This is a genomic window from Litoribaculum gwangyangense, assembly GCF_039543505.1.
GTDB lineage: Bacteria > Bacteroidota > Bacteroidia > Flavobacteriales > Flavobacteriaceae > Litoribaculum > Litoribaculum gwangyangense.
Genome location: NZ_BAABJW010000002.1, coordinates 576,717 through 633,748, shown reverse-complemented (window position 1 = coordinate 633,748; position 57,032 = coordinate 576,717). Strand labels below are relative to the sequence as shown.

Sequence of the window (57,032 nt, the reverse complement as noted above, 5' to 3'; positions counted from 1 at the left end):
TAAAATTCTAACGCCTGAACATCCTAAGGGATGCCCTAATGAAACAGCCCCACCATTTACATTTACGTTTTTATCATTTAAACCTAAAATTTTCATATTTGCTAGCCCTACTACTGAAAACGCTTCATTAAATTCAAAAAAGTCTACCTCATTTAATTTAATACCAGCTTTATCCAGTGCTTTTGGCAACGCTTTAGCAGGTGCGGTTGTAAACCACTTGGGCTCTTGCGCTGCATCAGCATAGCTTTTTATGGTGGCTAAAGGTTTTAATCCTAATTCTATTGCTTTATTTTTACTCATTAAAATCATAGCTCCAGCACCATCATTTATAGTTGAAGAATTTGCTGCGGTTACTGTTCCATCCTTTGAGAACGCAGGTCTTAATTGTGGTATTTTATCAATATTGACATTTGCAAATTCTTCATCTTTGGAAATAATTAGAGGTTCACCACGACGTTGAGGTACTTCAACAGGGACTACTTCATTGTCAAACTTACCATTTTTCCATGCTGCTGCAGAACGCTCATAAGATTGGATGGCATAAGCATCTTGATCCTCTCTTGAAAATTGATATTCAATAGCACACGCATCCGCACAAACTCCCATAGCATGTTGGTCGTAAGCATCCACCAATCCATCTTTTTGCATACCATCAACCAAAGTTTCAGAACCAAATTTTGTTCCTGTACGGGCGTACAAATAATGCGGTATTAAACTCATATTTTCCATACCTCCTGCAACAATAATGTTGGCATCTCCAAGCGCAATGGATTGTGCTGCTTGCATAACTGCTTTCATTCCCGAAGCACATACTTTATTAACGGTAGTACATGGCACTGTATTGGGTATCCCTGCATAAATAGATGCTTGTCTAGCAGGAGCTTGCCCAGCACCGGCCTGTACAACATGTCCCATTATTACTTCGTCAACTAATTCTGGTTTTAAATTTATTTTATCTAGGGCTCCTTTTATGGCTATGGCGCCTAATTTTGGAGCAGGGATGGTTGATAAAGTTCCTAAAAAACTACCAATTGGTGTTCTGGCTGCGGAAACAATGACTACTTCATTATACATCTTGTAATGCTTTAGTTTAGTATTGGCTAAAATAATGATTTTTAATAGAAATTAGAAGGATTGATTCATTATAAAAAATGGTAGAAGCTTATAATTTTATTACTTTTGATTTACATAATTTTTAAATGAAAGACTTCATAAATAAACTTTACAGAAATCATTCCTTTATTTACAAAGGATTACTATTCATAGCTACAACTTTTCTAATAGTTTATTTATTCCCAAAGAGCGGTAAGTTTAAATATAGTTTTGAAAGGGGAAAACCATGGCAATCTGAAAATTTACAGGCACCATTTGATTTTGCAATCAAGAAGACTGATGCTGAAATTACTGCAGAAAAAAATGAAATAGAAGGGAATATCCCATTGTATTTTAATATTGATAATGCAATAACTAAAAATGTTGAAAATGCATATGAAACAAAATTTAATGATGCATTTAATGACTCTTTGCCATCAAGTTTAAGAAGCAGTTTGTACAGCGTTGGAAAATCTATTATTCTAGAGTTATATAGGTTTGGGGTTTTAAATGAAAATTATGATTTTCCAGAATACAGAAGTATCGTGCTCATTGATGGCAGGGAAAAGATAATGGATGGTGTTTTCTCTAATTTAGTAAAACAGGATGATGTATCTGCTATTATTGAGAAAGCCCTAGTTGAAAATAATTATCAGAATTTCAAAACAGACTTTGTTGCGCTCTTTTTTGATGTTATAGAGCCCAATGCCACTTATAATAAATCGTTTACAGACAAAGTTTTAGAGGATGAATTAGCAAAAATCTCATATACCCGTGGTGGTATAGCAAAAGAAACCTTAATTATTTCAAAAGGTGAAGTTGTAGATGATGAGACTTATCAAATTTTGAAATCTTTACAAACGGAGTATGAATCTCAAGTATGGAATAAATCAAATTATATTTGGGTTTTGGTTGCTTATACCTTGCTGGTGGCTTTGGCATTACTCATGTTGCTCTTATTCTTGAGAAAATATAGAATAGAAGTTTTTGAAAATAACACGAAAGTTACCTTTATATTTTTTAACATTTCTTTGATGATATTCATTACTACATTAGTAGTAAATTATGATTCAAAATACATTTATATTGTTCCAATTTGTATTCTTCCTCTGGTTTTTAAAGCCTTTTTTGACGCCAGATTAGGGCTTTTTGCCCATGTATTAACAGTGCTATTGTTAGGGTTTATTGTGCCTAATAGTTACGAATATATGTTTTTGCAAATTATAGCAGGTATAGTAACAATATTGACAGTTTCAGAGCTTTACAAAAGGGCCAATTTATTTATTTCAGTAGGTCAAATTACACTTATTTATATCATAGCTTATTTTGCATTTTTTGTAATTCACGAAGGCAGTATAGTCGAACTTAAATGGGAAACATTTATTTGGTTCATTTTATGTGGACTAGCTACCTTATTTGTCCAGCCTTTAATTTATGCCTACGAGAAGCTTTTTGGTTTAGTATCGGATGTATCCCTTTTGGAATTATCTGATACCAATTCAAAGTTACTAAAGGAATTGTCCAATAAAGCACCGGGAACATTTCACCATTCCCTAAACGTCGCTAATTTAGCCGAAGCTTGCGCCAACGAAATTGGTGCCAATGCTATGTTGGTGCGGGTAGGGGCCTTATATCATGATATTGGCAAAATGAAAAATCCCACATATTTTACAGAAAATCAATCCACAGGTATTAATCCACACGACGAACTACAATATAAAGAAAGCGCCAAAATTATTATTGATCATGTGATTACTGGGATTGAAATAGCCAGAAAGAACAATTTGCCGGATAGGGTAATTGATTTTATAAGGACACACCATGGCACAAGTTTGGTTTATTATTTTTATGCTCAAGAGAAAATGGAATTTCCAGAAGTTGAAAGACACGATTTTAGTTATCCAGGACCAAAGCCATTTAGTAAAGAAACCGCTATTTTAATGATGTGTGACAGTGTCGAAGCGGCCTCAAAAAGCTTAAAGGAACCTACTACTGTTAAAATAGAAGCATTTGTTGAAAATATTATTAGTAAGCAAATAGAGGGAGAACAATTCTTGAACGCTAATATTACTTTTAAAGAAATTGAATCTATAAAAAAAGTTCTAAAGTATAAGCTTGCAAATATTTATCATTTGCGAATAGAATACCCTGAATAAAAAAACTAAAAAAACAAATAAAATAGTTGCGATGTTGTCAAGTATGAATTACATTTGCAACCGCAATTTTATTGCATAAGTTCTTAATTGAATAGGAGAGGTGCCAGAGTGGTAATGGAGCAGATTGCTAATCTGTCGACGGGTAACTGTCGCCGGGGTTCGAGTCCCCGTCTCTCCGCAATTTTATTGATAACCATTTCGGGGTGTAGCGTAGCCCGGTTATCGCGCCGCGTTTGGGACGCGGAGGTCGCAGGTTCGAATCCTGCCACCCCGACCAACTATTATTTAAATCCAAGCTTAAACCTGTTAATACTATATTAGCAGGTTTTTTTAGTTTTTAAGTCGTTTTTAAATCGTCTTTAATTCTTTTTTACTGTGATTTGTTTTTAGTAAAGCAGTGTTTCTTTATATATTTTATGGTAATAGATTAATTATTATGAACCAAATATCCATAATAGGCAGCGCCCAGTAATGGAGTCTTTTCATTTAAAATTATCTTTACTGGAACCATGGCAAGTAATTTATTTAATCGACCGGATTGTGAAAAGTTTGTTTTGAAAATAGTTTTGTCGAATCCTTGAATTATTTTAGGAACAATACCACCTCCTATAAAAATTCCCCCTGTGGCTTTTAATTTTAACGCAAGTTGTGCTGATTCCACTGCAAGAAATTTTATAAATAAATTAAGAGTTTCTTTGCATGTAGTGTCTTTTCCATTCATTCCTAGATTTGTAATTACAGCAGCAGGATTCTCTAAAAACATTTTTTGTTTTATATATTCGGGTTCATATAGCTTTTTATGCTCAATCAAAAATTGATATATATCATAAATACCAGAGCCTGATATGATTCTTTCCCAGCTTACATGATTATATTTTTTATGCATACAGGTCCAAAGATTTAATTCTAGATCATTTCTTGGACTAAAATCACAATGGCCACCTTCAGTGGCAAATGGGTGATAATGCATGCCATCCCAAAATATTCCAACTTCACCAAGTCCTGTTCCAGGTGATATAATTGCCGCATTTCCAGAGATATTACTGCCTTTTTGGATTTCCAATAAGTCTTTCTCTCGCAGTAAAGCTAATCCATATGCATTCGCTTCCATATCATTAATAATTGATACAGAACTAATTTGAAGTTCCTTAGATATTTCTTCACGATCAATTACCCATGGAAAATTGGTGCCTTGTACTTTGCCATTTATAACTGGACCAGCTACACCTAAACTTATACAATCTATTGGAATATGGCTATTAGTGTTAAAATACTTTAACATAGCTATAAATGAATTATAATTTTTTGTAGGATAAAATTTTTCATTTAATGTTGATAACTTTCCTTCCTTTGCTTGAAAAAGAGCGAGATTTGTTTTCGTTCCGCCAATATCTGCAGCCAAAATAGTGCAGTCTTTTTTAGCATTACTATTGCTTGAAGAATAAATTGGAAAAAGCGGTTTATTGATTAATGATATGTATTCAGTTTTTCCAACCATATATTTTTTAAAGGATAATTGTTTTGAAATATATTATAATCGCTAAATGGGACTATTTTTAAAGTGTTTGATTAAAAAAATATAATAAATTGATTTGAGTTTTTTGTTTCTTTACTTTTTAGCACGGAATTAAAAGCCATTATTAAAATTAATGCTGCGTTTAAACCTATAATATATATTATTTAATGGCAGGTTCATCTATCTGATCCAGTATTTTGATAGTATTAATAAGTTGTTGTTCTTCTAAAACAAGGATAATCAATCGAACATAATCATGAACAGTTTCATTTATTGATTCAGGGTCCGTAATATCTATATATCCTTTCCAGATAAGTTCACGATCTTCACTCGGGCAAATACAATACATAGAAGTTTCTGTATGATAAATGCTATATTCATCGTAATAGTCTGGATTGTAAAAAGCATCTTGATATTTCAAATAATCTTCTCTAAATTTTGTGTAGGTGTTATCAAAACCATGATAGTCTTTCTTATATGAAATTTTATCTTCTACACCAATTACTTTAGTGAATAAAACCGTATCAAACCCTTCTGCTATAAGGTTGTTTTCAAGTGCTTTTAGTTCTTCTTCTGTTTTCTTTTCTGATGTAAATGAAGAATTTAAATATCCATAACTCATGATTGCTTCTATGCCTCTGGATTCATATTCTTGCTTTAATTGCTTTTCAAATTGTTGTCTTGCATTAATATTAGAGGTCATGCCAACTATTAAAACTTTATTGGGACTGTAAGTTTCAATGTCTGGATTTTTCCAATTATCCACAATCTCAGTTGTAGAACAACTTAAGGTTAATATAAACAGCCCTACGTATATCAATAGCTTCATGAGAATTCAAATTTTTTAGTTATTGCAGTAACCGCTTTTGTTTTCCTTCTTTAATAACACCTTTTATAAGTGAAAACAACTCAGTTTTTAAGGTTCTATATTTTTCCAAAAAGTTGCTAACTACAATAATAAGTTTCGCATGTTTATCTCTATAGGCATCTTCTTTTTCAAGTTCATTGATACCATCTACCATAACTTTCAGTCCTTTTTCATGGTTTTTTATTGTTTTGATTAAAGTGTCTGTTTCTTTTTGTAAAATATTCAACTTGTCAATAATTTTTTTACTATCCGTAAAATGTTTTGAATCAATGAGCTGAAGGGTGTAGGATTTTACCAAATCATCAAAAAATAACTCCTCATCTTTGGCAAATTTCAATTCAGATAACCATTTTCTAGAATTATTATGCATAATATCAGCGCTTAACCACGCCTCATATTTTACTTTAAAATCTTTTGTTTTCATTGTTGTTTTTTTTACAGTTAAAAGAAGCAGAAAGTAGTATTTAAAAAATACTACTTTCTGTTTTAAAGAAATTAATCAACTTCGATTACTTTTTTTGGAGGTTCTTCTACTACAGTTTCCTCGCTTTTAAGTAATTTAACTTTTAAAATACCATTTTTATATGTTGCTTTTACATCTTGTTCTAAATCTACAGATGGTGGAAGCATCATAGATCTTTTAAAAGATCTGTAATTAAATTCTTTACGGGAATATTCTTTTTCTTTTTCTTCTTCTTCTATTTCTTTCTCACCAGAAACATGAAGAACATCATCTTCAATAGTAACCTCAAAGTCCTTTTTATTAAATCCAGGAGCAGCAAATTCAATTTCAAAATCTTTTTCGTGCTCTATAACATTTACAGCTGGCATTAAACTATTATCTTCAAAAAAATCATCATTGAAGATATCGTCAAATCTCATTAAGTTATTTAAGTTATCGAAATTAGATGTAAATAATCTTCCTTCCCATGGTCTTAAAATACTGTTGCTCCAAGGGGTCATCAATCTGTTATCTAGGGGAGATAACCTGTTGCTTCTTCGGCGTTTCATTAATGTTGTCATGATATTATTATTTTAAGTTAAACTTATATTTTACAACACTAATATATCTACGGAAACCAATTTTCACAATGATATTTATCAGTCTGGAAATCTATAAAATAGGATTTTGAAGCTTTATTTTAATTAATAAGAACACTTTCAAGATATTGAAATAGCCTAAATTTAAAATCTGATATTGTTTTATGAAAGTTGAAGACCGTTAACTCAATTTCATCATGTTGTTTGATGAAAAAATTATCGCAAGCAATATTGTCGCATTCTATTTTATTACTAATATGGTTGGCATGGGAATATAAGCTTTCTAGTAAATGAATTCTGCTTTCGTTTATGCCTTTAGCTTCTTTTTTAAAGTCAGTTAATCTTTCGTATAAATTTATGGTATAGCTTTCAAAGAGGGGTTTATCTAGTAAAATTAAATAAAACTCCAATTCTAACTTTAAATTTTCCATTTTGTAAATTTCGCTCGATATACTGTATTGCAATTCTAGAATAGATTTATTGCTATTGAAGCTTATATAATTTTGAATTGGTTCCATAATCAATATTTTTATAGATTAAATCATAACTTTTTCTACATCATTATGTTTTGGGATACTAACATGCCACTTATAAATATCCTGAATTTTAACACGTAAGGCGTCCAAAGCTGTTGGTTCCCCATGAATTAAAAACACCTTTTCTGGTATATTTTTAATGTTACCCATCCATTCCAGTAAATCGTTTTGATCGGCATGGGCTGATAAACTTTCTATCGTTTTAATTTGGGCTTTAACAGGATAGTACTTGCCAAAAAATCGTATTTCGTGCGCGCCATCTAGTAATTGTCTTCCTCTGGTGCCCTCCGCTTGATAACCAACCAATAAAACAGTGGTTGTAGGATTATCTATAAGTTGTTGTAAATATGTAAGCACCCGTCCTCCAGTTACCATACCACTACCTGCTATCACTATTTTAGAACGATTATCATCAATGGCTTCCCATGTTTCCTTGTAAGATTTAATAATATTAACATGATTGCACATGTTGTTATATACTTCATCTGACAATTTATGCCATTTTGGAAATCGCTTAAACACTTCTAAAACATTGTTGCCCATAGGACTATCAATAAAAATGGGAATATTGGGAATTTTGTTTTGTTGATATAGTTTCCAAAGCAAAAACATAAGTGTTTGTAAACGCTCTACCGCAAAACTAGGTATGATTACATGGCCTTTTTTAAGTAAGGTTTCATGGATGATTTTGGAGAGCATGTCTTCAACATCTTCTTGTGGGTGTAATTTGTTACCGTAGGTACTTTCAATAAACAAAAAATCTGCCCATTCTGGTTTTTTTGGGCCATCGAGTAAATAATCATTTTTTCTACCAATATCCCCAGAGAACACAAATCGTTTGCCCTTTATATCCAACTCAATAAAAGTAGCACCAATAATATGGCCATTAAATTGAAAGCGAAAGGATATATTTTCAGATAACTGTATCCATTTATCAGGGATTTCAACTTGAAAATGTGTGATGGTTTTTTCTGCTTCTACTAAAGTGTAAAACGGAAGTGCTGGATTGTGTTTGGTGTATTTTTCTTTGTTTGCTTTTTCGGCTTCCTCCTCATGTATTTTAGCACTATCCTTTAAAATAATTTCGGCAATGGCCAGTGTAGGTGCTGTACCTATTATTTTTCCTGTAAAACCTTGCTTTAATAATCTGGGTAAGTAACCAACATGATCTAAATGTCCATGGGTAAGCAAAACCACATCGATATTTTTAGCGTTTACAGATAAATCCATCCAATTAAGTTCCCTTAATTCTTTTAAACCCTGAAACATGCCACAATCTATCAACACATTGCTATCGCTTGTTTCAATAAGAAATTTTGAGCCTGTTACAGTACCGGAAGCGCCTAAAAAATGAATTTTTGCAAAATTATCCATGGTGTTTATTGATTACAAAGCATGCTTATTTCATGCAAGATCTTTTTCTTCCTAATGTCTGAAATCCCCAGGTGGTCCAAATAAAAATCATCACCTATCAATTCTCTGCAAAGTACCACATCTCTACTTATCAAAAATTGTTTTTCGCGGTTCGTAAGTAAAGTAGATACTGTAATAGGGTACAAGCCCAGGCGATCTATACGATCTTTTAACCCATCATCTTTGGGGTAATCCCAACTTAGAAGATATAGCTTTACGCAATTACCATATTTTATGGCATCTTCTGTAAACCTGGTATTTGTAACCACCCAGCCTTTTGTAAGTTTAGAACCGTTTTTGGGATTGGAGTTCCAAAAGGTTTTCACATCATTGTAACGTGAATGAATATAAAGTGGAATCTTAACATTACAATTTAACCCTTCCTCACTATGGAATTTGCATTCTATTACTGAGGTTTCACCATTTTTATGGGCAATAACATCAATTTCATGGGTTACACATTGCCCAAACAATGTTTTACCAATTTCGGTTTCATAACCAGAATATTTTAATATGGCTCCAATAAAACGCTCAAAAGGAAATCCCGTTGGGCCCAATTCATAAATGGCTTTTTTTAGTTTATATTTTGAAGCCAAATAGCTTTTCTTTTTTTTTAATAATGCAAATGCCCTGTTGTAAATTTCTTTTGTTGAAATCCCTTGATAGAGTTCATCTCTTACTTTATGAATTATTTGATTAATCGTTTGTTTGTCAGCACCAATTCTATTTAAAGAAGCTTTTAACTTGTCTAATGAAAACTTAGCTTTTTCACCTGATGATTTAATAATATCGATAGAATCTGTTTCCATTTGAGAAACTTAAAATTTGTGATTTATAACTTCAATTAATTACTTTTAAAGAATGATTTAACCCATGCTTTTATTTGATTTTCTGTCATACTATCGGTTTTTACTATATCCTTTATTTTTCCTGATAAAGCAGGATGATTTTGGGTGATTTCTTTATATAATTTTTCGCATGTTCCGGCTGGTCCAAAAAGAACGATGGCTTCTGCTTTGTTAATTTCTAAAATGATATCATTAAAATATCTTTTTAACTGATGTTTTTCACGTTCTAAATATTTACTATCTTGAACAACATCTTGCGGGCCACCTTTTAACCTAGTCCCAGAGCCACCATGAACATGAATGTTTTCAACCTCTGAGGCTATCCTTCTCATACTAACTTCATCATTATAAAGGGAAACTAATATAGCCTCCTCTTTATCTAACCATACACCTGTTTTCATTTTTAATTGATATTATATTATTTTTAATTTCTTAAATCATGCATTACCAATAGCGGCACTTTAGAGTCAAAACCAATTACTTTAACTAGTGGATGTGTTAAAATGCTTCCAAAAAAGGCATGTTTTCTATTAATAAATGCCACCATGTCGCTATCTCTACTTTCCACAAAACAATTAATAGCGGATGGTATATCCATATGGCTTAACCTGTGGAATGTATATGCAACACCTTCAAAATATTCTTCTATAAGTTTTTTATTATTGATTTGCTTATCTGTTAATTTATCTTCTGCGGCTACATGCAATACTCTGATGGTTGCTTCACATTTTTTAGCCAAATCCACTAAATAATTAAGCTCTCTGCGTTTTATATGGGTTTTATAACTATTCGGGAAAACGATTTCTTTCGGCAAATTATGTTTGGCTGTTTCAGGAATAACAATCACTGGGCAATTTCTAACTTTTTCCATAACGTCTATAGCTACGCCTCCGAAAACTTTAGTCCTAGATGCCGTATTGCCTTTAGTACCCATAATGATCATTTCGATATCTTTTTCTTCCACAATATTTTTAATGGCCTCTACGACATTATTAAATGTGGAAATAGTTTCAAAGTGGTGTTTTGGATTATTATAGTCTTTAAAAACTATCATATCAGTCACTTTGGCGAGGCCGTTTTCAGAATTTAATTTAGCAGTTTCATATATTTCACTCCCAGGATCCATATTTATCAAACTATCAATAACATTTCCTGTCGCAGAGAATACGTTTAAAATATAAAAATCACAGAGGTCCTTTTTGTATAATTCTAATGCATATGTTATGGCATGCCAAGCGTTTTTTGAAAAATCAGTAGGCAATAATATTTTACGTTTCATGTGTTTCTATTTAAGGATGTTATTAACTCACTTGAAGCCCTCACATAGTCATTGTTTAAATTAACAATTCATAACTATAGAAGTTTCATAACCTAGTTTTATTACTTGCTTGAATTTAAGTTTAAATTATTTTGACGGCAATGATAAGCATCAGCCTATTCTGGTATAACTAAAAATGGTACTTTGGGATTAAAGCCTATTTTTTTAATGACAGGTTCATTAATTATTTTTTCAATAAAACTATGCTTATAATTAACCATGGCTAAAATGTTAATATCTAGTTCTTCCACAAAATCTATTATTTCTTTTGTTTTTTTATCATATTTAGGCATCCAATGAAGCGTGTATTCATAGTTTTCTAAATACTCTTTAAGTTTTACTAGATTATATTTCTGTATGTCATCAAGTTCTTCTTCCACATTAATGTGCATAATCCTTATTTTAGAATCGTATAAATTGGCCAATAGCTTTAAAGATTTTAATTCCATATTACTATAAAATCTATTAAAGTCAGTTGGAAAAGCGATTTGCGTAGGTTCATTAAAATCGTATTCTTCTGGAATGATTAGAACTGGACATTTTTTTAAGTTTTTTATAATATGAATCGTATTGCTACCAAAGAAAAATTCTTTGGCTCCTGTACTGCCTTTGGTCCCCATAACAACCAAATCGATGTCCCATTCCTTAACGGCATTTGTAACAGCTGTTTTTAAATTTTCTGAACTCAAAATTATTTGAAAATCATGATTAGCATTAGCGTCTGAAGTTTCGGCTAATTCTTTCAGGGCTAACAATTCCCTTTTGGCGTTTTCTTCCATAGTTTTTAACAACTTATTTGAAAGATTTGAAAGTGTTGATACCTTTAAAATGGTCGAGTTCAAAAAATAGAACGTACAAAACTCATCTGCAAAGAGTTTTAATGCATAAACTACGGCATTCCAAGCATTATCTGAAAAATCGGTGGGCAGTAAAATTTTTCGTTTCATTTTGTTTAGGTTTTATAGTTTTTGGCTGGAATTACTAAAAATGGAATACTTAAATGAAACCCTATTTGATTTATGGTGTTTTTAAAAAACAAATTCTCAAAAAATGAATGTTTGTTATTTATCATAATCAATAAATTAATTCGGGCTTTTAATTGAAAATTATTAATAGCCTCTGCTACAGTTTGTCCACTAACACTATGAAATAACTGCGAGGTTTGTTTTAACAGAATCTCTAATTTTTTCATATTTTTTTCTTGATATTCAGATAGTTCATAACCGTAAGTTGCATTAAGAATATTGACTCTAGCATTGTAAGATGAGAGAATTTCAATAATAGGTTTTATATGAAATTCTTCGTAGTCAATTTCGTAATCTGTTGGAAATAAAACTTCATGAGGCGATTCAAAAGTAAAATCGCTTGGAATTGCCAAAACAGGACACTTAGCATTTTTAAAAACATGCACAGTATTAGAGCCAAATAAAATTTCCTTGGCACCAGTTGCTCCTTTGGTTCCCATTACAATATAATCGATCTTTTTCTCTGCTATTTGATCTTTAATTTCAGGAATTAGGGTGTTAAAAGTAGCTATGGTTTCAATGGCATGTTTGGGGTTGTTGTATTCCTTTTCAATACGCGTTTTAAATTGTTCCAAATCTCTTAAAGCATTTTCTCTAACAGCATCATACATACCAAATTGCGCAGGTTCTACCAATACATATTCAACCTGATAAATGGCAGGAGTATAGGTATTTAGTAAATAAAATGTACAAGCTTCGTTTTTAAAAAGTTGCATGGCATACGTTATGGCATTCCAGGAATTATTCGAGAAATCGGTAGGAAGAAGGATGTTTTTCATGATTTTGTAGTTTAGTTTATATTTTTTCTAATCACGATTGATATTTTGCAATGCTAAGAAGGGAATATCAATGTTTAAACTCAATTCATCTATTTTTGATTGGTACAGCATGTCCTCTAAAAAGGAATGCCTTGTGTTTACCATAACTAGCATGTCTACGTATTGTTCCTTGATGTATTTATAAATAGTATTTAAAATATGATCACTCTCTAAAACCTTAAAATTGAGTTTGTTTTTATGTAACTCTTCTTTTATGAAGTTTTGATTGTCTATTTGTCTCATGGATAATTTATCCGTTTTAGATATGTAAAGCATATCTATTTTAGCACGAAATGGTGATGCCATTTCACAAAGTAATTTTAACTCTCTTCTTTTGTAAGGAATTAAATAATTTGTTGGAAAGAGAATGTGTTTAGGTTGACTATATTCATGACCTTCTGGAATTGCCAATACAGGACATTGCACATATTTTATAACCTGCAAAGTGTGACTTCCAAAAGTGATTTTCTTGTTATTGGTTTTACCTTTGGTACCCATAACAATGATGTCGATATTTTCGCTATCAACAATCTTATCAGTTTCATCTATAAGCAAATTATTAGCCGAAATTGTAAAGTATTTGTGCTTAGGATTTGGCGAGATAGAATTTATATATTTTAAAGTACGATCTAACTCCTCTTCAGATTTTTGGCTCACTGTTATTGTGATACTATCTAAATTATTTTTTGTAACCAAATTTTCATCGGCATAAATGTCGTCTTGATAGGCATGCATGATGAAAAATTCACTTACTTCATATTTAAATAAATTTGTAGCAAATTTTATGGCATTATTCGCATTCTCGGAAAAATCAGTTGGAATTAATATTTTTCTCATCGTATAATAGGATTTTTATTAAAAATACATACGACAAAGAATGAAAACAATGATATTTATCAGATTGAAAACGAATACCTTATGTAGATATTTGTAGAATTAAAAAAGGGGATGTTTTAAAACATCCCCTTTTTTTAATCACAAAATAATTATGTGAATTGATTAATAGCCACTCTAAATAAGAAACAGGAAGTCTAAACTTCCTGTTTCCTTTTTTGAAATGTTTGATTTTACTTACTAACCTTTTCTAATCATTAACATCTCTAAAGAGTAATATTAAATCTTCAGATAACCAGTACCTTCAAACATTCCTGATACAGTGGTAAACATTATTTAACGTTCAACCCTGTTTTTTATAAGAAACAGGAGATCGAAACCTCCTGTTTCTCTTGAGTATTTAATGTTATCGTTCAACGTTCGGTTTTCTTCAACGCCACCTTTATTTCTAAAAGTATCATTCGTGGGTTTTCCTGCAAAACAATAGCTTCAAATACTCTATTTTTTGGCATTATCATTTTTCAACAACAATACCTATTTTTCTATTATGTAAAAGAACTTTTTAATCATGATGCTAATGTACATCTACATTTCTTAATAGGAAATGATATTTATCAGTTTTGAAAAATTATATTGGTACGATGCCATATGCCATATTTAGTAAAAACAAACCGGTAAAAAACAATAACGTATAAATTACCTGCACTAGTTTTATATTGATATATTCCAAAAGAGAAACCGTTGGCTTTGGAAAGATGAAAAGAGATAATCCTATGTAGAGTGATAGCCAACCAATAAGCGTGATAATGAGCTTCCAGTTAGGTTCCCACATATTATGAAACAGAATATTCAGTAAACCCACAATAATGGCTATAAGCGATGCAATGATTAAAAACTTTTCATCATTTAAATCTGAAAAAATTTGTTTGATTCTTTTTGGGTTGAAACTTAAAATCAAAAAGAAAATAATAAGATACCAACCCCAAAATTTTGCAAGAAAAATTGAATTATCCATAATATTTTAATTTTTTTCATGTAGTACCAAAAATGGTGTTTCTGTATGATAACTTATTTCTTCAACTTTTGAATGAAACAATATTTGCTGAAAGTAATTAAGGTTTTTTGCCACCATACACATCATATCCGTATTTCTAATTTCTGCGAAACACTGAATGGCATCTTCTATTTTCGCATTCGTTAAATAATGAAAACTATGGATAACATTATTAAAATAATCATCCAAAAGTTCACTGTTTCGTTTTTGCTCTATATTTAAATTGGCTTTCTTTTTACTTACATGAAGAATCCTTAAAGCAGCTTCATGTTTTTCCAACATATCAGAAAGAGGTTGCAATATTTGTATATCATAGCTTAATGAGAAATCTGTGGGAAATGCTATTTCTTTTAATTTGGTAAATTCTGCTTTTTCTGGTACAGCCAAAGTAGTACACTTAACTTTGGTGATAACGTCGCCAGTATTACTTCCTACTATAATTTTTTTTAGACCAGAAGCACCTTTGGTACCCATAACAATGATATCTATGTTTTTTTCCAAAACGTGCTTTCTAACAGATTCAATAAAGAAATCATAATCTGTGAGCGAATAAAATCTATGATTTTTATTGGGTAAAAAGTTGTTAGCTATACGCTTTAAAACCTTACGCAACTTTTGCTTTGAGGGCTTTGTATAAACCGCTTCTAATACCTCTTCCGATGCCACATACGGAGAGCCATCCATGATATTATTGCTTAATCTGTTTACGTGTAATAGGTAAAAATTACAAGCTTCTTTTTCAAAAAATTGAATGGCATATTTAATGGCATTCCAAGAATTTTCTGAAAAATCGGTGGGTAAAAGTATATTTTTCATCTAAAGGCATCTTTACTTCCACTAAATTAGTGTGTACTAACCTTAGATAAAATGATATTAATCATTTTGAAAAACGAACCTTAACTAGGTGATGCTTTTAAGTTTTTGAATATCTACTACTCTAATATTCCTACCCTCGGCTTTTATAATGCCTAACTTTTTAAATTCTGTTAACGCCCTAATAAGAGTTTCGGTAGCTATTCCTGCTACACTAGCCAAATCGTTCCTTGATATTTTTATAGGGTCTTCAGGTTTGCGATTTATTTTTTCTGCAAATTTTAAAATGGTTGTGGCTGTTTTTTTATTAACTGTTCCATAAGCCATTTGTAAAAGTTGTTCTTTAACGGCAGATAAATCATCTGTTAAAAGCTCAACAAGCTCAAACAAAACTTTATGGTTTTTCTCAAGTAATTCATTAAAATCTAAAATAGAAACCCCTAAAAGTTTTGTGTCTTCCATTGCAGTGGCTGTTTCTTGATGTGGTGTATTGGTGGTAAACGAAGTGTAACCAAATAAATCATCTTCTTTGTACAAAGCGGTTACTAATTCTTTCCCCTGTTCATCCATTCGAAAACATTTAACCGCGCCTTTATGGATTAAATAGATATAGTTAGAATGATCTCCTTCATGATAAATAATATCTTCTTTTTTAAAAATGAATTCAACCCCATAATCATCAAAAAAGTTTTTTAAATCGTTTAATGTTTTTATTTCATTTGGTTGTGGCTGAACAATATTGCTTTTTAAATAATTATTTTGGTTTAATTCTTTTAAAATGGAAACCTTCGCCATACGACTTTCAATGGCGCTAATAATATCATCTTCCGTAAATGGTTTAGTGATATAGTCATCTGCTCCTAAATTCATGCCTTTCCTAACATCGCTTCGCTCTGTTTTGGCCGAAAGAAATATGAACGGTATATGTTTAGTAGTCTTGTCTTTTGAAAGGACTTCTAAAGCACCATAACCATCTAGTTCTGGCATCATAATATCACAAACAATAATATTGGGCAAGTGCTTTTTAGCCAACTCTACCCCAATTTTCCCGTTAGATGCTGATATAACTTTATAATTGGACAATTCTAAGAGCTCTGCTGTATTTTCTCTTAATACGACATCATCTTCTATAAGTAAAACGGTTTTCATGTTTTTGCGTTATTAGGAAATTTTATTACAAATGAGGTTCCTTTATGTTCTTTACTTTCAAAATAAATAGAACCACTCAAGTTTTCCAGATGGCTTTTTACAATATTTAATCCAATACCTGTGCCTTGTGTATTAATTACGTTTTCGGCTCTAAAATAACGTTCGAAAATATGTTTTTGATCTTTTTCGGGTATGCCTATACCTTGGTCTTTTATTGTTACAGTTGTGTTTGAATCATCCTGTTTAATCTGCAAATCTATAATAGAGCCTTCTGGAGAATATTTTATGGCATTATACAATAGGTTGGATAGAATTAATTGAATTATTTTTTCATCTTGACAGACTGATAGATCATCAATGTTTTCTGGGTATTTTATTTGTTGGCCTTCTTTCAAAAGCATGTTGGCATCATAGACCGCTTCATTAACTACTTTACTTAATTTAAAGTTGTTAAACCTATAATTGATTTTACCGGTTTCCAGTTTTTCAACGGATAAGAAGTCGTTTATTATATTATTTAAAAAATTAACTTTATCTATAATGGTTTTTATGTGTTTATCGCGCTTTTCTTGGTGTGCTTCTAGTTGATATTTAGTGAGTAATTCACTGGATGTTAAAATAGCACTAAGGGGTGTTTTAAATTCATGAGATACCAATGATAAAAAATTGGTTTTTAACTCATTTAGTTCCTTTTCTTTGTTGAGTGCCTCTTTAAGTTGATAAGTTCGTTCTTCTACCGTATTTTCGAGTTTTTTCGTGTAATTTTTTCTTTCTGTGATATCTAAAATAATGGCAACAAAAACTTCATTGCCTCCTAAATTTGATAGTTGTAAATGCACTTCTACTGGGTAGGTGGTTCCATTTTTACGTTTGTGTATACTTTCGAACTCTAATTTTTCTACATTTTTTTTTAATAAAACATCAATGGTTTTTTTAAATTCACTTTTGTTTTCATCAGGTTTAATATCTAATGGAGTCATGTTTTTAAGTTCCTTTAAGGAGTATCCTATATTTTTTTGAGCCCCAAAATTAACGTTGATAAATTTTAGTGTTTTGGTATCAAAAACATATATTTCGTTCAAAGACTCATCAAAAATAGATGCCAAATGATGACGTTCTTCTTCAGCTTTTATTCTCAATGTTACGTCATTCTGAATACCTATAAAGTTAGTAACAACACCTTTATTATTTGTTATAGGAAAAACATACAAATCATTCCAAAACATGCTACCATCTTTTTTGTAATTGCGTAACGTTGCCTGGCAACTTTCACCTTTTTCAATGCATTCTCTAAGTTTTTTTAATGGGGCTTGGTCTCTGTCTTTACCTTGTAAAAATCTGCAATTATGATTTAGTATTTCTTTATCAGAATAACCAGTGAGCTTTTGAAAAGCCGAATTAAAATAAATAATAGGGTTGTCATGTTTTAAGGCATCCGTAATAACGATTCCATTATAAGCTGACTGCAACGCCTTGCTGCGTAGCATCAAGTTTTTCTCAATTTCTTTTTTTTCAGAAACGTCCTTAACCAAAGCCATTACGTAGGTTTTATTGTAGATGGTAAAAGGGTTTAATTCAACTTCAACAGAGATAATGGTTCCATCTTTTTTTAAGGCAAAAATATCAGATGATTGACCCATTTTTCTCCGTTTACCACTTTGAATAAATTTCTCAAAATAGTTAGAATGGCTATCATGATAGTTCGATGGAATTAACAGGTTAAGTTCCTTACCCATAAGTTCCTTTTTGCTATAACCAAAAATAGTTTCAGCAGAGTTGTTGACTTCCATAATATGTTGGTGGTTATCAACAATAATAACCCCTTCAGAAACTGTTTCTAAAAGAATATTGAATATTTCTTGGTCTTGTTGAAACATGAAAATGGTGGGTTTAGTCAGTACCTTAAAAGTACGAAAAAATCCTCATTTTTATGTGACTAAGACTGATTAATATCATTATTAAAAAGGCTACATCTATTTATCTTTATCAAGCAAAAATTCGATTAAAATGAAAACCAAAAACAAGTTAACACTCAAGTTTTATCAAAATCTAGGTAAGCTTTTTTATGCCATTGCAGGGTCTGATAATGTTGTGCGAAAAATAGAATTTAATAAATTAAAAGAAGTAGTTAAAACACAATGGTTAAACATAGATGCCATTACAGATGAATATGACGAAGATGCTGCCTACCAAATAGAAATTGTGTTTGATTGGTTGAATAATCAAAATAACCTTGATGTAAGATCGTGTTACAATGATTTTGTAAATTATAAGAACGAACAAAAGCATCTGTTTTCTACAGATATTAAAAAACTGATTATAAGAACAGCAAATGCCATTGCGAATTCTTTTTCAGGTATCAATAAGTCGGAGTTAATTATGTTGGCTAAATTAGATTTAGAATTAAAAAAAAAAATTCATGAGCAGTTTTAGCAGTATTATAAATTCGGGGGAGCTCGTGCTGATTGATTTTCATGCCCAATGGTGTGGCCCATGTAAAGTTTTGGCACCCATTTTAAAAGATGTAAAACACGAACTTGCAGACCAAATTAAAATCATAAAAATTGATGTTGATAAAAATCAACCATTAGCAGCCAAATATCAAGTTAGGGGTGTGCCTACCATGATACTTTTTAAAAATGGAAAACCGCTTTGGAGACAATCTGGTGTTCTTCAAAAAAGCGATATTATAAACATTATCCAACAATATTCTTAAATATATCTATCATGATGGATATCATTTTATAAAATAGTGAACCACGCTATTTTTAAAGAACAATTTTAAAATGATAGATCATGAAAAAACTACTGATTATATTTTTACTATTGCCTGTTCTCTTGCTAGGACAAACAACAGAGGAACTCGATTTTATTACCCCTTTTCATGATGGCGTTGCTGCTGTTAAAAAAGGAAACTTTTGGGGTTTTATAAATGAAAAGGGTCATGTTATTATAGATTTTCGGGATGATTTAGTTTCGACTGAAATAAACGGCTATAAATATCCCATTTTTAAAAATAATCGATGCTTGATTTCTGAGGTCAAAAATGGTATAATCTACTTTGGTTATATCGATAAAACAGGTAAAACAGTCATTGAGCCTAAGTTCCTAAACGCTCAAAATTTTGATAGCAATAAAACGCTAGCACTGCATCTCTTAAAAGAAGAACTAGGTAATAATGAGGTATTAGGTAAAAATGTTGTTAACTACAGGTATTATGAAGTTACCATCGATATTGATGGAACTGTAGAAAATTATTTAAATCCAAAAGGAACTAATATTGTTTTGGATAAAAAATTTATCAGAACGCTTCCGGAAATCACATCAAAACAGATTTCTGATAACCTTTACGCTGTTAAGGTAAATAATAATAAGTGGAAATTAGTATCAGTTGAGTACTAATTTGAAAGCATTTAAAAGATGAAAGCGAACCTTAATTTAGGGAAAATTTCAGGTATTAAAATAGTAGTCCATTGGACTTTCTTTTTTTTAATTGCTTGGATAGTATTTAGCGAGTTAAATCAGAGTGGCGATATTAAAAGTATTTTATTCAATATTGCTTTGTTAATTGCTATTTTTACCTGTGTCGTACTTCACGAATTGGGGCACGCTTTAACCGCAAAACGATTTGGTATAGATACAAAAAAAATAACCTTGTTGCCCATTGGAGGGATGGCTAGTTTAGAGCGCATACCAGAATCTCCAAAACAAGAACTTTTAATAACACTTGCAGGGCCTTTGGTAAATGTTATAGTCGCCATATTCCTCTATTTTATTATTCCTGTAGATGCGTTTATGCGCCTAAATTTCACCGAAACATTTGAAACATTAATGAGTTTTACATTACAAAATTTTTTGTTTTCCCTATTTATAGTGAATGTGGGATTGGTTATATTTAATATTATTCCAGCTTTCCCAATGGATGGAGGCCGCATTTTAAGAGCCTTATTAGCCACAAAAATGAGTCGCGTTAAAGCAACCCAAATTGCTTCAAGTATTGGGCAATCTATAGCTGTTATTTTTTTGTTGATAGGCTTATTGTACAACCCATTTTTAATCATTATTGCTCTTTTTATTTTTTTAGGAGCTTATGGTGAAAACCAAATAGTGCAACATTTGGCGTTGTTGAAAGGACATAGTGTGGAAGAAGCTATGATAATTAACATGACCACTTTTAATCCTGGAGACCCTATTGATTTGGTTGTCAACAAAATCATTTCAGGTACTGAAACTAATTTTGTTGTAGTCGAAGACCATAAAATTAAAGGTGTTTTAAAGCATAAAGCCATTATTGAAAACTCTAATAAAAATGTTTTGGTCAAAGATATCATGGATACCAACTTTAAAACTGTTAATAATACAGACGATTTAAATAACATTTATAACATCGTTTTTTCTGAAAAGAAATCATTTGTGCCGGTTTTAAAAGATGAAAAACTGGTTGGTGTTATTGATGCCACTAACCTAAATGAATATATTTTATTACAGTCTAAATTAGCTTATTAATAATGAAACGTGTTCTGTTTATAGGTCTTTTTCTTATCATCGGTGCTTGTTCGGAAAAAAAGGATAGAACACTTCCAATTCAAAGACCAATAACCGAATCTGTATATTCTTCAGTAACTGTGCAACCCGATAGTTTATATGAAGTTTATGCTATCGTTTCAGGTATTTTAGATGCTAATTTGGTTGAAGAAGGCGATATCGTTTTAAAAAATGAACCACTCATTCAAATTATCAATAGCTCGCCTAAACTAACCGCTGAAAATGCCAAATTTACTTTAGAGTTGGCAAAAGAAAATTACAACGGTAAAGCAGCTGTTTTAAGTGGTATTCTAGATCAAATTAATGCTGCAAAACTTAAGTACAAGAATGATTCTATTAACTATTTCAGGCAAAAAAATCTTTGGGAACAAAACATAGGATCTAAAATAGATTATGATACCAAAAAATTGAATTACGAACTCTCTGAAAACAACCTGCTAACGCTTCAAAATAATTATCAAAGAACCAAAAACGAATTACTAACCACTGTAAAACAATCAGAAAACAACTATCGAACCGCACTCATAAGCACCAAGGATTTTACAGTAAAAAGTAAAATCAATGGTAAAGTGTATGCCCTTTATAAGGAACCTGGTGAAATCGTAAATACCATGGAACCACTGGCCAGTATTGGCAGTATCAACAATTTTATTATGGACATGTTGGTAGATGAGGTGGATATCGTTCGTGTTAAAATAGGGCAAGATGTTTTAATTCATTTGGACGCTTACAACGGTAAAATATTTAAGGGGAACGTTTCAAAAATATATCCCAAGAAAGATGAGCGCAATCAAACGTTTAAAATTGAAGCCGTTTTTGAAAATCCTCCAGCCGTTTTATATCCTGGACTTTCAGGTGAAGCCAACATCATTATTGCAAAAAAAGATAGTGTATTGACTATTCCGAAAAATTACCTCATTGACGACACCAAAGTTGAAACTGATGCGGGTTTAGTAACCATCACTACTGGTCTGCAAAACATGGAATACATTGAAGTAATAGAAGGCATTAACAAAGATACCTATATTTATAAACCAGAATAATGACCCATTGGAACATTATATTGAGCATTGCAAAAACCCATTTGTTAACTAAAATCAAACAAACGGCTATCGCAGCTCTAGGTGTTACTTTTGGCATTGGTTCTTACATAACGTTGGTATGTTTTATGACTGGTTTGAATGCTATGCTGGATAATTTAATACTCAACCAAACACCTCATATTCACATCTATAATGAAATTGAACCTTCTGAAAATCAACCTATTGATATATTTAATGAATTAAAAAACAGTTTTGATGTAATCCATTCCATCAAACCAAAATTAAGCCAGAAAAAAATTCACAACGCATTACCACTTATCACTTATTTAGAAGAAGATAAAAACGTTCGTGGTGCGCTTCCTCAAGTTAAAACCCAAATTTTCTATATGGCTGGCTCTATTGAGCTTGGTGGTAATCTTACGGGTATTAATCCCATGGATGAAGCCCGTTTGTTCAATATGTCCGATTATATCGTAGAGGGTTCTGAAGAAGCTTTACAAAATACCGATAACGGCATTTTATTGGGTATAGGTATTGCAAAAAAAATGTCCTTAAAAGTTGGAGATTGTGTGCAGGTTAGTCCCATAAATGGAGGTGTTTTTCCATTAAAAATTGTGGGGTTTTATCAAAGTGGTGTGGCCGATTTAGATGCTATTCAAAGTTTTACCAATATTAAAACCGTTCAACGTATTTTGGGCGAAACCAATAATTACATAACCGATATTAATGTGAAATTATATGATATGGAAGAAGCGATGCCGCTGTCTAAAAAAATAGAACAACAATTCCATTTAAAAGCTGTTGATATTAAAACTGCCAACGCCCAATTTGAAACGGGTACTACCATTAGAAACCTCATAACTTATGCGGTTTCCATAACACTACTTATTGTGGCTGGATTTGGAATTTACAACATCCTCAATATGCTTATTTATGAAAAAATGAACGATATAGCCATATTGAAGGCTACTGGTTTTTCAGGGAGAGATGTGCAATTTATTTTCATGAGTCAAGCTATGATTATTGGATTTGTTGGCGGCATTTTAGTGTTGTTGATTGGCTTTGGGTTAGCATCTTTAATCGATACCATTCCTTTTAAAACGGAAGCTTTGCCAACCGTGGATACCTATCCCATAAATATGAATCCACTGTTCTTTGTCATAGGTTTTTTATTTGCCATGTTATCTACCTTTTTTGCAGGTTATTTACCAGCTAAAAAAGCAAAGAAAATAGACCCGGTTAAAATTATAAGAGGCCAATAAAATGAGCATTGTTTTAGAAGCAAAACATATAAACAAATATTTTAAGAAACCGGTATTGTTCCATGTTTTAAAGGATATCAATTTTCAAATCAAAAAAGGCGAATTTGCCTCAATAATGGGGAAATCGGGTTGCGGAAAATCTACACTACTATACATTTTATCAACTATGGATACTGATTATGAAGGCGAACTTTTTTTGAATAACCAATTGATAACCAATCAGAGTAGAGATCACTTGTCTCATATAAGAAATAAGCACATTGGGTTTGTATTTCAGTTTCATTACTTGCTACCTGAGTTTTCTGTGTTGGAAAATGTCATGCTTCCCGCTAAAAAGCTAGCTGAAAAATCAACTTTGGAAATTGAGCATGATGCCTTTGAGAAATTAAAAATGCTGAATATTGAGCAATTAGCAAAAAAGAAAGCATCTAGGATATCGGGTGGAGAAAAGCAAAGAGTTGCCATTGCCAGGGCTTTGATTAATAATCCTACAATTATCATGGGAGACGAACCTACCGGTAATTTGGACAGCTATAACTCTGAAAATGTTTTCAAAATATTCAAAAAACTCAGTGACGATGAAGGATTATCTTTATTAGTCGTTACCCATGATGAGGATTTTGCAAAACGAACCAATAGAATCATTACCATGGAAGATGGTATGATCATTACATGATATTCATCATTTCCTAGATGTTTTTTTTAAGCTAATTTTAATTGTTTAACTCTTAAAGAATAGTCAGTTAGGCTACAAATTCTTAAAAGAAATGAAGTTAAAAAAAGTACAACTGTTTAATTATTCACGATATGAATTCCTTGAAAATTATTGAAAATAAGGTGCTCAAGTTAATCCTATTAATAGAAAATGAGTATCCTGAGTTGTATATGTTTTTAGATGAAACGCCTGTGACTATTCCATCAATAAATAATCCAAAAATCAATTTCAAAATAATGGAAGATTATTTTGAAAGCTTAAAGCAACTATTAAAACATCATATTGAAACCCATAATAAGAAATAAATGCCTTTTATAGATTATTATAAAATACTCGGTCTAACTAAAACAGCTTCTGAAAGTGATATTAAAAAAGCTTACAGGAAATTGGCGCGCAAATACCATCCAGATTTAAACCCTAATGACCCTGCTGCCGAAAAAAAATTCAAAGAAATTAATGAAGCGAATGAAGTATTGAGTAACCCAGAGAATCGAAAAAAATACGACAAATACGGTGAGCATTGGCAACATGCTGAAGCATATGAAAAAGCAAAACAACATGGACCATATGATGGAAGTTATCAAGGGTCAGATGATGGGTATTCCGAAGAAGATTTTTCAGATTTTTTTGAAAGCATGTTTGGTGGTAGAACTTCTTCTGGTAATAGAGGCAGACAAGTAAAATTTAGAGGTCAGGATTTTAATGCCGAATTACAACTAGATTTGAAAGATGTTTACACTTCGCATAAACGCACCTTAACCGTTAACAAGAAAAACATTAGGATAACCATTCCTGCAGGCGTTGAAAACGGACAGATTATAAAAATAAAAGGGCATGGAGGTAAAGGGATAAATGGTGGACCTAACGGTGATTTGTACATTCAGTTTTCCATTGTTAACCATTCAAAATTTAAACGAGACAAAGACAATCTATACACAACCGTTGATTTGGATTTATACAAAGCCTTATTGGGGGGTGATTTGATGGTTGATACGTTTAAGGGCAAAGTAAAACTTACCGTAAAGCCTGAAACCCAAAACGGAACCAAGGTTAAACTTAGAGGTCAAGGTTTCCCGAAATATAAAAAAGAAGGACAATTTGGAGATTTATATATAACCTATAATATTAAATTGCCCGCCTATCTTTCAGATAAAGAAAAAGAATTAATCAAACAGCTACAAACACTGCGTTCATAATGGAAAAAACAGATTTAATACCCATACAATTAGTTTGCAAACATTACAAAATTCCTGTAGCTTTTATAAACTCTTTGCACGAATTTCAACTTGTAGAGTTGACTTTGGAAAACGATGATTTTTTTATTCATAAAAACCACTTAAAAAAAGTTGAAAAAATAGCTCGGTTACACTATGATTTGGATATAAATATGGAAGGAATTGATGCTATTAATAATTTATTGAAACAAATAAATGCCCTAAAACTTGAGATAAGAAATTTGCATAATAGGTTACGCGTATACGAAGATTTTTAAACAAATAATATGGAACAAATAAAGCATTGGATTTCTCAAAATCCAACAATTTATAGCATTATTAAGTATGCACTACTGGTTGCATTTGTTTTCTTTATTATGCAGTTAGTAAGACGAATTTTAAGAAAACAAGTAACCGATACTGCTGCTAGGTACAAATCTCAAAAAGGTATAGAAATTATTGGATATATTATTTTAATATTCCTTTCATTTTCATATTTCACAGGTAATATTAAGGACTTTACCCTTGCCATAGGACTGTTTTCTGCAGGTATTGCTTTTACACTCCAAGAACTGATTTTAAGCATTGCTGGATCATTATATATTTTTATTGTAAAAGTTTATAAACCTGGTGATAGAATTGAAATAAATGGAATTAAGGGAGATGTAATAGATGTAGATAGTATTTACACGACCATGATGGAAATAGGGCAGTGGGTAAGCAGCGATAATTATAGTGGTCGCATTGTAAAATTAAGTAATGCCTTTGTTTTTAAAGGCCCTATTTATAATTATTCACAAGACTTTCCTTTTATCTGGGATGAATTTAATTTACCCGTCAAATATGGATCTGATATGGAGTTGGCAAAATCTATTGTTATTAAAATAGCTTCCAAGACGCTTTCAGAATATACCTCAAATTCAAAATCGCAGTGGAAAGATGTGGTCAACAAATACTATATTGAAGATGCTTTAGTTGACCCAACGCTTGCCATCGCCTTAACCGATAATTGGGTTCAGTTTAACTTGCGATATATTGTAGATTACAGAAAAAGACGTGCTATCAAACATATTTTATATGATGAAATCTATAAAGAAATTAAAAAAACAGATGACAGGGTTGTTTTGGCATCAACCACTTTAGAACTTATTAAAATACCAGAAATAAAAGTAAATATTAAGGAGAACTTTTAAAACTAGTTTTTAACGTAAGAAAACTAATTAAAGTTTATAAAATGGAAGATGTGGCAACCCATATGAGAAATGAAACCCAAAAGCAATACTTCAGTTTAGAAAAGAACACGGAACTTTACTTTGCTATTCTTTGTGGTGTATTTCTTTTATTAGGATTTATAATTCAAAAACTAACAAATTTTTCAATCTGGATTTATTTATCATGTTATATAATCTCTTACTTTTTTGGGTGTTTTTATATAGCTATTGAGGCTTATAAAAAAGTTGTTAAAGGTGCTTTTGATATCGATTTTTTAATGATGGCCGCCGCCGCCGGGGCTTTCTATATTGGTAAGTGGGCAGAAGGGTCTTTACTTCTATTTCTATTTAGTCTAGGGCATGCTCTAGAACACTATGCCATGAATAAAGCTAAAAAGTCTATCGAGGCTTTAAGTAACCTCTCTCCAAAAACCGCATTAGTTAAAAAAAACGATAAACTTGAAGAAATACCCATAAAACATTTATGTATACATGATGTTATTGTCGTAAAATCAAACACTAAAATTGCCGCAGATGGTGTTATAATTAGCGGTTCTAGTAGTATTAATCAAGCACCTATAACAGGGGAAAGCATACCTGTTGATAAAGTATTTATTGATAGCACCGATGCTTTACCAAAATTTAATGATATTGATAATAAGCATATCGTATTTGCTGGAACTATAAACGGCGATAACAACCTAGAAGTATTGGTTTTAAAACTTAGTAAAGATTCCACAGTTTCAAGACTCATAAAAATGGTAAGTGAGGTTGAAACTCAAAAATCTCCCACCCAAAGACTTACCAAAAAGTTTGAGAAATGGTATGTGCCAATTGTGATATTAGCCGTTACATTGTTATGTTTTGCTTATTTAATAATTGATGAAGATTTTAACCAAAGTTTATATCGTGCCATTACCGTATTAGTGGCAGCAAGTCCCTGTGCACTGGCAATTTCCACCCCCAGTGCTGTATTGAGTGGTATAGCCAGAGCAGCACAAAAGGGCGTGCTTATTAAAGGAGGCAAAGCCCTAGAAGATTTAGGAGAAATTACAACCATTGCTTTCGATAAAACCGGAACATTAACAGAAGGAAAACCGAAACTTACCAACCTAATCCCTTTAAATAATTTCAAAGAAAAAGACTTGTTAGAGTTGGTTTTAGAAGTAGAAAGTTTAAGCAATCATCCCATAGCAAAAGCGATTGCAAATGATATAAAATCCCTACATAAGATTCAAACCAAAAATAAGGCGACTAATGTTATTGCTATTCATGGAAAAGGAATATCTGCAAATTTTAATAATGAAAAAGTTTTAATTGGTAATATAAAAATGATACATGATGCTGGCATCATCGTAGACCAATCAATTTTAACAAAAATGGGAAGTCTATTAAAAAATGGCCACACAGTAATGATAGTAGCTTTCAAAAAACAGGTGGTAGGCCTCATTAGTGTGATGGATGTGCCAAGGAAAACTGCTGAATCTACTCTTAAACAATTAAAAAATATAGGTATAAAGCATATGGTTATGTTAACAGGCGATCATCAAAATGTTGGTAATGCCATTGCTAAACAAATTGGTCTGACGGGTGTTAAAGGCAATTTACTCCCAGAAGATAAAGTATCCGAAATTAAAAATTTAATAGAAAAATATCATAAAATAGCCATGGTTGGCGATGGCGTAAACGATGCGCCAGCAATGGCATTAAGTACGGTAAGTATCGCCATGGGTGCTGCCGGAAGTGATGTAGCTCTAGAAACTGCTGATGTAGCGTTAATGTCTGATAAAATTGAAAACTTACCTTTTGTTATTGGATTGAGTAGGGCTTCAAAACGCATTATAAAGCAAAATATTTGGATAAGTTTAGGAATGGTAAGCTTACTAGTACCTGTAACTATTTTAGGACTGACAAACATTGGTTTGGCTGTCACTTTTCATGAGGGTTCTACCATTATAGTAGTGCTAAATGCTTTGAGATTGCTTCGTTTTGAGATGACTCCAATTCGTTGATATATTAAAATTATTAGCATATTAAAATTTTAGAAGTTATAGCAAACAGAATTTCTCTAAAAACTTAAAAACTGTAATATAAGTTACATATAAACAAGCCTTTAACTGACTAATATCATTGCCCTTAAACACCCATAAAGGTATTTTTAATCTATTAATTTTAATATCTAGTATGATGAAAAAAATAATTTTATTGGTAGTGTTTGTGGTTTTTGGAACTACAACATTAAAAGCACAAGACAAAGTACAGGACAGAGACCGAGATAGAGTTATGTTGGTTGATGGTGATGTATTGCAAATTAGAGACCGCGATCAAATTCGATTGAAAGACAATATTATTTTAAACGATGGAACTGTGGTTTATCCAGATGGAAGCTACCAAACCAAGGATCAAGTTAGGTTGCGTTTAAGGGATGGTGAATGTTTGGATAATGATGGTGTTTTATTTAGAAATGAATACCAATACCGTTACAAAATCCAACAAGAAAACAAAGGTTTAGCAGAAGCACAAGTTCAACAACGAAATCAAAACAGATACCAAATTATGGTAATTGATGGAGACGCTTACCAAATAAGAAACCAATTTCAAAATCAAATCCGTGAGCAAATCAAACTTGAAAACGGAACGGTTGTTAACCCTGATGGTAGCTATCAAACAAGAGATCGAGTACAATTGCGTTTGAAAGATGGCGAGTGTTTGAATATGAATGGAGAAATGTTTAAAAACACTCTTCAACACAGGAAAATGATGATTAACAAACCTATGATGCAAAATAAGGTTCAAAACAAATCATTAATAAAAAAGCAAACTAAGAAAAAAGGAGCTGCTTAGTTTGCAAAGAGAAGGGATTTTGTTGTTCTTCAAAATCCCTTCTTTTCCATGTTTAAAGCATTCATCATGAAATTTTCAAAATTCAAATTTATTCGTTTTTTGCTTTTGTTTTTACTTGGGAATAGTATTTTCAGTCAAAGTGAAATTAAAAAAGAAGTGCAAACAAATGGTGCTGATTCTTCATATGTTTCATTAAGTTTAGGATATATTAATGATGCTGTTTTTTTTGGCAGAAAAGATTCTATAAGTGCGCCCTATCTTTATCCATCCATTACTTATTTTAATAAAAGTGGTTTCTATGCAACAGGATCATTTTCTTATTTAACAAAGTCAAATGAAAGTAGGATAGATTTATTTTTAGGAACCATTGGTTACGATTTTAATATTAGAAAATTACAAGGCGATATTTCCTTTACCAAATATTTTTTTAATACAGATAGCTACAATGTGATCTCTGAAGTTGAAGCAGACATTTCTGCAATTATGGTTTACGATTTAGATATTTTAAATGTTGGTGTAGGTGCGACACTGTTTATTAATAAAAATAGTGGCTCTGACTTTTTTTTATATTCTGAAATAAGTCATGATTTTGTGACAAAACATCAAAGGTTTCAAATATCACCAACAGCAGGTATTTATTTTGGTTCTCAAAATTTTTACGAAGAATATTATATAAATAATCGTTTTGGAAATGGTAGTCGAGGCAAAGGCTCCGGTCAAGGAAATGTAGGAAATACGCAAACAGCAGTAACTTCGGTTGTGCTAGAGGAAAGCGAAAAATTTAGTTTAATGGCCATAGAATTCAGTTTGCCTATTTGGTATGTAAATAAACCATATATTTTAGGATTATCACCTTATTTTATCATTCCCAAAACACCCGCAACTTTAACAACAGAAACTGATATTTATAAAGAAGATTTAGATAACACATTTTATTTTATGTTGAGTATAAGTTACATTTTTTAAAATTGAAAGGTGAATAATATTTTAATTGAATATTTCTAAAAGTAAAAAGTATGCTAACCTTTAAAAACTACAATATTGCCGATTGGTTTTCCTTTTATCGAATAGCCGCTGCACCTATTTTGTTGGTATTAATTTGGTTAGATTTTCGCTTAGTTTTTACGTGTTTTTTGTTAATCAGTTATTTAACCGATGCCATTGATGGGTTTTTAGCTCGTAAATTAAAAATAACAAGTCCAAGGGGCTCGCAGCTTGATTCGTTTGGAGACCAAATAACACTAATTATTGGGTTAATGGGTTTGTCCTATTTTGAAACGGCCTTTATAAAAACTAACCTCCTTTTAATTCTTCTTGCATTCATACCCTATATTATTCAAATGCTTATAGCATATTTCAAATATGGGAAAGCAACAGCTTTTCATACCTATTTAGCAAAACTCTCAGCGGTGCTTCAAAGCGTATTCATTTTATGGTCGTTATTCTTTATTCCTGAATACGTTTTGTTTTATATAATGATTATTATAGGCGTGCTAGAAACTATTGAAGAAATCACTCTCATTTTTATGTATAAAAATTGGGCCTCCGATGTAAAGGGCATTTATTGGGCTTTACGCGATAAAAGACGATTAAAAAAGAGAACGCATTAAATCAATAAATAGCAGTAAACAGTTAAAGCAATTTTCATGTTAAAACTTATTAGAATTCTTAAAAGTTTCATTTTTCCAGTTACAATATTCACCATTTTAACTTTAATAGGTGTAATTATGACTATAAATGCAGTTTACATAATGTACGCCAATAATAGTGAAAGTGCTATATATTCAGCTATCATAATTCCAATCACCATATCAATAATAGGCTTATATATACTAGACAGATTGCTGCTAAAAAAAATATCCTACATTAAATTAATGATCGGGGAAATCGTTTTTATAGTAATCACTTTTTTTATTTTCATATATCAAAGCAGTACGATTGATATTAATTTCTACACTAATGAAGATTATGTTTTAGTCCTATTTGATTCTCATGAGAATTCAATGTCAAAGTTCAATAAAAAAAGAATTTTTGGCAAAGAATACGATGTTTACGACACCAATATTATTCACTTAAACAGTGAAATATCCTTCAGGAAAGATTTAAGAATTAATGTTCCCAAGCAATGGGAAAGTTTTACCCAAAACAGAAGTATTTATGAAAAAGATGGCGACTCCATCAAATATATTTTCTCAAGAAGAAATATAATGAATATGCCTTATAAAATTGATAATCGATATTTTATAGATAGTTTAATTAATGAAGTTAAATTGAAATAATCCAAAGTAAAATATCATGCGTAGCTATTCCTTTTTTACAATTTTATTATTGTGTTTAGCAATTCTATTAGTAGATATTTTATCATTTCACTGGCTACAAGATATTGCACAATTACTAGATTCTTCATTGCTTACAAGGGCTATTAATCTATTATTCTGGTGTTTTTCTATTGGGCTTATAACAGCCATAATTATTCTTAAGGTGACTCTAGATGATATCAATCCAAAACGGAAACAATTATTAGTTTCATCATTATATGGGCTCACCATTTCATCGTTTATTCCTAAAATTCTATTTGTTATTATAATATCGATTCTGTTTTTTGGCAACGTCGTTTTTTCTGAAAAAGAATCTTTGGTAGTAATTCCATTAATTGGTTTGTTTTCAGGATTTCTACCTTTTTTTGTTATTGTTTACGCTGTTTTTAAAGCAGTTTATCATTTTAAAATATATACACATAAATTATATTTCAACTATTTACCAAAAGCGTTTGATGGTTTAAAAATCGTTCAAATTTCTGATTTACATATTGGAGGGTTTAACAATCGTTATAAAGTCTTGCAAAAAGCGTTTAGACTTATCAACAATTTACATCCAGATTTTATTTTTTTTACGGGCGATTTGGTCAATAACTATGCTTGGGAATTAACTGGTTGGGATAAAACATTTAAAAAACTATCTGCCATAAAAGGGAAGTACGCCGTTTTGGGAAATCATGATTATGGCGATTATTCGAAATGGAATAGTGATGCAGAAAAACAAGAAAACCTCAATAAAATTAAACAATTCTATAAGGATGTAGGTTTTAAATTATTGGTGAATGAGTCTGAAATTATTAAAACAGACAATGAAAAAATAGCCATTATTGGTGTCGAGAATTGGGGGAAACCACCTTTTAAGCAATACGGCGATTTAGTATCTGCCATAAAAAAAGTAATTAATATTCCTTTTAAAATATTACTCTCGCATGACCCTTGCCACTGGAATGAAGAGGTTGTTAATGATACAAACATTGCACTAACGCTTTCTGGTCACACACATGGCATGCAATTCGGATTTAATTATAAAGACATGACTTGGAGCCCAATAAAATATAAGTACAAACATTGGGCAGGTTTATATAAACATAATAATCAATATTTATATGTAAATAGAGGATTGGGTTGGATTGGTTTCCCAGGAAGATTAGGTATGCGTCCTGAAATAACTTTGATTGAACTCAGAACAAACTGATTTATATCATAAAATTAAAGACAAATTTAAAATAACTTGACATAGTTTTCTAACTTTAAAAAGAGCGAATCTTTTTAAATGTCATTTATTAAATAACTCATTAAATCTTAGAATATGATTAAAACCCTTACCACATTCGAGTGCACATATTTATTAAAAAGAAATTATATTGGTTATTTAGGATACATATTTAACAACCGCCCTTATGTAGTCCCTATAACTTACTATTATGATGACATTGAAAATACCATTATTGGCTATTCCGGTATTGGTCATAAAATAAAGGCTTTGCGAAATAATGGCCTAGTATCTTTAGAAGTTGCAGAAATAGATTCTGTAAGTAATTGGAAATCTGTTTTGGCACATGGAATATATAGGGAGTTTGAAGGTAGTTCTGCAAAAATCAATCTGCATAAATTTTCAGAGCGTGTCAAGGATGTTATCAAAATTAAAGAAGGTAAACATTTAAGTCATATAAGTGAGTTCTCAAGTAAAATTTTTAAAGAAGGTATACCAGTGGTCTTTCAAATTGAAATTGAAGAACTAACAGGTAGGGAGAGACAATATTAGATTTGAATTGTTTAAAATCATTCTTTTCTACTAACAATTAAATAAAGACTTACCATGATTACAAATATTAAAAAAGAAGATTGCTTAAAAATCCTTAACAACAATTATATTGGGCATTTGGCTTATGTATATAAAAATTCACCTTTTGTAATTCCCATCACTTACTACTACGACAAAAAGAACCTGACGGTGATAGGTTATACAGGTGAAGGCCATAAAACTAAAGCCCTTAGGGCGAATAATGCTGTGGCCCTTGAAATTGCCGAAATACAATCTGTTGATGAATGGAAGTCCATACTTATTCAGGGGACTTTTGAGGAATTGGAAGGCTCAGATGCTAAATATGAATTGCATAAGTTTTCATTGGGTGTAAAAAAACTCATAAAAGAAAATGAGAACAAGGAACTTCAGTTTATTCCAGAATTTTCTGGTAAAACACACTTTGAAGCTTTACCCATAGTTTATCATATAAATATTCAGGAAATTACGGGTAAGCAACGGAAATCTAAAAGCAACGTGAACTATTTAATACCCAAAAAGGAGAAAAAGTTTGGCATTCTTTAATGATGAATTAGATGAAAAATACAAATCTTGTATTCATCAAAACAATCCACACCATAATCTGGTTGTTTTACAATGTGGTTATATTTTATTTGTTGTATGCCACTATTTTTAATAAAATTGATGTTTGGGTCTGGATTTGTATAGGTTTGGTAATATTGGAAGGTATTGTGCTCCTATTGTTTAAATGGTATTGTCCGCTTACTTTAATAGCCCGAAAATATTCAGATTCCACAAAAGATAACTTTGATATTTTTTTACCTAATTGGCTCGCCAAACATAATAAGACAATTTATACAAGTATTTTTGTGGTTTCTATTGGGATTTTGATTTTAAGATTAATTTACAATTAATTAAAAATTACAAAATAATAAGAGTCTTACTTATTTTCTTTGTCCATCTTTTTTTGTTCGCGTTCTAACTTTCTAAAATAACTACGGGTCAAGAAATTGTGCTTTAAGGCTTCCATATTCTGGTTGAATTTATCGGTACCTTCATAAATGTTTTTCATAGACTGTTCCAAGTTTTTTACAAAGTTTTCATCTTTAAAAAGATAATCAACAGCGCCTTTTCCATTTTTAAGATCGGTGATGGTTTCATTAAGGTTTGTAATGACCGCTTTCATGTCTTGGCTGGATGTTTCTAAATTGGTTAGAACAACTTTTATCTTTTGAGCTTCAATAGAATCGTTCAACAATACACCAGCAATGCTTTCATCAAAATTAATATTATTAATAATGGCATTTAATGATTTCATGGATTTGTTGGCTTCAATACTCATAATTCGTAATTGATTCACTGTATGCTTTAAGTTATTGGATACTATGGTATCATTTATAAGCATTCCAAAAGTGCCTTTACTATCAGCCATAGCATCTGCGATATTGAGAAGTTTTGCGGTCAATAATGCGGCATTTTCATTGGTAACACTTAAAGTGTTAAGCATGTCTGCTGTACCAATTTTGGTATAACTTTTAATAATATCACCCTCCGAAATAGCTTCAGCATTTCCGTCACCGGGGATGATATTAACAATCATATTCCCAACCAAACCATCGGTTCCAATAGTGGCAATAGCGTCTTTTTTAATATGTTGAACCATTTTTTCTTCAATAACCATATTCACGTTAATGGTAGAATCGTTTATCATGGAAATGGTTTTTACCGTTCCTATATTGATGCCAGAATAGCGTACATTATTACCTTGAATCAAACCATTTACGTTATTAAAATTGGCACTGATGCTAAATGTTTTTACAAACATATTTTGACGATTTCCAATAAAATAAATCGCTACTACAAATAATAGCAATCCAACAATAACGAAGATGCCCAATTTTAATTTTTCATTATTTGTCTTTCTCATGATCTGAAATATTTATTTAAAAAACGCTTTAATCTTTTCATCCTTTGAAGCTCTTAATGCTTCAAAAATACCTTCGGCGTAGTTTATACCATCTACCAACAGAATCATACGTTCTGAAACCACACGCGCACAATCTACATCATGGGTGATGATTAGCGAAGATGTTTTATATTGGCGTTGAACACGTCGCATAAGTTCTATAATTTCTTTAGCTGTGATAGGATCTAATCCACTTGTTGGCTCATCATATAAAATAATTTTTGGTTTCAGTATTAATGTTCTGGCCAAAGCCACACGCCTTTGCATGCCCCCAGAAAGTTCCACGGGCATTAAATCTATGGCGTCAACCAATCCTACACTTTCTAAGGCTTCGATAACCAACTCTGTAGTGTCTGTTAAATCTCCAAACTTATGTTTGTGTCGCCTTAATGGAAATTCTAAATTCTCTCTTACCGTCATTGAATCATATAGAGCACTTCCTTGGAAAAGAAACCCAATTTCGGTTCGTAATTCATCTAAATCGTTACGGTTAAGTGTATTGATATCTTTACCCATAACTGAAATACTTCCTGAATCTGGTTGCATCAAGCCCACCAAACATTTTATCATTACCGATTTTCCAGAACCAGATTTACCCATAATTACCAAGTTTTCGCCCTCAAAAAGCTGTAAATTGAATCCATTTAAAACATGATTGTTTCCAAAGGATTTTTTTAAATCTTTAATTTCGAGAATAGGCTTTTTTAAGCTTATAGTCTCTTTTGGTGTTTGTATATTTTGTATTGAATTCATTTTTAAATTTCAAAAAATATATCGGTTATAAATACAGCTATAAAGTCAATTATAAATAATAGCATAGACGAAAATACCACCGCAGAGTTTGCAGCCAACCCAACGCCAACGGTACCCTTCTCGCAATAATACCCTTTGAAACACCCTACTAACCCAATGGCAAAACCAAAAAAATAGGTTTTAATGGTAGCTGGAACAATGTCTCCAAACTCTAACGAATTAAACACCTTGTTGAAATATAATTGAAAGGACACTTCACCCTTTAGGTTTTCAATGATGTAAGACCCATAAAGTGCTATGGCATCGCCAAAAATCACTAAAATGGGTAGCATCAAAGTTGCTGCCAGAACCCTGGTTACCACAAGAAATTTAAATGGGTTCGTACCTGAAACTTCCATGGCATCAATTTGTTCGGTTACACGCATGGAGCCTAATTCGGCACCAATTCCTGAGGCTATACGTCCAGCAAAAGTTAAAGCAATTATTACAGGACCAATTTCTCTTATAATGGAAATGCTTACCATAGATGGCATCCACGATTCTGCTCCAAACTCTTCCAAGGTGGGTCTAGTTTGTAACGTAATAACCAAACCTATTATAAAGCCTGTAACACCAACCAGTAAAAATGAGCGGTTGCCTATATTATAACATTGCTTAAGTAACTCATTAAACTCAAAAGGCTTATTAAAAAGTTCTTTAAAAAACCTTCTAGCAAAGTATGTGAGTTCACCAATTTCTATAAAGAACGATTTTATATGGATTGATTTAAGCATAAAAAAACAGGTATTCCAATATTTAAAGTTATGATAACATGATAATATATAAAATGATTAAAATCATTTAGTTACCAACGTGTTTTTAGAGTAAATCAATTAATTTCTTTGAGCTGATATTTCTCATTGCATACCAAAATCTACATCATTACATTTATAGAAAGTGGTGATATTATGAAAAACCAATTCTTCATATCATTATTCATGATAATGGGATTTTTTACTTTGTTTAGATGTAGCCCAAGTATAGATATTGGTGATTCACTCGATGGTCTTTTCCACTTTGATTGGCCTTATTGCTATAAAGTATTAAACATTACAAATGATGAACCCATTCCGAATGCAAAAACAACAGCTATTTATTTAAATCAGGAGGGTGAAAATATTCAATTAATTCTAATTACGAATTCAGAAGGAACCTCCTGTCATGATTGGTACGATTTCATTTATGCTGAAATTTCGGCTGATGGTTTTGAAACCTTGATTTTGGATAATGGTTTTATACCAACCACGGTTAAATTGATTCCCCTTTAATATAGAGGCTAGGTTATATAAAACTGATGATTATCATTGCCTAAAATCAGTTTTGTTTAGATATTTAATAACAACATAAATCTAATAGTTATGAAAAACAAGGATATACATTTTGTAGATAAAGTTATTGAAGCCCTCAGAAAATCAGCTACAGAATTGGAGGAATTTCAAGTGAAAGCGGCATTAGGAAAAGCTGAGGCACAAGACAAGTATGAGGAGGTTAAAAAGAAATTTAACTTATTTATACATGAAAGCGAATTCAAAATTAAAGGTGTGAAGGAAAAAATTGAAGAGCTTCACACCAAATTTGATGAATTACGTGTTCAATTAGCTTTAGGTAAAGCAGAGACCAAAGAAATTTTTAAAAAGCAAAAAAAGCAATTGCTTACGATAATACATGACATAGAAGTTAAAATTAAAACCAATGAAACTTTAAATAGAATGTATGCTTTTACACTTATTGAAATTGAACAATTTAAAATTCAGTTAGAAATTTTAGAGCAAAAATTTAATAAAGAAAAACCTGAAGCTAAGGAATCTTTTGAAAAAGGGAAAAAAGATTTTAATTCCTTTATAGATAAGTTCAAAGGCAAGTATGCAAAGAAAAAAGAAGAAACGAAACTTGAGCATTTCCAAACAGAAATCTCGGAGGCTTTCACTCATTTTAAAAAAGCATTTTCAAAGCCTTAAACATCTGTATTTATGTTAAAAAGCACAAGTTCATTGTGCTTTTTTTATATCTTTTAAAATAATAAAAAATCAATAATCGTAGTCCCCTTTTTTTATGTTGGATATCATGCCAAAGCCCAGTAATAACGCTAATGAAAAACTAGAGACACCTAACAAAGAAACACCTTTCCAAAGTGGTTGTATTTCAAAAATTATAAATAAAGATGCCCCAACAATAAGAGCAACCATAATAAAAGCTGTAATCAATTGTTTCGTAATTCTTTGAAGTGTATGCACCATCGGGTCTATACCTTTATGCGTTAAATCTACCTTTATTTGACCTGAGTTAATTTTGCGTATGGCATTTTTTAAATCCATTGGGAACTCTTCCAAATAATCTGTAAGTTCAACTAATGAATTTACTATTTTTTTACCCATTTTTAAAGGATTGTATTTTCTGGTAGCACTACTTTTTAAATAAGGCTTTACAATTTCAAATTGCTCTAATTTTGGGTCTAATTTTTCAATAACACCCTCAATAGTTACTAACGACCTGGCAAAAAGGAAAAAATAAGTAGGTACTTTTAAACCATGGGCAACGATAATATCTTTAAGTTCCAATAAAATGGTACTCATTTCATTTTCATGAACATCACGAACATAATATTTCTCAACAAATTCATTAATATCAAACTCTAAATCTCTTCGATTTAAAATGGGTGCGTTGTTTGAAAGTTGTTGTAAAGCTCTTATTATTTTTTTTACATCTTTATTGGTAATAGCAATGAATAATTTCCCGAATATGGAAATGTCTCTAGGAAGCATGCTTCCCATCATACCAAAATCTAAATAGCAAATATGGTTATTTGGTAAAACCAATAAGTTACCCGGGTGTGGATCAGCATGAAAAAAACCATATTCAAAAATTTGTTTAAAATAACTTATTGCTAATCTCCTGGCAATAACTTTGGTGTCTATTTGTTTGGTTTTTAGCTCTTCAATTCTATCAATTTTAATACCAGAAACAAACTCTAAGGCCAATACTTTTGAGGTTGTAAATTCCTGATATACTCTGGGCGAATGTGCAAATTGTTCTAAGGATTGATCTTTTTTCAAATTGTTGAAGAACCGTTGCACGTTAATGGATTCATGAATGAAATCGAGTTCTTTTAATATGGATGCTTCAAAATTTTTAACCAAACCTACTGGATCAAAGCTTTTTAGAGAGGGAATTCTTTTTTCCAAAACATGTGCAATTCTATACATCACCTTAATGTCTTCGATGATTACATCATAAATGCCAGCACGTTGTATTTTAAGTGCAACACGCTTACCAGAATGTAAGGTCACTTTATGCACTTGTGCCATAGATGCGGAAGCAAAAGGTGTTGGTTCGAACCATGCAAACAGGGTTTCCACGTTGTTTTTTAGTTCAGTTTCAACAACTTTCTTCGCTTCAACCTCCGACATGGGTGGTACATTATCTTGAAGTTTTTCTAATTCGAAAGTGAGTTCGAGAGGTACCAAATCTGGTCGGTTGCTTAAAATTTGACCGAATTTCACAAAGGTTGGACCTAACTCTTCACATACCAATCGCATTTTTGCCCATTTGCTGTACTGTGAAACTCGTTTTTTTGTGGAGTTTGGAATTAACTTTTGAATGAATGTATAGTTTTTGTTTTCCTCTAAATATTGCACCAAATCATCAAAACCATACTTCATCAATACTTTAAGTATTTGATTGTATCTAGAGATAGATTTAAATCGTTTTACAATATCAATAATGAGCCCCATTTTATTAAGCTTCTAATTTGTTAAGTCTGGCTTCTAATAGAGCTACGGCGTTTTCAAGCTTTTCAATTTTTTCATTTAAAGCCTTAATTTCGTCTAAGTGGGCCACATTTATTTTTTTGTAAAATTTCGTAACCAACTCCTCTATTTTTTCATTTAATTCTTCTTTAAGTTCATGGGTTTTTAATATAATTTTGTCCATAAACTCTAATTCGTTACCATTCTCATCTAATTGCGTTTCAGACATTGCTTTATTAATATTTTCTTTACTTTTTTCTGAAAACTCATTTATTTTTTCTATAAAATGATGGTCTCTTGCCAAAACATAAATACTTGAACTTAATGTGAGCAACTCTAATATAGTTTTTGTTTTCATGTGTATATAGGTATTATTTTATAATGGTCACATGTAATTTACTTTTTAAGTATTGCCTAAGGTGGAAATACTTCTAATAGTCCAGTGTCATTACTTTTTAACTTGCCTTAAACTAATACTAAATATATTAACAAATTAGATGATTTAACATGATTTAAATCATTTTAAAACAGGTATTTATATTTTAATTTTAATCAATAAAAAGTAAAATAAATAATAGTGGAACTGATGAAAAGTAATTCAATAATACCAGTAATGACTAAAGATGTGGTTTCTGTTTCACCCGAACAAAATCTATTAGATGTCAAGCATATATATGAGAAAAAGAGATGGCACCATCATATTCCAGTTTTAGATGAGGAACAGTTGGTAGGTATGGTTAGCTTAATAGATTTTATGTACAATATTGTTGGTGCAGGAATTAATGACGATCATGAAGTTTATAAAAAATTGAAGGTTAAGGATATAATGACTCGAAAACCATTCTACTTAACCACCGATGCCAGTGTTGAAGATGTTGCGAAAGTTTTATCTACCCAGTATTATCATGCAGTTCCCATTCTTGAAAATGATAAATTGGTAGGCATTGTTTCAACTGCTGATATTATTAATTATTATTTGAACAAAACCCTATAAAATTTTAGTTGTTTTAATCGATGCTTCTGGTTAAAATAATTTGCTAAAAATTTTATAAGAATGATCATTATCATTTCAAATTTATAAGACACTAGGTATTTTTAAAAAGCAAAAAAATGAGGGCCAAATTGCACATTCAAAATTTAAAATGCGGTGGTGGTAAAGCTACTATTATAAACAGACTTTCATCTACAAAGCATCTTACGGGAGTGGATGTTGATCTAAATGAAGAAACTGTTTCTTTCGATTATGATACACATCATGATTTAGATAAGGCAAAACATATACTTTCTATAATAGGTTACCCCATAATAGGTTCTGAAAACAAACAATTTATGTAATCGCAATGAGATTAAAAATGTGCTTTTGGATAAATTATAAAATAAAAAGTAATGGAAATTATACAAGAACAAGAAAAAATGGTGTCATTACCAAGAATTGGTGATAAAGCACCCGAATTTAAAGCAGTAACCACACAAGGTGAAGTTAATTTTCCTCATGATTATCAAGGTGAATGGGTTATTTTGTTCAGTCATCCAGCAGATTTCACTCCAGTGTGCACATCAGAATTTATAACATTTGCGCATTTAGAAAACAAGTTCAAAAATGCAAATTGTAATTTAATAGGTTTATCAATTGATGGGTTGTATAGCCATATAGCATGGTTAAGAACCATTAAAGAAAAGATAGAATTTAGGGGCATGAAAAACATTGAAGTTAAATTCCCTTTAATTGAAGATATTTCGATGGAAGTTGCCAAAAAATATGGTATGATTCAACCAGGAGAAAGCAAGACAAAAGCTGTTAGGGCAGTCTTTTTTATTGATCCTAAGGGTTTTATAAGAGCTTTAATTTATTACCCACTCAGTTTGGGTAGAAACTTTGATGAAATTTACCGAGCCTTAATTGCTATGCAAACCGCTGATAAATTTTCAATAGCGACGCCTGCCGATTGGTATCCTGGTGATGATGTTATTGTTTCGCCTGCAGGCTCTTGTAGTGTTGCTGAAGAACGTATGACCAATACCGATGGATTGGATTGTGAAGATTGGTTTTTCTGCACCAAAAAACTAGACAAAGACACTGTTTTAAGTGATGTTTTAAAAAACTAATATTAAAAAATAAAATGATGAACGGTAAAGACGATAAGAGTAATTGGGCTATAGGAGGCGGTATTCTTTCAGGTTTAGGAGCTGGGTTCTTTTTCTTGCAGCAATCCGCTTTAATGTTTGTAGGCGCCATGCTTTTAGGTTTGGGTATTGGCTTAATAATCACCTCTATTTTATCAAGTATCAACTTAAAAAAGGAATAGCATTTTTATATAAAGGAATTCAGATAATAGGTACAAATAATTTAAAAATGAAACCCATTAAACTATTATCAAAATTAGCTTTATTAACATTCATACTTTTATTGATTACTTTCAAGTTTTGTTGCCCAAAAAATGATGACTATGATACTTATTCAAACACATGGGGCAACAAAACTTTATTTAGTAAATCACTACCATTAAAAGTTGCGATAAACAAAAATATTATTGTTGAAAATTATTTTCAATTTTTAGATTCCATTGTAAATAAATACGATTTCATTACTCCCTATAAATTAACTGAGCACCTTTTAGTTAGAAGCAATTATTGGATTATAGATACGCTTCAAAACACCGATTATTACAGAATGATAGCATTGGATTCATTTGTCTATAATCAAAGAAAAATGATAGTATTACCCCAAGGCTCATTTTTAACAATTCCTGATTCTTTGGAGGCTTTAAAGCTTATAAATTCATTTAAGAATACTTATATAGATGTGAATATTCCAGAATTTAAGCTTCGTGTTTATGAAGATTCATTGAAGCTTTATGAGTTTCCTATTCGCGTTGGAAGGTATGAAAAAAAATATTTGGAGATGTCAGGTAGGATTGAAGATTTAAGGACAAAAACAGGTAATGGAATCATTATAAAACATAATAAAAACCCCCGATATGTAAATCCTGTTAATAACCATGAGTATTTTGTAACAAAAAGGGATGATAAAAAAACTACCAAACTGCCTTTAATTCCTTTTTTGGAAACTGAAATAAATGGATTACGACATGGGCAATTAATACACCCTACCACAAACCCTATAACACTTGGTAAAGCTTATTCAAATGGGTGTATAGGTACCAAAGAGGCCGATGCTTGGGTTATTTACTATTATGCCCCTATAAATACCAAAATACGAATTAGATACGATTTAAATGTTTTAGGTAAAAATGGTGAACCCCAAGTTTTAGAGGACATTTACGGATATAACAAGTAATAGAATTGAATAATCTTAAGCTTTGGTTTTCGGCAAGTTAAAATAAACCTCATTTTCAGTAGGCGTATTGTCATGCCAACAACTTAAGTTATAAATAGTAGTTTCGGCTATATTTGTTAACGCCTCTTTTGTTAAAAATGCTTGGTGTCCGGTGATTAAAACATTGGGCAATGCATTAAGTTTTATGAGTGAATCGTCTTTTGGAATATCTAGGGAGCAATCTTTGAAAAATACGCCTCTTTCATGTTCATAAACATCCATTGCTAATCCAGCAATACGTTTTTCCATTAAAGCTTCAATAGTGTCATTGGTGTTTATAATAGCTCCTCTTGCAGTGTTGACTATAATACAATTTGGTTTCATCAAATCAATTAAAGTTTTATCAATTAAATGATGGGTATCGGTATTTAAAGGCAAATGAATAGAAATAATATCCGATTCTTTACACAATGCTTCAAGCGAAGTATATTGTAATTGATATTGAACAGATAATAATTTATTGGGGTTAATATCAAAACCCAATAGTTTACATCCAAAACCATGCATAATCTTGGTCATTACCGAACCTATTTTACCAGTTCCTAAAATGCCAACTGTTTTTTTGTTGATATCAAAACCTATTAAATGGTTTAAATCGAAATTAAATTTTTTAATACGATCATTTGAAAGTACCAATTTTCTATTCAATGCCATTAAAATAGTGACGGCATGTTCTGCAATGGCATGGGGCGAATAGGCCGGTACGTTAGCAACCTTTATGTCCAGTTCTTTAGCGGTAAATAAGTTTACATTATCATGACCTACCGATCTGAGAGCCATGTATTTCACACCAAAATCCTTAAGTTTTTCTAAAACAATATTAGAAGCATTATCAGAAGAAAATATGGATATGGCTTGATACCCAATAGCTTTCATAGCAGTTTCTGATGTTAGCGCTTCGTCAATAAAAGTTAGTTTATGCTTCCCTTTGTTAGCAGCCTCCAAATATGGGATTTCAAATGGTTTTGTACTGTAAATAAGGACTTTCATGGTTGTTTACTTAATAAACCAAATGTATTTTATTATAGAGATATCAACAATGATATATATCAGATAAATAGGTTTAAGTTGATCAATATCATTGATTTATGTTCAGGTAGTACTTAATTTAAATCAAAATTTAATCATGGCTTTTTTTGTAGTAATTACAATGATTTTATTGTTATTGGGCTCTTTACTATTTGTACCAATTATATTGTGTTTGGACACCACATCAAACCAATATTACATCATGTTGCAAGGTTTGTTTAAAGCCGATTTAGAAACTGATGATGCACAGGTTTTTAGAATACGATTAAACATTTTATTAATGAAATTTTATATATATCCGTTGAAAAGGAGAAAAAGGGGTGTTAGAAAAATTCAAGAAAAATTCAAGAAAAAATATCAGACAGAATTTAAAAAAAAGCCTAAACTAATGAAGATTTTCAGAGTATTAAGAACCTTTAAAGTGAAACAGGTTTATGTAAATATGGATACGGGAAATTATATTTTAAACGCTAAGCTATATCCAATATTTTCTTTACTAAATTATAAATTCGGAAATTTTCATGTCAATTTTCTGGGGCAAAATGAGCTGGTTTTACTCATCAAAAATAGGCCCATCAACATTATAAAAGCATTTATTAATTTTTAAATTATTACATTATGGATTTACATTTTGAAGAATTACTAGGAAAAGTAACAGACTTTATAAAGTCTGAAGCTAAAACAGAAACTGTGGTTGGAGAACCATTTGAATTAGGTCAATTTCAATGTGTTCCCGTTATTAAATTAGGAATTGGATTTGGTTCAGGTGGAGGCGAAGGTACCGAAACTAAAACAAAAGCCATAAAAGGTCAAGGCGCTGGAGCTGGAGCTGGGGTTGGTATTGAACCTATAGGTTTTCTAGTTACAAAAGGCGATGAAATTTCTTTTATTGATGCTGGAAAAGCACATGGACTCGCCGCAGCTTTTGAAAAAGTACCCGATTTAATTGAAAAGTTTGCAGATAGAAAAGCGAAAGCTGAAATGGCTAACTAGTTAGGGTAGTTTTAGAGTACCAATACACGTAAAAATACAGACTGAACTTAAATTTTCTTTTAAAATTCCGTCTGTATTTTTAATTTATCTAATGGGGAAGTTTATCTTTTAGCAATCCATAAATATAAGTACCTATTATGGCAAATATTATTACAATCAAAATAGGTAAGAAGCCAGCTCCTAAAAGGGTAAACATAGGTCCCGGACAAGCTCCAGCCAACGCCCAACCCAAACCAAAAATTATGCCGCCTATTAAATAACGAGCAATGCCTCTATCTTTAGGGGTAAAAATAATTTCTTCCTTATAAAAAGATTTCAGTTTTTTCCGTTTTATTAATTGTACGAAAATGATTCCTACCATTAAAGCGGATCCAATTATGCCATACATATGGAATGACTGAAACTTGAACATCTCATAAATTCGAAACCATGAAGAGGCTTCGGATTTAAACATGGTAATCCCAAATACTATACCTATCAATAAATAAACAACTGTTCGTACCATAATTTAAAATATTAAAGGAAAAATAAAATGAATCATAACTAAACCACCAGCAAAAAAACCAATAACGGCTATTAGAGATGGCACTTGTAAATTACTTAACCCAGAAATGGCGTGTCCTGAAGTACAACCACCAGCATATCTAGCTCCAAATCCAACCAAAAAACCACCCATAGCTAGCACTAAAATGCTTTTGATATTTAAAAGAGAGGAGATGTCAAAAAGTTCGGTAGGCAAATAGGCCTTGCCGGCACTTTGGAAACCTAAATTGTTTAGGTCTGAAACCGTTTCTGGATTTATATCAACGGAAAAATTATTGGTTAATACATGCGCACCTATAAAGCCTCCAATAATAGCTCCCAAAACAACTATTAAGTTCCATTTTTGGGTTTTCCAATCGAATTTAAAAAAATCTGTTTTTTTACCTGCGCCACAAATGGTGCACATGGTTCTTAAGTTTGACGACATTCCAAAGTTTTTACCTACCATAATAAGTAAAAACATGATGGTAGCTATCATGGGGCCAGAAACGTACCATGGCCAAGGTTCATATATCCAATTCATCACTTTAATTTTAAATTACAAAATAAATGTTTTTTTATGAGTTTTGTTGTAACAAATGTTACTTACTAAAAAAACGATTTAAATTATAGTTTTTTAGTTTTTTTTACATTTTTCTTGGCTGCTTTCAATGATAATTTTAAACTCCTCATTAGATAAAAATTGAGGAGTGTATGAGTCATTAATGTTTTCTAAAGATGAAACAAAACTTTTTAAATGATTTTTTGAACCACATTGCAGACTTTGAAAAACTGAGATTATAGATAGGTTATTTGTAGCATTTATAAAGTTTTGTAAATCAACTATATCTAAATCTTCAATGGTTGCACCAATTTTAAGTGCATTTGTCATACTTAATATTCCATCAATTTGAAACTGATTATATAAACTTTGTAAATCTTGATTTTTGAACTCACCTAAAGGCAAGACATCATAATTAATTTGATATTTAACCAACAGGCTTTCAATGGAATCCATATGGTTTTGTTCACTATTCTTAATATTTGAAAAAGGATTAATGGACCAAATATTATCTAAAAACAAATACGTATCTCTTGCCAGTTTTTCTTCTTCTAACATGAATAATAATGCTTCCTTATCAGATTGTGATAAAGTAATTTCTAATGAATCGGTATCATAGACTTTGTCATGGTCACTACAGCCAATAGCGAACATAATTATGACAACTATTATGAGATAGGGTGTAGCTTTTAACTTTTTCATTTTCTTAAATTTAAAATTCATTTTATAAATTTCGAAAATATTGTTAAGAAGTTCAGTTACTTTGGTTACCAATAAACTTTTGCTAAATTTTTGTATAACAAAAAGGTGGTATCTAACCACCTTTTTTGAAATTTTAAACTAAAATTTCTTTTTAATTAGCTATTTATTCCAAAAGATTTAATTTAAACATCTTTACCTTTCATCATTTTATTCCAATATAAATAAGGCAACATATACTTTTTAAGTATCCATAATCTCCAATGTTCTTTTGAAGAATCTGAAATGAGCATTTTCTTTAATTGGGGGTCTGGTGTAAAATTACTTTGGTAATCAAACTCAGCTAAAACCATTTTTCCATAATCTGTAACCAAAGGACAAGATGAATAGCCATTGTATGATTTTGTACCAATTTTATTATGGTCTATGAGCAAAGTGATGTTATCAACAACAACAGGTACTTGTTTTCTAATAGCTGCTCCTGTTTTTGCTGTTGGTAATGCGGCCACATCACCCAAACCAAAAATGTTAGCAAATTTGTTGTGCTGCATGGTGTGATGATCTACATCCAACCATTTAGCATCATTCACTAATGGAGAATCTTGAATAAATTTTGGTGCTACAGATGGTGGGGCTGTGTGCAGCATGTCATAATGAATACCTACTAAATCTCCTTCTTTAGAAACTTCAATGTCTTTGTGGTTATACTCTGATTGATTATCTCCCAGCGCATACCAAGCTATTTGTTTATCAGCATCTATTTTCTTTAATTGGTGACCAAAACGCAAATTAATGTCTTTTCTATCTATAACGTTCATCAGTGTTTCCGCTACGGGCTTAACACCAAAAATAACGCCTCCATTAGTGGCGAAAACAATATTTGTTTTACTTTTCACACCACTTTTTCTGAAATAATGTTCTGCTAAATACATTATTTTTTGAGGAGCACCACCGCATTTTATAGGAGTTGTAGGTTGTGTAAATAAAGCGGTTCCGCCTTTGAAGTTTTTTAGGACTTTCCATGTGTGTATGGGGTCCGTATAATTACTACAAACGACGCCTTTATCAATGGCTTCTCCCAAACCTGGAACTAATGAATAATCATAAGTTAATCCAGGTGCCACAACTAAATAATCATAAGTTATATCTCCACTAGATTTGGTTGATACTAAGTTTTTTTCTGGCTTGAAACCTGTAGCAAAATCTTTAATCCAATCAGCTCCTTTGGGAATAATATCTCCCATAGGTCGAGCCGTTTTATCATAATCATAAGTTCCTGCACCAACCAATGTCCATGCTGGTTGGTAATAATGGGTGTCGGCAGGTTCTATGATACCAATGGCAAAATGCCTCTTTTTATTAAGAAGCTGTGCAGCTACCATAATCCCCGCAGTTCCACCTCCTATAATTAATATTTGATAATGCTTACTCATAATATATAGTTTAGTATTTGTATTCTAGATTAACTAGTTAAAAGTATGAAACCTTATTAAAAAATGTTGTAACATATGTTACAGAACAAAGGTTTCTATCACAAAAAAGCATAGCCATTCTAAGATGTTAGAATGGCTATGCTTTTTTGTTAAGAAGAATTATTCTTTGATTTTACAGGTATTTAATCCTACCAATGTATAAAGCGGGCAAAAACTTATTAAACTTGTAAGCACAAATATGCCTGATAACGCCAAAAGCACATAAGCAATAGTGCCTTCAACAAACCCTTGCCAATATAAAATAACAACGACTACTGCTATTAGTAATCTAATTATGCGGTCAGTACCGCCCATATTTTTTTTCATAATTATTAGTTTTTAATTATTAATACAATTGAGATAATGATACCTAAACAAATAGAACAGGCAAATAGTAATTTTTTTAATTTAACAAAATCCATAAATAAATCTAATATAATGATCTTTAAACTACCTAAGCAGCTGATTACTAATTTAATAAAATTTATTCAAATAATGCTCGCTTATGTTACCTAAGTTTAGTCATATAAAGTTTGGGAAAAAGTTATTCAGTTTTTGTAACAATTGTTACAAAAACTGAATATTAGAAATTATATATTGTATAGTTTTATTTTATTAACGGAATAAATCTTTCGCATTTTGAAAAGAAGAAATTTTATTAAAAAAACTACATTAGGTAGTTTGGCTGCCATAGTGGGCACAGAGATTGTTTTTGGTAATAACATATTGGAGGGTTATCAATTGCTTGCCTTGCAAGACCCAGATCCTTTTAAAATGTTTGATAAGCATAAAGAAATGATAGTTCTAAATGATAAGCCTTGGAATATAGAAGCCCAGGCACATTTATTAGATGACAAAATCACTCCCAATTCAGCAATGTTTATTAGAAATAATGGCCTTGTTCCAGAAAGTATTGATGACAAAAATTGGACACTCACAATTGATGGTGAATCTGTTAAAAAACAAAGAACATATACTATTCAAGAACTAAAATCAAAATTTAAACATTATACGTATCAATTAACTATTGAATGCGGGGGTAATGGTAGAAGTGAATTTAGTCCACCTGCAAAGGGCAATCAATGGACTGTTGGAGCGGTACATTGCGCTAGTTGGACAGGTATTCGTTTGAAAGACTTATTGGAAGATGTTGGAATTAAAAATGATGCTGTTTATATAGGATACCATTCTGCTGATGTTCATTTAAGTAGAGATCCAAATAAAGAACCTATTTCCAGAGGTGCACCCATATCAAAATCATTACAAGACGAAACGTTATTAGCTTTTAAAATGAACGGTAAAGACATACCCTTAGTTCATGGTCATCCATTGCGTTTAGTAGCAGGAGGTTGGCCTGCATCGGTTTCTGGAAAGTGGGTTAATAGGATTAGTATTCGAAATAAAGTGCATGATGGGGAAAAAATGATAGGGAGCTCTTATCGTGTTCCTTGTGAGCCTGTAGCCCCGGGAGAGAAGGTTAGCGATGAGGATATGTGTATTATAGAATCTATGCCTGTTAAATCATTAATTACCTACCCAAAAACCGGAGCAACTATTGAAGAAGGAAAATCCTTGAACATTCGTGGTCATGCTTGGGCAGGAGAATTGGAAGTTTCCAAAATGGAATACTCCATTGATTTTGGTGCAACTTGGAAAAATTGTAACCTAGAAGCACCAGCTAATAGATTGGCATGGCAACATTTTTCGGCTACCATAAATTTTCCAAAAAAAGGCTATTATGAAGTTTGGGCTAAAGCAATAGATTCTCAAGGAACTGCGCAGCCAATGTTATTACCAGGTTGGAACCCCAAAGGGTATTTAAATAATGCTTGCCATAGAATAGCCATTAAAGTTAAATAAATGTCTCAAAACGAGGATTTTCATAAAGGGATAAAAAAAATATATCATCAATTGATGTTGCTATTCAGCCTTTTTATTATTGCTGGTGCATTGTTGGTATTATATGTAGTTAATCCTGGGTTTTTCGCTAACAAAACGGGAGTAAATACTTACGTTGCAACAGAAACAATAGAACTAGATGAAGATAGAATTGAAAATGGTATTCACGTTAGAACAGGTTTGATAGATGCTGAAGGTTTAATGACGGTTGTAAACAATTGTACTAATTGCCACTCCGCAAAATTGGTGACCCAAAACAGAATGAGTAAAGAGCGCTGGAATGCTACCATTAGATGGATGCAAGAAACACAAAACCTTTGGGATCTTGGAAAAAACCAAGACATTATAGTCAATTATTTGGTTACAAATTATCCTATTGAAGAAGTTGGTAGGCGTGCTAATTTAATAAACATTGATTGGTATGAACTTGAGGATTGATATTATAGTGATAATATTATTATTTTTTGGTTGTAAAAAAGTTTCTAACCAAAGTCCCATAGTGGTTGAAGATGATTTAGCTTCAATAGTTACTAATCAATATTTAATTGAGACTGAAGAATTGTCTTTGGTAATTAATAATCCAAATATAAAATTAATCGACTTCCGAACCCCAGAATTATATAGTGAAGGTCATTTACCGGGAGCTATAAATATTTGGCGATATCAAGTTGAAGATGATTCTTATCCCTATGGAGGCATGATGGCAAGTAAATCTCAAATAGAAACCTTATTTGGTGGTTTGGGAATTAGTAATGACAATACCATTATCATTTATGATGATAACGGATTATGTGATTCCTCAAGATTATGGTGGATATTGCAGAATTATGATTTTACAAATACCAAACTTTTCCATGGAGGCATAAATGCTTGGAAGAAAAGAGGAGGAGTTTTGACTAAAGAATTGCCAACATTGATTAAAACGACTTTTAAACTGCCAGAAAACGCATCCATGAAATATTATATTTCAAAAGAAAACTTGTTGAGTGCTATGGGAAATAACGTCAAAATTTTTGATACTAGGACAGAAGACGAGTTTTCGGGGAAACGCCAAAAAAAGGGTGCTTTTAGAGGTGGCCATATCCCAAATAGTAAAAACATTGATTGGTCTAGAGCTATAGATTATTATGGCGACATGAAATTAAAACCAAAAGGCCAACTAAATGAAATTTATAAAAAATTCGCATCAAAAGATGACACAATCATTGCTTATTGCCACAGTGGAGTGCGTTCCGCACATACCACATTTGTATTAACCCAAATATTAGGTTACCAGAATGTGAAAAATTATGATGGGTCTTGGATAGAATGGAGCTATTTTAACGACCTACCTTTAAAACAAGATAGTATTACTAAAATTTTTAATTGATTATGGAAAAATATGTAAATGCTTTTATAAATGCCTTTAATGGCACCGTAGAATGGACATGGAAATCTATCATTTTTGAAGTGCCCTGGTATACGAATTATTTTTGGGGTTTAATAGTCATATCGCTATTAGTTTGGGCTCTGGAAATACTTTTTCCTTGGAGAAAAGAACAATCCATTTTTAGAAAAGATTTTTGGTTGGATGGGTTCTATATGTTCTTTAATTTTTTCATTTTTTCAATTGCTATAAGTGGTTTTTACAAATTAATGCAAGTTGTTTTTTCAGACATTGGAATTACAAATAAAACATTTGCACTTTTCGATCCTTCTGGATGGCCTATGTGGACGCAATTATTGCTATTCTTCATTGTACTAGACTTTGTACAATGGTTTACCCATACTTTATTGCATAAATACCCAGTGTTATGGAGATTTCATAAAGTACATCATAGTGTGAAAGAAATGGGTTTTGCTGCTCATTTAAGATATCATTGGATGGAGAACATATTGTATAAACCTTTAAAAACTTTTGGAGTCATGATTTTGTTCGGTTTTGAACCAGAACAAGCTTATATAGTTCACTTTTTAGCCATAGCCATTGGTCATTTAAATCACTCTAATATAAAGATTACTTGGGGTCCATTTAAATACATTATAAACAACCCTGTGATGCATTTATACCATCATGCCTATGTTTTACCTGAGGGAAAATATGGGGTTAATTTTGGTATAAGTTTAAGCCTATGGGATTATATTTTTAAAACAAATTATATTCCTGAAGATAGTGGGACTATTGAATTAGGATTTCCTGGTGATGAAAAGTTCCCGACAGATTTTGTTGGTCAAAACACTTATGGTTTTACTAAAGGGAAAAAATAGAGGGATGAATTTCATAGTTAGTCTATCTTTTCACTAATTTGATGAATAGCTCTTTGTATCTTCTAGTTTCCATAGAGTTATAAGCTTCATTCATTATTTCTATATCGAAATAAGGTTTAAAGTATTGTAAATATTCTTCTTTATTACCACCAAATGGAGGGTGTTCAGTATTTAAAGGTGTATTAAAAAGTAATCCCACAAGCTTTCCATTGTTATTTAAAAGCTCGTGCATTTTTTGAACATATTTTGGTCGAAGATTTGGATTGATAGCACAGAAAAAAGTCTGTTCTATTATTAAATCAAAAGTCATTTGTATTTCAAAAAAATCTTTGTGCAATAAATTTGAAGAAGGGAAGGAGGGAACTCTTTTTTTTAAATTATCCAAGGCAGTTTTAGATAAATCTACCACATACGTGTTTTTAAAACCTTGTTTGTACAGAAATTCGGCCTCATAAGAATTGCCACACCCAGGTATAAGTATTTTTAAATTTTTATCATGAAGTTGATTAATATAACTTTTTATGGGTTTTGAAATTTCTCCCAAATCCCACCCGATATCGTTATTTTGATATCTACTGTCCCAAAAGGCTTCATTTAATTCTAAATCCATTTAACTCAAAAGAATTATTTTAAACCTTAATAGTTCTGCCATTAATAGGTTGTTCATTTCTGTAATTATTCATGGGCATAAGTTTTTTTAAAGCCTCCACTTGCTCCAAAGATACGGTTATAGGTTCTTTAAATATATACCATTCTACACTTTCTGTGCATGGAGGCGTCGTTAATGAACCTGTATAAGTGAAAAACGTTTTTTGTTTAGGTAAGTTGAGATTCATATCAAAAGCCAAATCCACATTCTTAGTTTCACCCACATTAATTGGTAAATAACTTTCCAAAAAATCAAAGGGTTTACTACTTTGTCCTTCTTTAGCCATAATTGCTAAAACAGCATATTCTCCAGCATTGCTAACATGCACTAAATGCAGCTCCATCGGATAGCGAATGCCATCTATAAGATGTTCTGCCGGTTCGTGAAAATGAAATTGTTTTAATGAAAATTTTTTACCATGAATGGTAATATAATCACCTAAATCAAAATTGTATTGAATGGTATGACCATTATTGATTACGTCATGGATATGGGTGCTATCGGAATAAAATATACTCAAATCTGACAAAGTTTCATCTAAATTATAATTTACAATGTTAATTGGTGACTGATATTTACCATCACAATTTGAATATGTCTCGATTTCTTTCCAATGCTCAGGTCCTGTTTCGCCATTATAACTCCAATGTTTTTCGATTATACGATTAGAATATCCTTCTTTAGAATTAGAACTGCTGTCTTTTTTTGTATTCTGGCATGAAGCTAAAATGAGTAGCAATAATGCGCTGTTTAATATTTTTTTCATTATTTATATTTTGTAAGTAAAAATAGTTTTTAAGAATGAATATCTGATTCTTGTTAAACCACTAATTGGGCTATGTAGCTTTTGTTAGTTGTTTTACTACAACTAATAAATAAAACAACCAAAAAAAAGCTGTTATTCGTGTTGGAGTATATGGTTTTATGAGGTCTAAATTTTAATGAAATTTACTTCTTTAAGTAAATGTTAGCAGTAACTTTGGTTACACATAAACAAAAACAAAAGCCGCCAATTGGCGGCTTTTGTGAGATATAAATTTATACTTTATTGTCTGCTCCATGTACTCCAACCTCCAGAAAAATCATAGATTGTTGTAAAGCCAAGTTCTTCCATAATTTTACTTGCTTTATTACTTCTACCTCCTGAATGGCAATAAATATATATAGGCTTATTTTTATCTAGTTCTTGTATTTTGTTCTTAAAATTTGTCTCATTTGAAATATCAATGTTTACAGCATCATCTATATGACCTGCTTGGTATTCATTTTCAGTTCTTACATCAACAAACTGAACATCTTTACCTATAACTTCCTGTTTTAGAGTTGGTAAATCAATAACATTTATTTTTTTATCAACTTGACTGTTACATGAAGTGAATATTATAAGGAGGAGTAAGAGCAATAAATTTTTCATATGTTTAATATTTAAAAAATATGTTATAAATATTTTGTTTTTACCCATTGAATTTAAGGATAATCTTTCTAAAACAAATTTTATTCATTACAATGTTGAAGGACAAACATAATCTGAGACTTTTATACCGGCTTCCTTAATAGCGTCAAATCCTCCTTTAATATCTATTAAGTTATGAATACCTCTACTTTTTAGTATCGATGTTGCTATCATACTCCTGTAGCCTCCTGCACAATGTATGTAAAAGGTTTCTTCATCTGGAAACTCGGCGAGATGGTCATTAATATAATCAAGAGGCGTATTGTTGGCATTTATTACATGCTCGGATAAAAATTCTCCATTTTTTCTCACATCAAATACAGGAACATCTTCTTTTTTCAAAATGTCTTTTAACGCATTTGCAGACATAGAGCTTACGGTGTCGTATTCTTTTGAAGCCTTTTTCCAGGCGTCGAAACCTCCTTTTAAATAGCCTATGACATAATCAAAACCAACTCTTGATAAACGGGTTATGGCCTCTTCTTCACGTCCTTCTGGGCAAACTAGTAAAATGGGTTGTTTAACATCTGCAATTAAAGCACCAACCCAAGGGGCAAAACTGCCATCTAATCCAATAAATATAGAGCGTGGTATGTGGCCTTTTGCAAAATCATCTTGATGGCGAACATCTAAAACAATAGCCTCTGTTTCATTGGCTGCAGCTTCAAAAGCATCTGGACTTAAGGCTTGGGCACTTCGTTTTAGAACGGTATCAAAATCGTCATAACCCTCCTTATTCATTTTCACGTTTAATGGGAAGTATTGTGGAGGTGGTAATAGCCCTTCGGTTACTTCATCAATAAACTCTTCCTTAGTCATGTTAGCACGAAGCGCGTAATTGGTCTTCTTTTGGTTTCCTAAAGTATCAACGGTCTCTTTGCTTAAGTTTTTACCACAGGAAGATCCTGCACCATGCGCAGGATATACAATAACATCATCTGCCAATGGCATTATTTTATTGCGTAAACTATCAAATAAAAAACCTGCTAAATCACGCTCGGTAATTTCGCCCATTTTTTGGGCCAAATCTGGTCTACCAACATCCCCTAAAAAAAGAGTATCACCACTAAAAATAGCATGGTCTTTTCCTTTTTCATCTCTTAGCAGAAACACAGAACTTTCCATAGTATGACCTGGTGTATGTAAAACTTTTATGGTTACATCACCTAGTTTAAATTCTTGACCGTCTTTAGCGATAATAGCATCAAAGTTGGTTTCAGCATTCGGACCAAAAATAATAGGAGCTCCAGTTTTTTTAGAAAGGGTTACATGACCACTTACAAAATCGGCATGAAAGTGAGTCTCAAAAATATATTTAATTTTTGCATCGTCTAATTTAGCTCTATTAATATATGGTTTTACCTCACGTAGTGGATCTATAATAGCAACTTCTCCCTTGCTTTCAATGTAATAAGCTCCTTGCGCTAGACACCCTGTATATATTTGTTCAATTTTCATATTTTAAATTTTTTATTCTGGGTGTAAAGTTAATAATAGTGAATTAATTGAACAGTAACTTATGTTACAAATTGATATAACCCAACCAAGCACCTATTTAAGGTAAAATAGGTGCTTTTTAATATGTTTTTATTTGATTTACAATAATGTGGTAGGGCAGATGTATTCTGATCTTTTAATGGATGTATGTTCCTTTATATCATCAAAACCTCCAATAACATCTACAAAATCTTTCCAACCACGCTGCTTTAAGATTGAGGCAGCAATCATACTTCTGTAACCTCCAGCACAATGTAGTACAAATGGTTTGTCTTTTGGAAATTGTGCTAAATGCTGATTGATTTGATTGAGCGGTACATTGATGGCCCCAATTATATGTTCGGAATCAAATTCACTTTTTTTACGAACATCAATAATTAATGGGTTTCCAGATTTCATTTGTTTTTCAAGTTCTTCTGATGTAATTCTTTTGATGGTTTCAAAATCTTTACCACTTTTTCTCCAAGAATCGAAACCATTTTTTAAATAGCCAACAGCATAATCATAACCCACACGCGATAACCTAGTAATAGCTTCTTCTTCTTTTCCAGGATAAGTAATCAGTAAAATCTCCTGTTTCACATCGGGTATCATTTCGCCAACCCATTGAGCAAAGTTGCCATCTAACGCAATATTTATACTATTAGGTATAAACCCTTTTGCAAAATCTTCAGCATCACGGGTATCTAACATTAAAGCCCCCGTTTCATTGGCAACTAATTCGAAGGCATCTGGTGTTAAGGCCTGTGTTGCTCTATCCATGATAGTGTC

Annotated in this window: 67 protein-coding genes and 2 tRNA genes (2 of these 69 cut by a window edge); 36 read left to right on the top strand and 33 right to left on the bottom strand. The window is 31.6% G+C overall.

What is annotated here, in order from left to right; all coding sequences use genetic code 11:
* On the bottom strand, positions 1-1,074 hold the 5' portion of the coding sequence (locus ABD963_RS08385) for an acetyl-CoA C-acyltransferase (protein WP_345276502.1). Its footprint begins 105 nt before the window's first position; only the first 1,074 of its 1,179 coding nucleotides appear in the window; the start codon lies at positions 1,072-1,074; the stop codon falls past the left edge of the window.
* Positions 1,075-1,199: 125 nt separating this feature from the next.
* Here ABD963_RS08385 and ABD963_RS08380 point away from each other — a divergent pair, with 125 nt between their 5' ends.
* The 3 genes from ABD963_RS08380 to ABD963_RS08370 all read left to right on the top strand — a co-directional run bounded on the left by ABD963_RS08380 (position 1,200) and on the right by ABD963_RS08370 (position 3,525).
* Positions 1,200-3,248, top strand: coding sequence for an HD family phosphohydrolase (locus ABD963_RS08380; RefSeq protein WP_345276501.1), 2,049 nt, complete (start codon positions 1,200-1,202; stop codon positions 3,246-3,248).
* Positions 3,249-3,342: 94 nt separating this feature from the next.
* Positions 3,343-3,426: transfer RNA gene (locus ABD963_RS08375), tRNA-Ser, on the top strand.
* A gap of 21 nt (positions 3,427-3,447) precedes the next feature.
* Positions 3,448-3,525, top strand: a tRNA-Pro gene (locus ABD963_RS08370).
* Between the two features lie 150 nt (positions 3,526-3,675).
* On the opposite strand, the gene glk is transcribed toward ABD963_RS08370, so the two are convergent.
* The 16 genes from glk to ABD963_RS08290 all read right to left on the bottom strand — a co-directional run bounded on the left by glk (position 3,676) and on the right by ABD963_RS08290 (position 18,358).
* Positions 3,676-4,746 (bottom strand): glucokinase, encoded by a 1,071-nt coding sequence (glk, locus tag ABD963_RS08365; protein ID WP_345276500.1) that lies wholly within the window; start codon positions 4,744-4,746, stop codon positions 3,676-3,678.
* Between the two features lie 178 nt (positions 4,747-4,924).
* Positions 4,925-5,593, bottom strand: a complete 669-nt coding sequence (locus ABD963_RS08360; protein WP_345276499.1) for a hypothetical protein — start codon at positions 5,591-5,593, stop codon at positions 4,925-4,927.
* 19 nt (positions 5,594-5,612) lie between these two features.
* The gene (locus tag ABD963_RS08355) at positions 5,613-6,056 is read right to left on the bottom strand and encodes a hypothetical protein (protein WP_345276498.1); all 444 of its coding nucleotides are present in this window, start codon (positions 6,054-6,056) and stop codon (positions 5,613-5,615) included.
* A gap of 71 nt (positions 6,057-6,127) precedes the next feature.
* A complete protein-coding gene (locus tag ABD963_RS08350) occupies positions 6,128-6,655 on the bottom strand; it encodes an Hsp20/alpha crystallin family protein (protein ID WP_345276497.1) in 528 nt (175 codons plus the stop codon).
* Positions 6,656-6,774: 119 nt separating this feature from the next.
* Positions 6,775-7,191, bottom strand: a complete 417-nt coding sequence (locus tag ABD963_RS08345) for a hypothetical protein (protein WP_345276496.1) — start codon at positions 7,189-7,191, stop codon at positions 6,775-6,777.
* An 18-nt stretch (positions 7,192-7,209) separates the two neighbouring features.
* Positions 7,210-8,583: an MBL fold metallo-hydrolase RNA specificity domain-containing protein gene (locus tag ABD963_RS08340; protein ID WP_345276495.1), complete on the bottom strand. Its 1,374-nt coding sequence runs from the start codon at positions 8,581-8,583 to the stop codon at positions 7,210-7,212.
* A gap of 5 nt (positions 8,584-8,588) precedes the next feature.
* Positions 8,589-9,431: a restriction endonuclease gene (locus tag ABD963_RS08335; RefSeq protein WP_345276494.1), complete on the bottom strand. Its 843-nt coding sequence runs from the start codon at positions 9,429-9,431 to the stop codon at positions 8,589-8,591.
* Between the two features lie 35 nt (positions 9,432-9,466).
* Positions 9,467-9,871: a hypothetical protein gene (locus ABD963_RS08330; RefSeq protein WP_345276493.1), complete on the bottom strand. Its 405-nt coding sequence runs from the start codon at positions 9,869-9,871 to the stop codon at positions 9,467-9,469.
* Between the two features lie 23 nt (positions 9,872-9,894).
* Entirely contained in the window at positions 9,895-10,749 is an 855-nt protein-coding gene (locus ABD963_RS08325) for a universal stress protein (RefSeq protein WP_345276492.1), read from the bottom strand.
* A 155-nt stretch (positions 10,750-10,904) separates the two neighbouring features.
* The gene (locus tag ABD963_RS08320) at positions 10,905-11,735 is read right to left on the bottom strand and encodes a universal stress protein (RefSeq protein ID WP_345276491.1); all 831 of its coding nucleotides are present in this window, start codon (positions 11,733-11,735) and stop codon (positions 10,905-10,907) included.
* A 5-nt stretch (positions 11,736-11,740) separates the two neighbouring features.
* Positions 11,741-12,592 (bottom strand): universal stress protein, encoded by an 852-nt coding sequence (locus ABD963_RS08315; RefSeq protein WP_345276490.1) that lies wholly within the window; start codon positions 12,590-12,592, stop codon positions 11,741-11,743.
* A 27-nt stretch (positions 12,593-12,619) separates the two neighbouring features.
* Positions 12,620-13,468, bottom strand: coding sequence for a universal stress protein (locus tag ABD963_RS08310; RefSeq protein ID WP_345276489.1), 849 nt, complete (start codon positions 13,466-13,468; stop codon positions 12,620-12,622).
* A 625-nt stretch (positions 13,469-14,093) separates the two neighbouring features.
* Positions 14,094-14,480, bottom strand: a complete 387-nt coding sequence (locus ABD963_RS08305) for a hypothetical protein (protein ID WP_345276488.1) — start codon at positions 14,478-14,480, stop codon at positions 14,094-14,096.
* Positions 14,481-14,486: 6 nt separating this feature from the next.
* Positions 14,487-15,335: a universal stress protein gene (locus tag ABD963_RS08300; RefSeq protein WP_345276487.1), complete on the bottom strand. Its 849-nt coding sequence runs from the start codon at positions 15,333-15,335 to the stop codon at positions 14,487-14,489.
* A gap of 84 nt (positions 15,336-15,419) precedes the next feature.
* On the bottom strand, positions 15,420-16,481 hold the full coding sequence (locus tag ABD963_RS08295; protein WP_345276486.1) for a response regulator: 1,062 nt from the start codon (positions 16,479-16,481) through the stop codon (positions 15,420-15,422).
* On the bottom strand, positions 16,478-18,358 hold the full coding sequence (locus ABD963_RS08290) for a PAS domain-containing sensor histidine kinase (protein ID WP_345276485.1): 1,881 nt from the start codon (positions 18,356-18,358) through the stop codon (positions 16,478-16,480). Before ABD963_RS08290 ends, ABD963_RS08295 begins: the two co-directional genes overlap by 4 nt.
* A gap of 130 nt (positions 18,359-18,488) precedes the next feature.
* Between ABD963_RS08290 and ABD963_RS08285 the strand changes: the two genes are divergently transcribed.
* From ABD963_RS08285 to ABD963_RS08190, 20 genes are all read left to right on the top strand, one after another.
* Complete coding sequence (locus ABD963_RS08285) at positions 18,489-18,914, top strand: hypothetical protein (protein WP_345276484.1); 426 nt, start codon at positions 18,489-18,491, stop codon at positions 18,912-18,914.
* Entirely contained in the window at positions 18,901-19,197 is a 297-nt protein-coding gene (trxA, locus tag ABD963_RS08280; protein WP_345276483.1) for a thioredoxin, read from the top strand. Before ABD963_RS08285 ends, trxA begins: the two co-directional genes overlap by 14 nt.
* Before the next feature lie 80 nt (positions 19,198-19,277).
* Positions 19,278-19,883, top strand: a complete 606-nt coding sequence (locus ABD963_RS08275; protein ID WP_345276482.1) for a WG repeat-containing protein — start codon at positions 19,278-19,280, stop codon at positions 19,881-19,883.
* An 18-nt stretch (positions 19,884-19,901) separates the two neighbouring features.
* Positions 19,902-20,987, top strand: coding sequence for a site-2 protease family protein (locus ABD963_RS08270; RefSeq protein ID WP_345276481.1), 1,086 nt, complete (start codon positions 19,902-19,904; stop codon positions 20,985-20,987).
* Positions 20,988-20,989: 2 nt separating this feature from the next.
* Positions 20,990-22,069 carry an efflux RND transporter periplasmic adaptor subunit gene (locus tag ABD963_RS08265; RefSeq protein ID WP_345276480.1) on the top strand — a complete coding sequence of 360 codons (1,080 nt, stop codon included), beginning with the start codon at positions 20,990-20,992 and terminating at the stop codon, positions 22,067-22,069.
* Complete coding sequence (locus tag ABD963_RS08260; protein WP_345276479.1) at positions 22,069-23,331, top strand: ABC transporter permease; 1,263 nt, start codon at positions 22,069-22,071, stop codon at positions 23,329-23,331. Before ABD963_RS08265 ends, ABD963_RS08260 begins: the two co-directional genes overlap by 1 nt.
* Position 23,332: 1 nt before the next feature.
* Positions 23,333-24,007, top strand: coding sequence for an ABC transporter ATP-binding protein (locus ABD963_RS08255; RefSeq protein ID WP_345276478.1), 675 nt, complete (start codon positions 23,333-23,335; stop codon positions 24,005-24,007).
* Positions 24,008-24,138: 131 nt separating this feature from the next.
* Positions 24,139-24,351, top strand: a complete 213-nt coding sequence (locus ABD963_RS08250; protein WP_345276477.1) for a hypothetical protein — start codon at positions 24,139-24,141, stop codon at positions 24,349-24,351.
* Positions 24,352-25,242 carry a DnaJ C-terminal domain-containing protein gene (locus ABD963_RS08245; RefSeq protein WP_345276476.1) on the top strand — a complete coding sequence of 297 codons (891 nt, stop codon included), beginning with the start codon at positions 24,352-24,354 and terminating at the stop codon, positions 25,240-25,242.
* On the top strand, positions 25,242-25,538 hold the full coding sequence (locus ABD963_RS08240) for a chaperone modulator CbpM (protein ID WP_345276475.1): 297 nt from the start codon (positions 25,242-25,244) through the stop codon (positions 25,536-25,538). The genes ABD963_RS08245 and ABD963_RS08240 overlap by 1 nt, the downstream gene beginning before the upstream one ends.
* 9 nt (positions 25,539-25,547) lie before the next feature.
* A complete protein-coding gene (locus ABD963_RS08235; RefSeq protein ID WP_345276474.1) occupies positions 25,548-26,453 on the top strand; it encodes a mechanosensitive ion channel family protein in 906 nt (301 codons plus the stop codon).
* 41 nt (positions 26,454-26,494) lie between these two features.
* On the top strand, positions 26,495-28,483 hold the full coding sequence (locus ABD963_RS08230) for a heavy metal translocating P-type ATPase (RefSeq protein WP_345276473.1): 1,989 nt from the start codon (positions 26,495-26,497) through the stop codon (positions 28,481-28,483).
* 172 nt (positions 28,484-28,655) lie between these two features.
* Complete coding sequence (locus tag ABD963_RS08225) at positions 28,656-29,315, top strand: DUF6799 domain-containing protein (RefSeq protein WP_345276472.1); 660 nt, start codon at positions 28,656-28,658, stop codon at positions 29,313-29,315.
* A gap of 66 nt (positions 29,316-29,381) precedes the next feature.
* Positions 29,382-30,281 carry a hypothetical protein gene (locus ABD963_RS08220; protein WP_345276471.1) on the top strand — a complete coding sequence of 300 codons (900 nt, stop codon included), beginning with the start codon at positions 29,382-29,384 and terminating at the stop codon, positions 30,279-30,281.
* Positions 30,282-30,331: 50 nt separating this feature from the next.
* Entirely contained in the window at positions 30,332-30,925 is a 594-nt protein-coding gene (locus tag ABD963_RS08215) for a CDP-alcohol phosphatidyltransferase family protein (protein WP_345276470.1), read from the top strand.
* A gap of 36 nt (positions 30,926-30,961) precedes the next feature.
* Positions 30,962-31,594: a hypothetical protein gene (locus ABD963_RS08210; RefSeq protein WP_345276469.1), complete on the top strand. Its 633-nt coding sequence runs from the start codon at positions 30,962-30,964 to the stop codon at positions 31,592-31,594.
* 16 nt (positions 31,595-31,610) lie between these two features.
* Positions 31,611-32,828 (top strand): metallophosphoesterase, encoded by a 1,218-nt coding sequence (locus ABD963_RS08205; protein ID WP_345276468.1) that lies wholly within the window; start codon positions 31,611-31,613, stop codon positions 32,826-32,828.
* Between the two features lie 114 nt (positions 32,829-32,942).
* Positions 32,943-33,398, top strand: a complete 456-nt coding sequence (locus ABD963_RS08200; RefSeq protein WP_345276467.1) for a pyridoxamine 5'-phosphate oxidase family protein — start codon at positions 32,943-32,945, stop codon at positions 33,396-33,398.
* A gap of 54 nt (positions 33,399-33,452) precedes the next feature.
* Entirely contained in the window at positions 33,453-33,962 is a 510-nt protein-coding gene (locus ABD963_RS08195; RefSeq protein ID WP_345276466.1) for a pyridoxamine 5'-phosphate oxidase family protein, read from the top strand.
* Between the two features lie 11 nt (positions 33,963-33,973).
* A complete protein-coding gene (locus ABD963_RS08190) occupies positions 33,974-34,312 on the top strand; it encodes a hypothetical protein (RefSeq protein WP_345276465.1) in 339 nt (112 codons plus the stop codon).
* Between the two features lie 26 nt (positions 34,313-34,338).
* Here the strand turns inward: ABD963_RS08190 and ABD963_RS08185 are convergent, their stop codons facing one another.
* The 3 genes from ABD963_RS08185 to ABD963_RS08175 are packed head-to-tail and all read right to left on the bottom strand — an operon-like array spanning position 34,339 to position 36,890.
* Complete coding sequence (locus tag ABD963_RS08185) at positions 34,339-35,325, bottom strand: MlaD family protein (RefSeq protein ID WP_345276464.1); 987 nt, start codon at positions 35,323-35,325, stop codon at positions 34,339-34,341.
* 12 nt (positions 35,326-35,337) lie between these two features.
* A complete protein-coding gene (locus ABD963_RS08180) occupies positions 35,338-36,117 on the bottom strand; it encodes an ABC transporter ATP-binding protein (RefSeq protein WP_345276463.1) in 780 nt (259 codons plus the stop codon).
* Between the two features lie 2 nt (positions 36,118-36,119).
* Complete coding sequence (locus ABD963_RS08175; protein WP_345276462.1) at positions 36,120-36,890, bottom strand: MlaE family ABC transporter permease; 771 nt, start codon at positions 36,888-36,890, stop codon at positions 36,120-36,122.
* 174 nt (positions 36,891-37,064) lie between these two features.
* Between ABD963_RS08175 and ABD963_RS08170 the strand changes: the two genes are divergently transcribed.
* Entirely contained in the window at positions 37,065-37,424 is a 360-nt protein-coding gene (locus ABD963_RS08170) for a hypothetical protein (RefSeq protein ID WP_345276461.1), read from the top strand.
* A 90-nt stretch (positions 37,425-37,514) separates the two neighbouring features.
* Positions 37,515-38,114: a hypothetical protein gene (locus ABD963_RS08165; protein ID WP_345276460.1), complete on the top strand. Its 600-nt coding sequence runs from the start codon at positions 37,515-37,517 to the stop codon at positions 38,112-38,114.
* A gap of 69 nt (positions 38,115-38,183) precedes the next feature.
* Here the strand turns inward: ABD963_RS08165 and ABD963_RS08160 are convergent, their stop codons facing one another.
* Positions 38,184-39,887, bottom strand: a complete 1,704-nt coding sequence (locus ABD963_RS08160; protein WP_345276459.1) for an ABC1 kinase family protein — start codon at positions 39,885-39,887, stop codon at positions 38,184-38,186.
* A 4-nt stretch (positions 39,888-39,891) separates the two neighbouring features.
* A complete protein-coding gene (locus ABD963_RS08155; protein WP_345276458.1) occupies positions 39,892-40,260 on the bottom strand; it encodes a hypothetical protein in 369 nt (122 codons plus the stop codon).
* A gap of 228 nt (positions 40,261-40,488) precedes the next feature.
* On the opposite strand from ABD963_RS08155, the gene ABD963_RS08150 reads away from it, so the two are divergent.
* The 5 genes from ABD963_RS08150 (at position 40,489) to ABD963_RS08130 (ending at position 43,200) form a co-directional block, all read left to right on the top strand.
* A complete protein-coding gene (locus ABD963_RS08150) occupies positions 40,489-40,896 on the top strand; it encodes a CBS domain-containing protein (protein ID WP_345276457.1) in 408 nt (135 codons plus the stop codon).
* Between the two features lie 116 nt (positions 40,897-41,012).
* Positions 41,013-41,237 carry a heavy-metal-associated domain-containing protein gene (locus tag ABD963_RS08145; RefSeq protein ID WP_345276456.1) on the top strand — a complete coding sequence of 75 codons (225 nt, stop codon included), beginning with the start codon at positions 41,013-41,015 and terminating at the stop codon, positions 41,235-41,237.
* Between the two features lie 51 nt (positions 41,238-41,288).
* A complete protein-coding gene (locus ABD963_RS08140) occupies positions 41,289-42,008 on the top strand; it encodes a peroxiredoxin (protein WP_345276455.1) in 720 nt (239 codons plus the stop codon).
* Between the two features lie 14 nt (positions 42,009-42,022).
* Complete coding sequence (locus tag ABD963_RS08135; RefSeq protein ID WP_345276454.1) at positions 42,023-42,208, top strand: hypothetical protein; 186 nt, start codon at positions 42,023-42,025, stop codon at positions 42,206-42,208.
* 47 nt (positions 42,209-42,255) lie between these two features.
* Positions 42,256-43,200: a L,D-transpeptidase gene (locus tag ABD963_RS08130; protein WP_345276453.1), complete on the top strand. Its 945-nt coding sequence runs from the start codon at positions 42,256-42,258 to the stop codon at positions 43,198-43,200.
* Between the two features lie 15 nt (positions 43,201-43,215).
* Here ABD963_RS08130 and ABD963_RS08125 read toward each other — a convergent pair whose 3' ends face one another.
* The gene (locus ABD963_RS08125) at positions 43,216-44,229 is read right to left on the bottom strand and encodes a 2-hydroxyacid dehydrogenase (protein WP_345276452.1); all 1,014 of its coding nucleotides are present in this window, start codon (positions 44,227-44,229) and stop codon (positions 43,216-43,218) included.
* 136 nt (positions 44,230-44,365) lie between these two features.
* On the opposite strand from ABD963_RS08125, the gene ABD963_RS08120 reads away from it, so the two are divergent.
* Positions 44,366-44,875 carry a hypothetical protein gene (locus tag ABD963_RS08120; protein ID WP_345276451.1) on the top strand — a complete coding sequence of 170 codons (510 nt, stop codon included), beginning with the start codon at positions 44,366-44,368 and terminating at the stop codon, positions 44,873-44,875.
* Between the two features lie 11 nt (positions 44,876-44,886).
* Entirely contained in the window at positions 44,887-45,261 is a 375-nt protein-coding gene (locus ABD963_RS08115; RefSeq protein WP_345276450.1) for a GerW family sporulation protein, read from the top strand.
* A gap of 88 nt (positions 45,262-45,349) precedes the next feature.
* On the opposite strand, the gene ABD963_RS08110 is transcribed toward ABD963_RS08115, so the two are convergent.
* The 5 genes from ABD963_RS08110 to ABD963_RS08090 form a co-directional block, all read right to left on the bottom strand.
* Complete coding sequence (locus ABD963_RS08110) at positions 45,350-45,766, bottom strand: DUF6691 family protein (RefSeq protein ID WP_345276449.1); 417 nt, start codon at positions 45,764-45,766, stop codon at positions 45,350-45,352.
* 3 nt (positions 45,767-45,769) lie between these two features.
* Entirely contained in the window at positions 45,770-46,327 is a 558-nt protein-coding gene (locus ABD963_RS08105; RefSeq protein ID WP_345276448.1) for a YeeE/YedE family protein, read from the bottom strand.
* Positions 46,328-46,420: 93 nt separating this feature from the next.
* Positions 46,421-47,047, bottom strand: a complete 627-nt coding sequence (locus ABD963_RS08100; protein WP_345276447.1) for a DUF2202 domain-containing protein — start codon at positions 47,045-47,047, stop codon at positions 46,421-46,423.
* Between the two features lie 182 nt (positions 47,048-47,229).
* Positions 47,230-48,477 carry an NAD(P)/FAD-dependent oxidoreductase gene (locus ABD963_RS08095; RefSeq protein WP_345276446.1) on the bottom strand — a complete coding sequence of 416 codons (1,248 nt, stop codon included), beginning with the start codon at positions 48,475-48,477 and terminating at the stop codon, positions 47,230-47,232.
* A gap of 159 nt (positions 48,478-48,636) precedes the next feature.
* Positions 48,637-48,843: a YgaP family membrane protein gene (locus ABD963_RS08090; RefSeq protein WP_345276445.1), complete on the bottom strand. Its 207-nt coding sequence runs from the start codon at positions 48,841-48,843 to the stop codon at positions 48,637-48,639.
* Between the two features lie 312 nt (positions 48,844-49,155).
* On the opposite strand from ABD963_RS08090, the gene ABD963_RS08085 reads away from it, so the two are divergent.
* From ABD963_RS08085 to ABD963_RS08070, 4 genes are read left to right on the top strand one after another with little or no spacing between them, the layout of a single operon-like run.
* On the top strand, positions 49,156-50,376 hold the full coding sequence (locus ABD963_RS08085) for a sulfite oxidase (protein WP_345276444.1): 1,221 nt from the start codon (positions 49,156-49,158) through the stop codon (positions 50,374-50,376).
* A complete protein-coding gene (locus ABD963_RS08080; protein ID WP_345276443.1) occupies positions 50,377-50,853 on the top strand; it encodes a monoheme cytochrome C in 477 nt (158 codons plus the stop codon).
* Positions 50,837-51,784, top strand: coding sequence for a sulfurtransferase (locus ABD963_RS08075; protein ID WP_345276442.1), 948 nt, complete (start codon positions 50,837-50,839; stop codon positions 51,782-51,784). Before ABD963_RS08080 ends, ABD963_RS08075 begins: the two co-directional genes overlap by 17 nt.
* A gap of 2 nt (positions 51,785-51,786) precedes the next feature.
* Complete coding sequence (locus tag ABD963_RS08070; RefSeq protein WP_345276441.1) at positions 51,787-52,662, top strand: sterol desaturase family protein; 876 nt, start codon at positions 51,787-51,789, stop codon at positions 52,660-52,662.
* A gap of 22 nt (positions 52,663-52,684) precedes the next feature.
* Here the strand turns inward: ABD963_RS08070 and ABD963_RS08065 are convergent, their stop codons facing one another.
* From ABD963_RS08065 to ABD963_RS08045, 5 genes are all read right to left on the bottom strand, one after another.
* Positions 52,685-53,272, bottom strand: coding sequence for a methyltransferase domain-containing protein (locus tag ABD963_RS08065; RefSeq protein WP_345276440.1), 588 nt, complete (start codon positions 53,270-53,272; stop codon positions 52,685-52,687).
* 19 nt (positions 53,273-53,291) lie between these two features.
* A complete protein-coding gene (locus tag ABD963_RS08060) occupies positions 53,292-54,077 on the bottom strand; it encodes a carbonic anhydrase (protein WP_345276439.1) in 786 nt (261 codons plus the stop codon).
* A 279-nt stretch (positions 54,078-54,356) separates the two neighbouring features.
* Positions 54,357-54,713: a rhodanese-like domain-containing protein gene (locus ABD963_RS08055; protein WP_345276438.1), complete on the bottom strand. Its 357-nt coding sequence runs from the start codon at positions 54,711-54,713 to the stop codon at positions 54,357-54,359.
* Positions 54,714-54,812: 99 nt separating this feature from the next.
* A complete protein-coding gene (locus ABD963_RS08050) occupies positions 54,813-56,222 on the bottom strand; it encodes an MBL fold metallo-hydrolase (RefSeq protein WP_345276437.1) in 1,410 nt (469 codons plus the stop codon).
* A gap of 138 nt (positions 56,223-56,360) precedes the next feature.
* On the bottom strand, positions 56,361-57,032 hold the 3' end of the coding sequence (locus ABD963_RS08045; RefSeq protein ID WP_345276436.1) for an MBL fold metallo-hydrolase. Its footprint extends 744 nt past the window's final position; 672 of the gene's 1,416 nt are visible here — the last part of the coding sequence; the start codon falls outside the window, past its right edge; its stop codon occupies positions 56,361-56,363.

Bases quoted from the DNA above. Each gene is read 5' to 3' on its own strand.
- ABD963_RS08380 (WP_345276501.1), top strand. From the start codon at position 1,200: ATGAAAGACTTCATAAATAAACTTTACAGAAATCATTCCTTTATTTAC.
- glk (WP_345276500.1), bottom strand. From the start codon at position 4,746: ATGGTTGGAAAAACTGAATACATATCATTAATCAATAAACCGCTTTTT.
- ABD963_RS08360 (WP_345276499.1), bottom strand. From the start codon at position 5,593: ATGAAGCTATTGATATACGTAGGGCTGTTTATATTAACCTTAAGTTGT.
- ABD963_RS08355 (WP_345276498.1), bottom strand. From the start codon at position 6,056: ATGAAAACAAAAGATTTTAAAGTAAAATATGAGGCGTGGTTAAGCGCT.
- ABD963_RS08350 (WP_345276497.1), bottom strand. From the start codon at position 6,655: ATGACAACATTAATGAAACGCCGAAGAAGCAACAGGTTATCTCCCCTA.
- ABD963_RS08345 (WP_345276496.1), bottom strand. From the start codon at position 7,191: ATGGAACCAATTCAAAATTATATAAGCTTCAATAGCAATAAATCTATT.
- ABD963_RS08340 (WP_345276495.1), bottom strand. From the start codon at position 8,583: ATGGATAATTTTGCAAAAATTCATTTTTTAGGCGCTTCCGGTACTGTA.
- ABD963_RS08335 (WP_345276494.1), bottom strand. From the start codon at position 9,431: ATGGAAACAGATTCTATCGATATTATTAAATCATCAGGTGAAAAAGCT.
- ABD963_RS08330 (WP_345276493.1), bottom strand. From the start codon at position 9,871: ATGAAAACAGGTGTATGGTTAGATAAAGAGGAGGCTATATTAGTTTCC.
- ABD963_RS08325 (WP_345276492.1), bottom strand. From the start codon at position 10,749: ATGAAACGTAAAATATTATTGCCTACTGATTTTTCAAAAAACGCTTGG.
- ABD963_RS08320 (WP_345276491.1), bottom strand. From the start codon at position 11,735: ATGAAACGAAAAATTTTACTGCCCACCGATTTTTCAGATAATGCTTGG.
- ABD963_RS08315 (WP_345276490.1), bottom strand. From the start codon at position 12,592: ATGAAAAACATCCTTCTTCCTACCGATTTCTCGAATAATTCCTGGAAT.
- ABD963_RS08310 (WP_345276489.1), bottom strand. From the start codon at position 13,468: ATGAGAAAAATATTAATTCCAACTGATTTTTCCGAGAATGCGAATAAT.
- ABD963_RS08305 (WP_345276488.1), bottom strand. From the start codon at position 14,480: ATGGATAATTCAATTTTTCTTGCAAAATTTTGGGGTTGGTATCTTATT.
- ABD963_RS08300 (WP_345276487.1), bottom strand. From the start codon at position 15,335: ATGAAAAATATACTTTTACCCACCGATTTTTCAGAAAATTCTTGGAAT.
- ABD963_RS08295 (WP_345276486.1), bottom strand. From the start codon at position 16,481: ATGAAAACCGTTTTACTTATAGAAGATGATGTCGTATTAAGAGAAAAT.
- ABD963_RS08290 (WP_345276485.1), bottom strand. From the start codon at position 18,358: ATGTTTCAACAAGACCAAGAAATATTCAATATTCTTTTAGAAACAGTT.
- ABD963_RS08285 (WP_345276484.1), top strand. From the start codon at position 18,489: ATGAAAACCAAAAACAAGTTAACACTCAAGTTTTATCAAAATCTAGGT.
- trxA (WP_345276483.1), top strand. From the start codon at position 18,901: ATGAGCAGTTTTAGCAGTATTATAAATTCGGGGGAGCTCGTGCTGATT.
- ABD963_RS08275 (WP_345276482.1), top strand. From the start codon at position 19,278: ATGAAAAAACTACTGATTATATTTTTACTATTGCCTGTTCTCTTGCTA.
- ABD963_RS08270 (WP_345276481.1), top strand. From the start codon at position 19,902: ATGAAAGCGAACCTTAATTTAGGGAAAATTTCAGGTATTAAAATAGTA.
- ABD963_RS08265 (WP_345276480.1), top strand. From the start codon at position 20,990: ATGAAACGTGTTCTGTTTATAGGTCTTTTTCTTATCATCGGTGCTTGT.
- ABD963_RS08260 (WP_345276479.1), top strand. From the start codon at position 22,069: ATGACCCATTGGAACATTATATTGAGCATTGCAAAAACCCATTTGTTA.
- ABD963_RS08255 (WP_345276478.1), top strand. From the start codon at position 23,333: ATGAGCATTGTTTTAGAAGCAAAACATATAAACAAATATTTTAAGAAA.
- ABD963_RS08250 (WP_345276477.1), top strand. From the start codon at position 24,139: ATGAATTCCTTGAAAATTATTGAAAATAAGGTGCTCAAGTTAATCCTA.
- ABD963_RS08245 (WP_345276476.1), top strand. From the start codon at position 24,352: ATGCCTTTTATAGATTATTATAAAATACTCGGTCTAACTAAAACAGCT.
- ABD963_RS08240 (WP_345276475.1), top strand. From the start codon at position 25,242: ATGGAAAAAACAGATTTAATACCCATACAATTAGTTTGCAAACATTAC.
- ABD963_RS08235 (WP_345276474.1), top strand. From the start codon at position 25,548: ATGGAACAAATAAAGCATTGGATTTCTCAAAATCCAACAATTTATAGC.
- ABD963_RS08230 (WP_345276473.1), top strand. From the start codon at position 26,495: ATGGAAGATGTGGCAACCCATATGAGAAATGAAACCCAAAAGCAATAC.
- ABD963_RS08225 (WP_345276472.1), top strand. From the start codon at position 28,656: ATGATGAAAAAAATAATTTTATTGGTAGTGTTTGTGGTTTTTGGAACT.
- ABD963_RS08220 (WP_345276471.1), top strand. From the start codon at position 29,382: ATGAAATTTTCAAAATTCAAATTTATTCGTTTTTTGCTTTTGTTTTTA.
- ABD963_RS08215 (WP_345276470.1), top strand. From the start codon at position 30,332: ATGCTAACCTTTAAAAACTACAATATTGCCGATTGGTTTTCCTTTTAT.
- ABD963_RS08210 (WP_345276469.1), top strand. From the start codon at position 30,962: ATGTTAAAACTTATTAGAATTCTTAAAAGTTTCATTTTTCCAGTTACA.
- ABD963_RS08205 (WP_345276468.1), top strand. From the start codon at position 31,611: ATGCGTAGCTATTCCTTTTTTACAATTTTATTATTGTGTTTAGCAATT.
- ABD963_RS08200 (WP_345276467.1), top strand. From the start codon at position 32,943: ATGATTAAAACCCTTACCACATTCGAGTGCACATATTTATTAAAAAGA.
- ABD963_RS08195 (WP_345276466.1), top strand. From the start codon at position 33,453: ATGATTACAAATATTAAAAAAGAAGATTGCTTAAAAATCCTTAACAAC.
- ABD963_RS08190 (WP_345276465.1), top strand. From the start codon at position 33,974: ATGAAAAATACAAATCTTGTATTCATCAAAACAATCCACACCATAATC.
- ABD963_RS08185 (WP_345276464.1), bottom strand. From the start codon at position 35,325: ATGAGAAAGACAAATAATGAAAAATTAAAATTGGGCATCTTCGTTATT.
- ABD963_RS08180 (WP_345276463.1), bottom strand. From the start codon at position 36,117: ATGAATTCAATACAAAATATACAAACACCAAAAGAGACTATAAGCTTA.
- ABD963_RS08175 (WP_345276462.1), bottom strand. From the start codon at position 36,890: ATGCTTAAATCAATCCATATAAAATCGTTCTTTATAGAAATTGGTGAA.
- ABD963_RS08170 (WP_345276461.1), top strand. From the start codon at position 37,065: ATGAAAAACCAATTCTTCATATCATTATTCATGATAATGGGATTTTTT.
- ABD963_RS08165 (WP_345276460.1), top strand. From the start codon at position 37,515: ATGAAAAACAAGGATATACATTTTGTAGATAAAGTTATTGAAGCCCTC.
- ABD963_RS08160 (WP_345276459.1), bottom strand. From the start codon at position 39,887: ATGGGGCTCATTATTGATATTGTAAAACGATTTAAATCTATCTCTAGA.
- ABD963_RS08155 (WP_345276458.1), bottom strand. From the start codon at position 40,260: ATGAAAACAAAAACTATATTAGAGTTGCTCACATTAAGTTCAAGTATT.
- ABD963_RS08150 (WP_345276457.1), top strand. From the start codon at position 40,489: ATGAAAAGTAATTCAATAATACCAGTAATGACTAAAGATGTGGTTTCT.
- ABD963_RS08145 (WP_345276456.1), top strand. From the start codon at position 41,013: ATGAGGGCCAAATTGCACATTCAAAATTTAAAATGCGGTGGTGGTAAA.
- ABD963_RS08140 (WP_345276455.1), top strand. From the start codon at position 41,289: ATGGAAATTATACAAGAACAAGAAAAAATGGTGTCATTACCAAGAATT.
- ABD963_RS08135 (WP_345276454.1), top strand. From the start codon at position 42,023: ATGATGAACGGTAAAGACGATAAGAGTAATTGGGCTATAGGAGGCGGT.
- ABD963_RS08130 (WP_345276453.1), top strand. From the start codon at position 42,256: ATGAAACCCATTAAACTATTATCAAAATTAGCTTTATTAACATTCATA.
- ABD963_RS08125 (WP_345276452.1), bottom strand. From the start codon at position 44,229: ATGAAAGTCCTTATTTACAGTACAAAACCATTTGAAATCCCATATTTG.
- ABD963_RS08120 (WP_345276451.1), top strand. From the start codon at position 44,366: ATGGCTTTTTTTGTAGTAATTACAATGATTTTATTGTTATTGGGCTCT.
- ABD963_RS08115 (WP_345276450.1), top strand. From the start codon at position 44,887: ATGGATTTACATTTTGAAGAATTACTAGGAAAAGTAACAGACTTTATA.
- ABD963_RS08110 (WP_345276449.1), bottom strand. From the start codon at position 45,766: ATGGTACGAACAGTTGTTTATTTATTGATAGGTATAGTATTTGGGATT.
- ABD963_RS08105 (WP_345276448.1), bottom strand. From the start codon at position 46,327: ATGAATTGGATATATGAACCTTGGCCATGGTACGTTTCTGGCCCCATG.
- ABD963_RS08100 (WP_345276447.1), bottom strand. From the start codon at position 47,047: ATGAAAAAGTTAAAAGCTACACCCTATCTCATAATAGTTGTCATAATT.
- ABD963_RS08095 (WP_345276446.1), bottom strand. From the start codon at position 48,477: ATGAGTAAGCATTATCAAATATTAATTATAGGAGGTGGAACTGCGGGG.
- ABD963_RS08090 (WP_345276445.1), bottom strand. From the start codon at position 48,843: ATGAAAAAAAATATGGGCGGTACTGACCGCATAATTAGATTACTAATA.
- ABD963_RS08080 (WP_345276443.1), top strand. From the start codon at position 50,377: ATGTCTCAAAACGAGGATTTTCATAAAGGGATAAAAAAAATATATCAT.
- ABD963_RS08075 (WP_345276442.1), top strand. From the start codon at position 50,837: ATGAACTTGAGGATTGATATTATAGTGATAATATTATTATTTTTTGGT.
- ABD963_RS08070 (WP_345276441.1), top strand. From the start codon at position 51,787: ATGGAAAAATATGTAAATGCTTTTATAAATGCCTTTAATGGCACCGTA.
- ABD963_RS08065 (WP_345276440.1), bottom strand. From the start codon at position 53,272: ATGGATTTAGAATTAAATGAAGCCTTTTGGGACAGTAGATATCAAAAT.
- ABD963_RS08060 (WP_345276439.1), bottom strand. From the start codon at position 54,077: ATGAAAAAAATATTAAACAGCGCATTATTGCTACTCATTTTAGCTTCA.
- ABD963_RS08050 (WP_345276437.1), bottom strand. From the start codon at position 56,222: ATGAAAATTGAACAAATATATACAGGGTGTCTAGCGCAAGGAGCTTAT.